Source organism: Pseudomonas sp. NPDC087598, assembly GCF_044743525.1.
GTDB lineage: Bacteria > Pseudomonadota > Gammaproteobacteria > Pseudomonadales > Pseudomonadaceae > Aquipseudomonas.
In genome coordinates this window covers 1-48,800 of sequence record NZ_JBIUWQ010000047.1, presented here as the reverse complement: position 1 = coordinate 48,800, position 48,800 = coordinate 1, and the positions used below count along the sequence as shown (strand labels likewise).

At 56.0% G+C, this 48,800-nt stretch carries 48 protein-coding genes and 1 pseudogene; 32 read left to right on the top strand and 17 right to left on the bottom strand.

Annotated features, from left to right (window positions below; all coding sequences use genetic code 11):
- The 12 genes from ACIOWE_RS22350 to ACIOWE_RS22295 all read left to right on the top strand — a co-directional run.
- Nucleotides 1-574, top strand: a 574-nt coding sequence (locus ACIOWE_RS22350) for a S1 RNA-binding domain-containing protein (RefSeq protein ID WP_401395943.1), incomplete at its 5' end; no start/stop codon positions are given.
- Nucleotides 575-788: 214 nt separating this feature from the next.
- Entirely contained in the window at nucleotides 789-1,067 is a 279-nt protein-coding gene (locus ACIOWE_RS22345; protein WP_401395940.1) for a hypothetical protein, read from the top strand.
- 153 nt (nucleotides 1,068-1,220) lie between these two features.
- Complete coding sequence (gene ihfB / locus ACIOWE_RS22340; protein WP_003189779.1) at nucleotides 1,221-1,517, top strand: integration host factor subunit beta; 297 nt, start codon at nucleotides 1,221-1,223, stop codon at nucleotides 1,515-1,517.
- Between the two features lie 27 nt (nucleotides 1,518-1,544).
- The gene (locus ACIOWE_RS22335) at nucleotides 1,545-1,784 is read left to right on the top strand and encodes a lipopolysaccharide assembly protein LapA domain-containing protein (protein ID WP_401395937.1); all 240 of its coding nucleotides are present in this window, start codon (nucleotides 1,545-1,547) and stop codon (nucleotides 1,782-1,784) included.
- A 225-nt stretch (nucleotides 1,785-2,009) separates the two neighbouring features.
- The gene (gene rfbB / locus ACIOWE_RS22330; RefSeq protein WP_401395934.1) at nucleotides 2,010-3,086 is read left to right on the top strand and encodes a dTDP-glucose 4,6-dehydratase; all 1,077 of its coding nucleotides are present in this window, start codon (nucleotides 2,010-2,012) and stop codon (nucleotides 3,084-3,086) included.
- Nucleotides 3,083-3,979: a dTDP-4-dehydrorhamnose reductase gene (rfbD, locus tag ACIOWE_RS22325; protein ID WP_401395931.1), complete on the top strand. Its 897-nt coding sequence runs from the start codon at nucleotides 3,083-3,085 to the stop codon at nucleotides 3,977-3,979. The genes rfbB and rfbD overlap by 4 nt, the downstream gene beginning before the upstream one ends.
- Nucleotides 3,976-4,866 carry a glucose-1-phosphate thymidylyltransferase RfbA gene (gene rfbA / locus ACIOWE_RS22320; protein ID WP_201232344.1) on the top strand — a complete coding sequence of 297 codons (891 nt, stop codon included), beginning with the start codon at nucleotides 3,976-3,978 and terminating at the stop codon, nucleotides 4,864-4,866. Before rfbD ends, rfbA begins: the two co-directional genes overlap by 4 nt.
- A 51-nt stretch (nucleotides 4,867-4,917) precedes the next feature.
- Nucleotides 4,918-5,841 (top strand): glycosyltransferase, encoded by a 924-nt coding sequence (locus tag ACIOWE_RS22315; protein ID WP_401395927.1) that lies wholly within the window; start codon nucleotides 4,918-4,920, stop codon nucleotides 5,839-5,841.
- Nucleotides 5,838-6,806: a UDP-glucose 4-epimerase family protein gene (locus ACIOWE_RS22310; RefSeq protein ID WP_401395924.1), complete on the top strand. Its 969-nt coding sequence runs from the start codon at nucleotides 5,838-5,840 to the stop codon at nucleotides 6,804-6,806. Before ACIOWE_RS22315 ends, ACIOWE_RS22310 begins: the two co-directional genes overlap by 4 nt.
- Nucleotides 6,807-6,915: 109 nt before the next feature.
- On the top strand, nucleotides 6,916-8,148 hold the full coding sequence (locus tag ACIOWE_RS22305) for a hypothetical protein (protein ID WP_401395921.1): 1,233 nt from the start codon (nucleotides 6,916-6,918) through the stop codon (nucleotides 8,146-8,148).
- Complete coding sequence (locus tag ACIOWE_RS22300; RefSeq protein WP_401395918.1) at nucleotides 8,148-9,500, top strand: glycosyltransferase family 4 protein; 1,353 nt, start codon at nucleotides 8,148-8,150, stop codon at nucleotides 9,498-9,500. Before ACIOWE_RS22305 ends, ACIOWE_RS22300 begins: the two co-directional genes overlap by 1 nt.
- Before the next feature lie 35 nt (nucleotides 9,501-9,535).
- Nucleotides 9,536-10,459, top strand: a complete 924-nt coding sequence (locus ACIOWE_RS22295) for a glycosyltransferase family 2 protein (protein ID WP_401395916.1) — start codon at nucleotides 9,536-9,538, stop codon at nucleotides 10,457-10,459.
- A 29-nt stretch (nucleotides 10,460-10,488) separates the two neighbouring features.
- Here the strand turns inward: ACIOWE_RS22295 and ACIOWE_RS22290 are convergent, their stop codons facing one another.
- Genes ACIOWE_RS22290 through ACIOWE_RS22265 form a run of 6 tightly spaced genes read right to left on the bottom strand, consistent with a single transcriptional unit; the run spans nucleotide 10,489 to nucleotide 15,703 of the window.
- Complete coding sequence (locus ACIOWE_RS22290) at nucleotides 10,489-11,220, bottom strand: metallophosphoesterase family protein (RefSeq protein ID WP_401395913.1); 732 nt, start codon at nucleotides 11,218-11,220, stop codon at nucleotides 10,489-10,491.
- A gap of 1 nt (nucleotide 11,221) precedes the next feature.
- On the bottom strand, nucleotides 11,222-12,202 hold the full coding sequence (locus ACIOWE_RS22285; protein WP_401395910.1) for an ATP-grasp domain-containing protein: 981 nt from the start codon (nucleotides 12,200-12,202) through the stop codon (nucleotides 11,222-11,224).
- A gap of 13 nt (nucleotides 12,203-12,215) precedes the next feature.
- Nucleotides 12,216-13,031 (bottom strand): NAD-dependent epimerase/dehydratase family protein, encoded by an 816-nt coding sequence (locus ACIOWE_RS22280; protein WP_401395907.1) that lies wholly within the window; start codon nucleotides 13,029-13,031, stop codon nucleotides 12,216-12,218.
- 2 nt (nucleotides 13,032-13,033) lie between these two features.
- Nucleotides 13,034-14,173, bottom strand: coding sequence for a DegT/DnrJ/EryC1/StrS family aminotransferase (locus tag ACIOWE_RS22275; protein ID WP_401395904.1), 1,140 nt, complete (start codon nucleotides 14,171-14,173; stop codon nucleotides 13,034-13,036).
- Nucleotide 14,174: 1 nt separating this feature from the next.
- Complete coding sequence (locus ACIOWE_RS22270; protein ID WP_201232334.1) at nucleotides 14,175-14,918, bottom strand: ABC transporter ATP-binding protein; 744 nt, start codon at nucleotides 14,916-14,918, stop codon at nucleotides 14,175-14,177.
- Nucleotides 14,919-14,923: 5 nt separating this feature from the next.
- A complete protein-coding gene (locus ACIOWE_RS22265; protein ID WP_401395901.1) occupies nucleotides 14,924-15,703 on the bottom strand; it encodes an ABC transporter permease in 780 nt (259 codons plus the stop codon).
- Between the two features lie 632 nt (nucleotides 15,704-16,335).
- Between ACIOWE_RS22265 and ACIOWE_RS22260 the strand changes: the two genes are divergently transcribed.
- The 5 genes from ACIOWE_RS22260 (at nucleotide 16,336) to fabF (ending at nucleotide 22,193) form a co-directional block, all read left to right on the top strand.
- The gene (locus tag ACIOWE_RS22260; protein ID WP_401395898.1) at nucleotides 16,336-17,361 is read left to right on the top strand and encodes a glycosyltransferase family 4 protein; all 1,026 of its coding nucleotides are present in this window, start codon (nucleotides 16,336-16,338) and stop codon (nucleotides 17,359-17,361) included.
- Between the two features lie 85 nt (nucleotides 17,362-17,446).
- Nucleotides 17,447-19,441, top strand: coding sequence for a polysaccharide biosynthesis protein (locus tag ACIOWE_RS22255; RefSeq protein WP_401395895.1), 1,995 nt, complete (start codon nucleotides 17,447-17,449; stop codon nucleotides 19,439-19,441).
- A gap of 110 nt (nucleotides 19,442-19,551) precedes the next feature.
- The gene (locus tag ACIOWE_RS22250; protein ID WP_401395892.1) at nucleotides 19,552-19,887 is read left to right on the top strand and encodes a ComEA family DNA-binding protein; all 336 of its coding nucleotides are present in this window, start codon (nucleotides 19,552-19,554) and stop codon (nucleotides 19,885-19,887) included.
- 205 nt (nucleotides 19,888-20,092) lie between these two features.
- Nucleotides 20,093-20,887, top strand: a complete 795-nt coding sequence (locus tag ACIOWE_RS22245) for an SDR family NAD(P)-dependent oxidoreductase (protein ID WP_401395889.1) — start codon at nucleotides 20,093-20,095, stop codon at nucleotides 20,885-20,887.
- Between the two features lie 31 nt (nucleotides 20,888-20,918).
- A complete protein-coding gene (gene fabF, locus ACIOWE_RS22240; RefSeq protein WP_401395886.1) occupies nucleotides 20,919-22,193 on the top strand; it encodes a beta-ketoacyl-ACP synthase II in 1,275 nt (424 codons plus the stop codon).
- Here the strand turns inward: fabF and ACIOWE_RS22235 are convergent.
- From ACIOWE_RS22235 to eat, 3 genes are all read right to left on the bottom strand, one after another.
- Nucleotides 22,190-22,747, bottom strand: a complete 558-nt coding sequence (locus ACIOWE_RS22235) for a TetR/AcrR family transcriptional regulator (protein WP_401395883.1) — start codon at nucleotides 22,745-22,747, stop codon at nucleotides 22,190-22,192. The two genes, fabF and ACIOWE_RS22235, sit on opposite strands and share 4 nt — an antisense overlap.
- 137 nt (nucleotides 22,748-22,884) lie before the next feature.
- On the bottom strand, nucleotides 22,885-23,052 hold the full coding sequence (locus ACIOWE_RS22230) for a DUF2897 family protein (protein WP_080896048.1): 168 nt from the start codon (nucleotides 23,050-23,052) through the stop codon (nucleotides 22,885-22,887).
- A 129-nt stretch (nucleotides 23,053-23,181) separates the two neighbouring features.
- Nucleotides 23,182-24,546 (bottom strand): ethanolamine permease, encoded by a 1,365-nt coding sequence (eat, locus tag ACIOWE_RS22225; RefSeq protein WP_401395880.1) that lies wholly within the window; start codon nucleotides 24,544-24,546, stop codon nucleotides 23,182-23,184.
- Nucleotides 24,547-24,970: 424 nt separating this feature from the next.
- Here eat and kdpF point away from each other — a divergent pair, with 424 nt between their 5' ends.
- From kdpF to ACIOWE_RS22195, 6 genes are all read left to right on the top strand, one after another.
- Nucleotides 24,971-25,060: a K(+)-transporting ATPase subunit F gene (kdpF, locus tag ACIOWE_RS22220; RefSeq protein ID WP_007899818.1), complete on the top strand. Its 90-nt coding sequence runs from the start codon at nucleotides 24,971-24,973 to the stop codon at nucleotides 25,058-25,060.
- Between the two features lie 8 nt (nucleotides 25,061-25,068).
- Nucleotides 25,069-26,763, top strand: coding sequence for a potassium-transporting ATPase subunit KdpA (gene kdpA, locus ACIOWE_RS22215; protein ID WP_166224492.1), 1,695 nt, complete (start codon nucleotides 25,069-25,071; stop codon nucleotides 26,761-26,763).
- 10 nt (nucleotides 26,764-26,773) lie between these two features.
- The gene (kdpB, locus tag ACIOWE_RS22210) at nucleotides 26,774-28,840 is read left to right on the top strand and encodes a potassium-transporting ATPase subunit KdpB (RefSeq protein WP_201237325.1); all 2,067 of its coding nucleotides are present in this window, start codon (nucleotides 26,774-26,776) and stop codon (nucleotides 28,838-28,840) included.
- Between the two features lie 245 nt (nucleotides 28,841-29,085).
- Entirely contained in the window at nucleotides 29,086-29,631 is a 546-nt protein-coding gene (gene kdpC / locus ACIOWE_RS22205; RefSeq protein WP_401395875.1) for a potassium-transporting ATPase subunit KdpC, read from the top strand.
- A 130-nt stretch (nucleotides 29,632-29,761) separates the two neighbouring features.
- On the top strand, nucleotides 29,762-32,413 hold the full coding sequence (locus tag ACIOWE_RS22200) for a DUF4118 domain-containing protein (protein ID WP_401395872.1): 2,652 nt from the start codon (nucleotides 29,762-29,764) through the stop codon (nucleotides 32,411-32,413).
- 48 nt (nucleotides 32,414-32,461) lie between these two features.
- On the top strand, nucleotides 32,462-33,160 hold the full coding sequence (locus ACIOWE_RS22195; RefSeq protein ID WP_201237328.1) for a response regulator: 699 nt from the start codon (nucleotides 32,462-32,464) through the stop codon (nucleotides 33,158-33,160).
- A gap of 115 nt (nucleotides 33,161-33,275) precedes the next feature.
- On the opposite strand, the gene ACIOWE_RS22190 is transcribed toward ACIOWE_RS22195, so the two are convergent.
- The gene (locus tag ACIOWE_RS22190) at nucleotides 33,276-34,313 is read right to left on the bottom strand and encodes a patatin-like phospholipase family protein (RefSeq protein ID WP_401395868.1); all 1,038 of its coding nucleotides are present in this window, start codon (nucleotides 34,311-34,313) and stop codon (nucleotides 33,276-33,278) included.
- Nucleotides 34,314-34,529: 216 nt separating this feature from the next.
- Here ACIOWE_RS22190 and ACIOWE_RS22185 point away from each other — a divergent pair, with 216 nt between their 5' ends.
- The 3 genes from ACIOWE_RS22185 (at nucleotide 34,530) to ACIOWE_RS22175 (ending at nucleotide 36,687) form a co-directional block, all read left to right on the top strand.
- Nucleotides 34,530-34,808 carry a hypothetical protein gene (locus ACIOWE_RS22185; RefSeq protein ID WP_064120270.1) on the top strand — a complete coding sequence of 93 codons (279 nt, stop codon included), beginning with the start codon at nucleotides 34,530-34,532 and terminating at the stop codon, nucleotides 34,806-34,808.
- 79 nt (nucleotides 34,809-34,887) lie between these two features.
- A complete protein-coding gene (locus tag ACIOWE_RS22180; RefSeq protein ID WP_401395864.1) occupies nucleotides 34,888-35,652 on the top strand; it encodes a CHAD domain-containing protein in 765 nt (254 codons plus the stop codon).
- Between the two features lie 240 nt (nucleotides 35,653-35,892).
- On the top strand, nucleotides 35,893-36,687 hold the full coding sequence (locus ACIOWE_RS22175) for an acyl-CoA thioesterase (protein WP_401395861.1): 795 nt from the start codon (nucleotides 35,893-35,895) through the stop codon (nucleotides 36,685-36,687).
- A gap of 1 nt (nucleotide 36,688) precedes the next feature.
- Here ACIOWE_RS22175 and ACIOWE_RS22170 read toward each other — a convergent pair whose 3' ends face one another.
- From ACIOWE_RS22170 to ACIOWE_RS22160, 3 genes are all read right to left on the bottom strand, one after another.
- Complete coding sequence (locus ACIOWE_RS22170) at nucleotides 36,689-37,054, bottom strand: Mpo1-like protein (RefSeq protein ID WP_201237332.1); 366 nt, start codon at nucleotides 37,052-37,054, stop codon at nucleotides 36,689-36,691.
- Between the two features lie 229 nt (nucleotides 37,055-37,283).
- Nucleotides 37,284-38,765 (bottom strand): methyl-accepting chemotaxis protein, encoded by a 1,482-nt coding sequence (locus ACIOWE_RS22165; protein ID WP_201237333.1) that lies wholly within the window; start codon nucleotides 38,763-38,765, stop codon nucleotides 37,284-37,286.
- Between the two features lie 211 nt (nucleotides 38,766-38,976).
- Nucleotides 38,977-39,783, bottom strand: coding sequence for a TatD family hydrolase (locus ACIOWE_RS22160; protein WP_401395856.1), 807 nt, complete (start codon nucleotides 39,781-39,783; stop codon nucleotides 38,977-38,979).
- 236 nt (nucleotides 39,784-40,019) lie between these two features.
- Here ACIOWE_RS22160 and ACIOWE_RS22155 point away from each other — a divergent pair, with 236 nt between their 5' ends.
- The 3 genes from ACIOWE_RS22155 (at nucleotide 40,020) to ACIOWE_RS22145 (ending at nucleotide 42,543) form a co-directional block, all read left to right on the top strand.
- Nucleotides 40,020-41,441 (top strand): transglycosylase SLT domain-containing protein, encoded by a 1,422-nt coding sequence (locus ACIOWE_RS22155; RefSeq protein WP_401395853.1) that lies wholly within the window; start codon nucleotides 40,020-40,022, stop codon nucleotides 41,439-41,441.
- Nucleotides 41,442-41,551: 110 nt separating this feature from the next.
- Nucleotides 41,552-41,986: a DoxX family protein gene (locus ACIOWE_RS22150; protein WP_103304723.1), complete on the top strand. Its 435-nt coding sequence runs from the start codon at nucleotides 41,552-41,554 to the stop codon at nucleotides 41,984-41,986.
- Nucleotides 41,987-42,234: 248 nt separating this feature from the next.
- Complete coding sequence (locus ACIOWE_RS22145) at nucleotides 42,235-42,543, top strand: class I SAM-dependent methyltransferase (protein WP_401395850.1); 309 nt, start codon at nucleotides 42,235-42,237, stop codon at nucleotides 42,541-42,543.
- Nucleotides 42,544-42,549: 6 nt separating this feature from the next.
- On the opposite strand, the gene greB is transcribed toward ACIOWE_RS22145, so the two are convergent.
- The 3 genes from greB to ACIOWE_RS22130 are packed head-to-tail and all read right to left on the bottom strand — an operon-like array spanning nucleotide 42,550 to nucleotide 46,269.
- A complete protein-coding gene (gene greB, locus ACIOWE_RS22140; protein WP_201237338.1) occupies nucleotides 42,550-43,047 on the bottom strand; it encodes a transcription elongation factor GreB in 498 nt (165 codons plus the stop codon).
- 34 nt (nucleotides 43,048-43,081) lie between these two features.
- Nucleotides 43,082-45,586 (bottom strand): ABC transporter permease, encoded by a 2,505-nt coding sequence (locus ACIOWE_RS22135; protein ID WP_401395846.1) that lies wholly within the window; start codon nucleotides 45,584-45,586, stop codon nucleotides 43,082-43,084.
- Nucleotides 45,586-46,269, bottom strand: a complete 684-nt coding sequence (locus tag ACIOWE_RS22130; protein WP_103304726.1) for an ABC transporter ATP-binding protein — start codon at nucleotides 46,267-46,269, stop codon at nucleotides 45,586-45,588. The genes ACIOWE_RS22135 and ACIOWE_RS22130 overlap by 1 nt, the downstream gene beginning before the upstream one ends.
- A 10-nt stretch (nucleotides 46,270-46,279) precedes the next feature.
- Between ACIOWE_RS22130 and ACIOWE_RS22125 the strand changes: the two genes are divergently transcribed.
- The 3 genes from ACIOWE_RS22125 (at nucleotide 46,280) to ACIOWE_RS22115 (ending at nucleotide 48,455) form a co-directional block, all read left to right on the top strand.
- Nucleotides 46,280-46,885 (top strand): arylesterase, encoded by a 606-nt coding sequence (locus ACIOWE_RS22125; protein ID WP_401395843.1) that lies wholly within the window; start codon nucleotides 46,280-46,282, stop codon nucleotides 46,883-46,885.
- A 57-nt stretch (nucleotides 46,886-46,942) separates the two neighbouring features.
- Nucleotides 46,943-47,236 (top strand): hypothetical protein, encoded by a 294-nt coding sequence (locus ACIOWE_RS22120; RefSeq protein WP_007908575.1) that lies wholly within the window; start codon nucleotides 46,943-46,945, stop codon nucleotides 47,234-47,236.
- A 247-nt stretch (nucleotides 47,237-47,483) separates the two neighbouring features.
- Nucleotides 47,484-48,455 carry a L,D-transpeptidase family protein gene (locus ACIOWE_RS22115; RefSeq protein ID WP_401395840.1) on the top strand — a complete coding sequence of 324 codons (972 nt, stop codon included), beginning with the start codon at nucleotides 47,484-47,486 and terminating at the stop codon, nucleotides 48,453-48,455.
- 126 nt (nucleotides 48,456-48,581) lie between these two features.
- On the opposite strand, the pseudogene ACIOWE_RS22110 reads toward ACIOWE_RS22115, so the two are convergent.
- A pseudogene (locus ACIOWE_RS22110) lies at nucleotides 48,582-48,746 on the bottom strand (alanine-zipper protein); the annotation flags it as partial.
- Between the last annotated feature and the right edge of the window lie 54 nt (nucleotides 48,747-48,800).

Below are 48,800 nucleotides of genomic sequence, written 5' to 3'. Positions count from 1 at the left end.
GCTGAACGAGCTCGCCGCCCCCGGGATGATCATTGGTCTGGTGGGCGGCATCGACGGTCTGGTTCACCTGTCCGACATCTCCTGGAACGAAGTTGGCGAAGAAGCTGTTCGTCGTTTCAAGAAGGGCGACGAGCTGGACACCGTTATCCTGTCGGTTGACCCAGAGCGCGAGCGTATCTCCCTGGGTATCAAGCAACTGGAAAGCGATCCGTTCTCCGAGTACGTCTCGGTTAACGACAAAGGCGCAATCGTTACTGGCACCGTGAAAGAAGTTGACGCCAAAGGCGCCATCATCGTTCTGGCCGACGATATCGAAGCGACTCTGAAAGCCTCCGAAATCAGCCGTGACCGCGTTGAAGACGCGCGCAACGTTCTGAAAGAAGGCCAGGAAGTAGAAGCCAAGATCATCAGCGTTGATCGTAAGAGCCGCGTAATTCAGCTGTCGATCAAATCGAAAGACGATGCTGAAGAGAAAGAAGCTATCCAGAGCCTGAAAACTGCTCCGGAAGGCGAAGCTGCTGACACCACCATGGCTGGCCTGCTGCGCCAGGCAATGGCGGCCAAACAGAACTAAGTTCTGTTTGAAGCTGAAAAAGGGCGACTTCGGTCGCCCTTTTTTGTGCCTGCGATTTGCCGAGATGTGAGGTTTATTTCTGCGAATCGGTTGGTGTGTGAAACCAATTCATTTCCGGGGTGGTCTGTTTCTTTAATCGGATCAATCGCCTATTCACGACTAAGCTGGATCTTAAGTGTGAGGTAGTCGGGCTTTGCCTGGCATAAGGAAGTGAATGAACAAGTTTATCGTCCTCTTGGCTGTAGTGGTTTTGGCTGGCTGTACCACCAGTGCCAAGACCCATGCGGTGCGTGGCGTCAGTGGTATAGAGATCGATTGTTCGGGGTTGGGTTCCGGTTGGGATAAATGCCAGAAGCGCGCTGCCAAGGAGTGCAAGGGTGCTGGTTACAAAGTGGTGACGCGATCGGATGAGGCCAAGGATGAGGATGAGTTTCCCTTTGGCTTCAATCCGGCAGGCTACGTGACGCGAACCATGCTGGTGATGTGCCGTTGAGTGTGAGCTCATCCTGTGTGGTGACTTGATGCCCTCAAAATGGGCGTTTCGACGCCGAGGAAGATATGTCAATCCCTGGGCTGTTCAAAATCTTCCGGGCGTGCTAAAACCTTTCAAGCGCTGATCTAGCTGCTTGAAAAAGAAGGGAAAAATATGACGAAGTCGGAGTTGATCGAACGAATTGTCACCCATCAAGGGCTGCTCTCATCCAAGGATGTGGAGCTGGCCATCAAGACCATGCTTGAACAAATGTCCCAGTGTCTGGCCACGGGGGATCGTATCGAGATCCGCGGGTTTGGCAGCTTCTCCTTGCACTACCGCGCGCCGCGCGTCGGGCGCAATCCTAAGACCGGTCAGTCTGTCAGTCTTGACGGTAAATTCGTTCCGCATTTCAAGCCGGGTAAAGAGCTGCGTGACCGGGTGAATGAGGAAGAGGAGGAGGGGGTTTGACAGTCGCTATCATTCAGGGAGCTATTTATGCGTAATCTCAAACGCATGCTTCTTGGCGTTTTTATTCTTTTACTGGTGCTGGTGATTCTGGCGTTTGTGCTCGAGAATCAGCAATCGGTATCGTTATTATTTCTGGGTTTGTCTGCTCCGCAGTTGCCGCTTTCACTTGTTGTGGTTTTGACGTTGCTCATCGGTATGCTGATTGGGCCGGTGCTTGGCTGGTTTCTGGGGCGTTCGTCCCGAGCGGTACGCAAGCGCCTCGTCTGAACGCAACAGGTGCGGGGCATCTGTCGAATTGCGTCTCTGGCCGTTTATATCCATTAGTAAAAGGTTCGTTAAGCTGTAAAATGCAACCCTTGTTCGACAATGCATATGCAGCATGTCGATTTAGACTGACTCCGATGGAACCCATCATGTCTGATGGCTTCTGCATTCATGGATTAGACTGCGCTCTTTGATGGCGCTGTCCGCAGCTCAAGGGTATGGTTTAGCGTGAAAATTCTAGTTACCGGCGGCGCCGGGTTTATCGGCTCGGCAGTCATCCGTCACATCATCTCCAATACAACCGACTCTGTCGTTAACGTCGATAAGCTGACTTACGCCGGTAACCTGGAGTCCTTGGCTGAAGTCAGCCAGAGTTCGCGCTATGTTTTCGAGCGCGTTGATATCTGTGACCGTGATCAAGTCGACCGTGTTCTGCGTGAGCATCAGCCGGATGCGATCATGCACCTTGCCGCTGAATCTCACGTCGATCGCTCTATTTCTGGCCCTTCAGAATTCGTCCAGACCAACATTATCGGCACGTACAACTTGCTGGAAGCTGCGCGCTACTACTGGTCGGCGCTGGAGGATGTACGTAAAGCCGGCTTCCGCTTTCACCACATTTCGACCGATGAGGTTTACGGTGACCTGGAAGGGCCAGAAGATCTCTTCACGGAAACCACTCCGTATCAACCAAGTTCGCCTTATTCAGCCAGTAAAGCCAGTTCCGATCACTTGGTCCGTGCCTGGGCTCGCACCTATGGCTTGCCAACCCTGGTAACCAACTGCTCTAACAACTACGGCCCATGCCATTTTCCTGAGAAGCTGATTCCTTTGATCATTCTCAATGCTCTGGAAGGCAAGGCGCTCCCAGTTTACGGCAAAGGCAATCAGGTACGTGACTGGCTCTATGTGGAGGACCACGCCCGTGCGTTGTACAAAGTCGTCACTGAAGGTGTGATCGGCGAGACCTACAATATTGGTGGTCACAATGAAAAACAAAACATCGAAGTCGTGAATACTCTCTGTGCGTTACTCGATGAATTGCGTCCGGATTCAATGTACCGTCCACACGCCAGTCTGATTACCTACGTGCAGGATCGTCCTGGCCATGATCAGCGCTATGCAATCGACGCGAGCAAGATTCAGCGCGAACTCGATTGGACCCCTGAGGAAACCTTTGAGACCGGTATTCGCAAGACGGTCGAGTGGTACCTGAATAACACTGAGTGGGTTGAGCACGTGAAGAGTGGCAGCTACCAGCAGTGGATTGATCAGAATTACAGCGATCGCTCTAAGAAAACATGAAAGTTCTTTTACTGGGAAAAAACGGTCAGGTGGGTTGGGAGCTTCAGCGCTCCCTGGCGCCGCTGGGCGAGCTGATTGCTCTTGGTCGAGGTGTTTCAGAGGGAGGTCTTAAGGGGGATTTAACAGATCTTGGTGCACTTCGCGCAACTATTCGTCATGTCAAACCTGATGTGATTGTGAATGCGGCTGCTTACAACGGAGTAGATAAAGCGGAATCCGACAGCGATCTGGCTTTCCTGGTAAATGCTCAGGCGAGCAAGGTGATGGCTGAAGAGGCGAAATCGTTGGATGCCCTGCTGGTCCATTACTCTACAGATTACGTGTTCAGTGGTCAGGGTGTAAGCCCGTGGCGAGAGGGTGACAGTGCCGTACCTGTGAATCAGTATGGGCTCAGCAAGCTTGAGGGTGAGCGAGCTATTATTGCTTCTGGTTGTAGGCATCTGATTTTTCGGACAAGTTGGGTCTACTCGACTTGGGGGAACAACTTTGCAAAAACCATGCTAAGGCTTGCCAGGGAACGAGAGAGTCTCAGTGTGATTTTTGATCAGGTTGGGGCCCCTACGGGAAGTGACTTGATTGCGGATGTGACCGCGCATGCCATTCTGCAGGTGCAAAAGTCGCCGCAATTATGTGGTATTTATCATTTGGTTGCGGCTGGTGAAGTTTCATGGCACGGCTATGCTTCTCATGTCATTGAGTTTGCGAGAAATCGCGGCGAAACAGTGATGGTGAAAACGGTAGAGCCTATCGAGTCAAGTGCTTATCCAACACCAGCCCGCCGACCTTTGAATTCGCGTTTGAATACAGCAAAGCTCCGAAATAATTTTTCCTTGCACTTGCCGGATTGGCAGAGTGGCGTAAATAGAATGCTTATGGAAGTCTTTAACAAATGATCAATATCAATCGTAAGGGAATTATCTTGGCTGGCGGTTCGGGAACGCGCTTGCATCCGCTTACTCTGGGTGTGTCCAAGCAAATGTTGCCTATCTACGACAAGCCAATGATTTTTTATCCGCTTTCGGTACTGATGCTCGCTGGTATGAGAGAGATATTGATCATCTCGACTCCAGAGGACTTGCCTAATTTTCGTAAGCTGCTCGGTGATGGAAGTCGATACGGCATCGAGTTGACCTATGCTGAACAGCCTTCCCCGGATGGCTTGGCCCAAGCATTCATTATTGGTGAAGAGTTTATTGGCAAGGATCCATGCTGCTTGATCTTGGGCGACAATATTTTCTACGGTCAGCACTTCTCGGATAATTTACGATCCGCGAGCAGTCAGAAGCATGGTGCGACAGTCTTTGGTTATCATGTGTCAGATCCGGAACGATTTGGCGTCGTTGAGTTTGACGCTTCGGGTTGCGCATTGAGTATCGAAGAGAAGCCGCTTAAGCCGAAGTCCAGCTACGCAGTGACGGGGTTGTATTTTTACGACAATCAGGTTGTTGAGATTGCCAAAAGCATAAAGCCTTCTGAGCGCGGTGAACTGGAGATCACGGATGTCAATCGGGCTTATCTTGAGAAGAAGGCCCTGAGCGTCGAAATGCTGGGGCGGGGCTTTGCCTGGCTGGATACTGGTACCCATGACTCGCTACTGGAGGCTAGTCATTTTGTTCATACCATAGAACATCGTCAGGGATTGAAGGTTGCTTGTTTGGAAGAAATCGCCTTTAACAACGGTTGGATCACGGATGAGCAGTTGGCTGAGCAAGCTGAAGCATTGAAGAAGACTGGCTATGGCCAGTATCTGAAAAAGTTGCTGGAATCGAACTCTCTCTAACTAAAATATTGGATTTCAATTAAACGCTCGATCCGTGCAAGCAGGAATGGCATGCCAGTAAAATATCCGAAAGTTGCAGTATTACTGGCAGCCTATAATGGAATGCGTTGGATCGAGGAGCAGCTTGAATCTATCCTGCGTCAGTCAGGGGTCGATTTAACTGTTTACATAAGTATTGACCCTTCTAATGACGGTACCAAGGGCTGGTGTTCGGCATTATCTGCGAAGTACCCACAGGTAAAGTTACTTCCTGATGCTGGTCCATTTGGTGGCGCCGCAAGAAATTTCTTTCGTTTGATCCGCGACGTTGCGCTTGATGATTACGAGTTCGTTGCGTTTTCAGATCAGGACGACGTCTGGCATTCTGACAAGCTACGACGATCGATCGACGTATTGAGAGGTCGTGGCGTCGACGCCTACTCAAGTAATGTCACAGCATTTTGGCCTAATGGGAAGAAAATGTTGCTGGATAAGGCGCAAGATCAGGTGGCTTGGGACTTCCTCTTCGAGGCGGCGGGACCTGGGTGTACCTACGTTTTTAGCGAGAGGCTGTTCACCGCGCTGAAGGCTAAGATGCTTGAAAAATGGGTAGGCCTGCAGAGTGTTAGCCTGCATGATTGGTTTTTTTACGCGTTTGCGCGTAGCCATGGCTATTCATGGTATATCGATCCCGTACCTACAATGAGCTATCGTCAGCACGATAATAACCAGGTAGGCGCAAATACTGGCGTTGATCAACTGTTTGCTCGCTTAAAAAAAATTCGGTCTGGTTGGTGGTTCAGTCAAGTGCGTCTTATCACCGAGTTGGTCGGGCTGGAATGCCATCCTTTTGTTCGTAAATGGCTTCTTTTACGGCGCCCCCATCTTTTGATACTTTCTCTTTCTGCCTGGCAGTGCAGGCGACGTTTACGGGATAAGTTTTACTTCTTTTTTGTTTGCTTTATTACTGCGGTTATCGGAACGGGTCTCAAATGACGGCTCAGAAAGTTTTGGTTACTGGTGCGACGGGATTCGTAGGTGAGGCTCTGGTCTTCCGTCTGCTGTTGGGAAAAAGATTTGTACCTGTCGCAGCAACACGCTCTGTCACACGATGTCAGGGCTTATGTCCTGTTACGAACTTCAACTTGAGCGGGCCTTTATTACTGCCTGAGTTGCATGGTGCGAGTGTTGTCGTCCATACGGCAGCACGAGTCCACGTTATGAAGGAAGCTGCTTCTGATGCTTTGGCCGAGTACAGAAAAGCTAATGTGGCGGGAACGCTAGAGCTAGCAAGGCATGCCGCCAAATCGGGGGTAAAGCGTTTCATCTTCCTCAGCACGATCAAGGTTAATGGTGAGGCGACTGTGAAGGGGCGGCCGTTCAAGGCCGATGACGTGCCAAGCCCTATTGATCCGTATGCAATTTCGAAGTTCGAGGCTGAAGAAGGTTTGAAGAAATTAGCCGCTGAGACGGATATGGAGGTTGTCATCATCCGTCCACCGCTGATTTATGGGCCGGGAGTCAAGGCGAATTTTCTGAGCATTTTGCAATGGCTTGCTCGAGGTGTCCCATTACCATTTGGCTCGATTTATAACCAGCGAAGCCTGGTTTCGATCGAAAATCTTCTGGATTTGATCATTACTTGCATCGACCATCCAGCCGCCGCTAACCAGACATTTTTGGTATCTGACGGTGCAGATTTGTCTACGACTCAGTTGCTCAGATACCTGGCCGGCGCACTGGGTGTAAAAGCGCGACTGGTTGCGATTCCCGAATGGTTGATTTTACTGGCAGGTACTATGCTTAGAAAGCAGAGTGTTGCCAGTCGTATCTGTAGTTCGCTTCAAGTCGATATAGCCAAGAATCGTGAAATACTGAACTGGACACCTGTAATGAATGTTGGGACGTCGATGCGACGTACTGCGGAGTTTTTCATGATCAATCACGTCAAAGCGTTGTAGGTTGTGAGGTCACGCATGAAGATGATTGGTCATTTGACCTGTTACACAATAAGCGGTGCAGGCTAAATAGCCTGCTCTGTAGATAAATCTCTAATGTTATGGACCGTTTATGTCTATCAAGGCGATAAATTTTTGGATTGAGGGTGATATTTCCACTACGCGAATCATTTCCCGCTTTCTGGGCGATATGGTGGGCACTGAAAACTGTCATACAAGACAGTTGGGGTCCATTAATTGGCGAGCTCTGGTAAATGGCTTAAATATATTTTGTCGTTCTTGTGATCCAAGATATGTGTGGGTGCCTGATTATCTTAAAAAAAATGGCGTGCCTTATATCTACTATCTGGACGATAATTTTTGGAAAATTACAGGTACTTCTGAACTCGCGCGTTACTATCAGTCTGCAGATGTAGTGGCATCCCTGGATGCCTTTGTTCAAGGTGCAGAGTTTATAATTACTCATAGTCCAATGCTGGCTGATTTTATTACTCGGAGATTTCCCGCGGTAAAGTGTGAGTTGCTACCTGTACCTTTTGATGTCGATCTTATTGAAAGTATAGAGGCGCCCGCGTTTGAGCCATCCGTAGGACCAGCAGTTGGTTATGCTGGAGGCTATAAAAAAGAAGAATTTGAATTGCTCGAAGATGTTGTCGCCCAAATGGGCAAAGATCGGCCGGATGTTCGTTTTGAGTTTATTGGGGGGGTATCCGATAAATTACGGGAAATGAATAATGTTCAGTGGTTCCCGGGTTCGTCAGACTACGCTACATTTTTGGAATTAAAAGTTTCTAGAGGCTGGACGGTTGGCTTGGCGCCATTGATGGAGAGCGTATTCAATGCCTCCAAGACCAATAATAAATTCAGAGAGTATGGGGGATGTAAGATCCCTGCTGTTTACAGTAATACCAACCCATTTATAGGCAGTGTCCAACACGAGATTTCTGGCTTGTTGGTGGCAAATAAGCCAGGTGATTGGGTGGCAGCGATTAAAAAGCTTATAGATAACAAATTCTTACATGAAAAAATTTCACATGAGGCTTTCAAGTTTGTGAAGGCTACATATTCTCATGAAGCAATTATTCCTGCCTGGCGTGAATCTTTTGAGGGGCTGGTTTCCAGTATGCCTTACGATTCGGCCACTGCGTTTCGTTTTTATTATGTAAAACAATATTATGTGCATAACTTTTATCATGCGAAGAAGTCGTTGGCCACTGCCCCCGTGGTACCGATGCTGGTGATGATTTTTTTCAGAAAATTTAAGTCGCTACTACGTAGACTTAATGTGAGAAGGTTTTTTATGCTGTTTGTGTTGATTGCCGTTTTCTCTATATATAAAAGCTAATGAGTGTGTTAAAGAAAAGTGTATTAATCGTCTGTAATGATGTGGTCGGGTCGAAAATGGCCGGGCCGGCTATCAGGTGCGTAGAGTTAGCTAAGGCTCTTTCTGAAAGCTTACACGTAAAGCTCTGCGCTCCGGAGATTGATTTTAATGTCGATCTTCCTTTTGAACGATATGTTTTTGCGGACCCTAAATTTCAGCGTGATGCTCAGACGGTTGATATAGTAATTTTTCAGGGGGACGCACTTAGGGCGAATCCATTTCTGAAAAAAATACCGGGTATTCTTGTTGCCGATCTCTATTGCCCTGTCCCCTTGGAATATCATCAGGCTTCAAGCAAAGACGATATTGCTATCAGGGGATACACAAGTAATTTTCTTTCTGAAGTTCTTCATGAACAGCTCGTTTTTGCTGATCATTTCTTGTGTGCAAGTGAAAAGCAGCGAGACTTTTGGCTTGGGGCGCTGACCGTAGCGGGTCGAATAAATGCGCATCGTTGGCCTATCGCTAGTCATGCAAATTTGTCTGACCTCATTTCATTGCTACCGTTCGGATTGGCCATTGAGCGTCCTGTAGCAACCCGCCCAGCGATTCGTGAGGCGTTCAATATTCCTGATGATGATGTCGTACTTGTGTGGGGAGGGGGACTGTATCAGTGGTTTGACCCGCTGACGCCCATTAGGGCAATTCACCAATTGGCTCTAAAAGGTACGCGCGTCCATTTGGTATTTATCGGAGTAAAACATCCTAATCCTGGAATAGCCCAGCCCGATATGTGTACTCAAGCCGTTGAGTTGGCGACGCGACTTGGTGTAAATGGAGACTTGGTACATTTCAATTTTGGATGGGTAGATTACAGCGATCGCCATAATTTTCTGTTGGATGCCGATGCCGGTATTAGCGCTCACTATAATAATCCTGAAACTCGTTTTTCTTTTCGCACGCGAATGCTGGATTATATTTGGTGCGGATTGCCGATTATCGCAACCAAGGGTGATGTTTTTGGCGATTCCCTTCTAGCTGAAGGTATGGGTATTGCGGTTGATTATGAGGATGTAGAAGGCTGGGTTTCTGCCATTGAGGTAATTAGCAGGGATCGTATGGTAAGGCAGGCGTATAGCGCACAAGTTATTCGTAATTCGGCAAGTTATCGTTGGGATATTTTGGTCGAACCCTTGATAGAGCGTTTTCATAAGATGACAGTTTCACCGGATCGAGTTCTTGTCCGCAAGCGTTATGCCAGCAAAGGATCTCCTCTGAGTTTCTGGCTGCGTCTACGTAGACTTTATGCATCCGGAGGAATTCGCTCGGTGTTCGCAGTTTTCATCAGAAAGATTTCCAAGCGCCTGCGCTGATTTTTAAAGCAATTGAGCATTTTTTTGAGTAATTTATGAGTATTCCAGAATTGCCGGTTTGTGCTGTAATAATTACTTATCATCCAGATTACGATCATCTGGCAACCCTGCTTTCTGTGTTGGCTGAGCAGGCAGATAATATTGTCATAGTGGATAATGCGACTCCTGGTGCAGCGGGTTTGTTCAGTGAGTTTAAGGCGTCAGTGAAAAACCTTGATGTTATTGTTTTGGATGACAACTATGGTATTGGCCACGCTCAGAACGTAGGCATTGAATTTGCTGGAAAAAAGAAAAGTAAGTATGTCGCCTTGTTTGATCAGGACAGCTGCCCTGAGCATGGCATGATCGATAAGCTGCTACGGACCGCTGCGCAACTGGAGGGGCAGGGTGTGCGCTTGGGAGCGGTTGCACCATGCTATAAGGATACACAGGCAGGTGTTCTATCAAGTTTTGTACGGGTGGGGCTGTTTGGCTTCAGTCGTACGCACTACATCCAGGGGCAGGGTCCCATCGAGGCCGATTTTCTGATTTCATCTGGATCCGTCATTCCATTGTCTGTTTTGGATGATGTCGGAGGGGTGGATGCCAGTCTGTTTATTGATCACGTCGATACCGAGTGGTGTTTTCGTGCAACTTCTCAGGGGTATAAACTGTTTGGTGTAGCGGATGCGGTGATGCTCCACTCATTGGGTGATCATAGAGTCAGATTCTGGTTCTTGAGATGGAGAACGGTCCCGTACCATTCACCGTTTCGCTATTACTATATGTTTAGAAACAGTGTGTTGCTTCAGCGTCGAGCCTACATGCCTTTCAAGTGGAAACTTGCTGATATTGCTCGTTGCTTGAGAGCTCTTGTTTTTTTTGGTCTTTTTTCAGAGTCTCGAATGGCCTGCGTCAAAATGATGATTCGGGGCGTAAGGGATGGGATTTCTGGAGTAACAGGAAAGCTAAAGAGCTGAAAGTTTGATGATAAGCGTATTTCAGAGAATTACGATGTCCGCGAAAGTATCTCAATCATGGCATCCTGAATACAGTGGTCTCGTAGCTTTTTCTGATAGCTCTCAATATCATATTTTGCTCTAAAAAACTCCACTTTTTTCACGGCAGGATTGAAAGCGGCATAGCAAGCTCCCGGGATCCGATCTCGAGCTTGGCCAACGGAACCTGGATTGATAATGATGCCCGAATCCAGTGCTCTCTGCATGGGATGGTGAGTGTGTCCCAGCACAAGATATTCAGTTTGGTCAGGCCAGGAAAATTCGATATCGGTATTCTTGTATATGTACTCTTCGGCGTTATTGGGGCTTCCGTGGGCGATTTTTAAACGACAGATCGTTTGCGGCCCGTCATCGGGGTTTAACGTGAATGTGACATCAATAGCATCCGGAAGTGACGCGACCCATTCAAGGTTTTCAAGATGAAGGGCGTCTCTGGTCTGTTGAATTCGATACTTGGACTCCCGGCTCTGCGGATACTCCAGCTCCCCAAGTACATACTTGTCGTGGTTTCCCTTTATGCAATGTACTTTGCGTTCTATCAGCAATCTGCATACTTCATTTGGCTCTGTGTAGTAACCTAACAGGTCGCCGGCGCACAAAATGTCTGCTCCGGCCGGTATCGAGTTCAATACAGCTACAAGTGCGGGCAGGTTTGCGTGCACGTCTGCAATGATGAATACAGGCGTTTTGCGAACAGGCAGGGGGAGCTGGAGGCATTTCATTTTATTTAAAATACAACTCTTCGTAGTAACGGAGGAAGCGTCCGGATTTTGCGATGTTCCAGTGTTCAAATGGCTGTTGCATCACGACGTTGTAAACGAATGCCGCGCATGAGTTGTAGCCGTAGTGGGCCTTGGAGGCCTCTGTGGAGCTAAGTCGGCCATTGATTTCGAACAGTACAGGGCCGGACTCGGTCATGATCAATTGCACGTTGAAATGTCCGAAATCCAGTCCCTCTTTAATTAGCGACTGGCCGATCTGAGTCAGGTACTCGGAAATTTGATCATTGACGACTATTTCGCCGTAAGAAGTGGCACCGTCAGGAGTAAGCGTGCGTTTGAAGACAATGTGGTTTATTTCTTTAGTATAGCGGTCGACATAGCAGCCGCACGTGTACTCGTCGCCCGTGAGCATTTCTTGTACGAGGAAGGCCTCAGACTTGATGTTTTCTTCCGACACAAGCTTTTTAGCGTCGCTCAGGTTATTTGCTTTATAAATGCTGCGAGATGAAGAACTGTGGTTTGGTTTGATAATAACCGGGCCTGCAATGCTGGCGGATTCCAGATAGTCAGTCAGCTCACTTGTCTGAGGAACTCGGACGCCATGTCGGCTCAAGACTTCGGAAGTCACGACCTTGTCCATGCAAATGCCGGCAATTTTCGAGGAAAGTGTAGCAGCCTTCAGTGTTTCATCTCGAAATAGTGCAACAGCCGAGAGCTCGTGCTGCGTTCCAGAGAAAACGATATCGATGTCATGATCTTTGACGTACTGGCGCAGGTGTGAGTGGTACTCTGTGGCCGCTGCCAGTGGGAAGATAGGGGTTCTTACTACTTGGGCGGATGGCAGGGCGAAAAAGCGACCTGCACCCAGCTCATCGCTGTTGGCGAAATGAATATTCAAAGGGGCACCAAAATCATGGTAGGCCAAAGCTTTATAAATGCTTTGCCCCATCACTGAGCCTGCGCCGGTAATCAAGATGTTCATGAGTTTCTATAACCTATAAATTAATTTCTTCGACATAGTCAGTGAGCGCCTCTTGAAAAGAGCTCCATTTCGGGGTGTAGCCGCTCAGGAACGAAGTCTGCATGGTTCTTATATCGAAATGAGAGCGGTCATTTTCAATGCTTTTGAAAGTGACATCGAGCTTGGAGTGCTCAGCGACTTTCGTCACAATTTCGAGAATGCTCGCTGAGTCCGAATACCCAACGTTCAATGCTCTCTTTGCAGTAGCAAGGTCAAATCCTTCAACGGCAATCCATTTTAGAAACAAAACCAATTCAGTGGCATGAATATAGCTTCGTCTCTTTGAGCCTGCTCCGAAGAGTGACAGACTGTTATTTGTACGGATGCTTTGTTCTATGGCTCTGAAGAAGTTTCCGTGCTTTTGCCCTACACCAAAGACATCTGCTATTCGAATTGATACGAAGGGGGTTTTGATGCAGTCATCAAAGAGCTTTTCGGCGAAAATTTTAGCGGCTGAGTAATAGTCGTTACACCTCAGGTTGTCCGAGGTCTTGCAGTTCAGCGCAAAAGGATAAACATTGTTGGTTGAGGCAAATATCAAACCGCGATGCTTTTCGTTGACTTGCTCCAATACGTGAGTATCGATCAGCATATTCTCAGCGAGCGCTTCTCGGCTGTTCTGCATGTTTGCCGCAAGGTGGATTATTACTGCGCCTGCAGGTACACAACTGAAATCAGTATCTAAAAAGTCAGAGGCGTCAAAAACCTCCAGTAGTTTTAGACCCAAATAACCAGTTGCCCCGGTTACCGCAACGCGGAAGAGAGGGGAGTACTTGCAGCGCAGATTCATAATCAGTTCCCTATGCGTACGACGGTTTTCAGCTTCTCAGCGATAAACTGCACATCCTGTTGGGTCACGCCCATATGCATTGGTAGCGAAATCAGTTCTTTATTGATTTCGTGGGCAACAGGGCAGGTGCCCGCGCCAGATGCATAAAGTTTATATTCAGTGTTGTCGCGGTAGTGAACGCCTGGGTGAATCTCGTACTCGTTAAGAGCCATCAGGACTTCATCTCGCTTGTCTACGCGGACTTGGAACAGGTGGCGGGAAGATTCGCACCCAGGCGCAATCTGGACTGCGCGGATGAGTTCATCACCTGCCAAAGCTTCTTCGTACCATTTGGCCAGTTGACGACGGTAGGCGTTGTCGCGATCAAGATACTTCAGCGATACCAGGCCGATTGCCGCCATGACGGAGTTGCCGTGGTATTTGAAACCCAGCTCCTCAACGTCATACATCCATTTGTAGGCGCCTTGGCTCACAGTGCGGGCGAAGGTGTCCTTGTTAATCCCCAACCAGCAAAGCTTGCGGGCGCGTGCGTCATCCTCTGCATCTGCGAAGCAGATCATTCCGGAGTCGGCGGTAGCAAGGTTTTTGACAGCCTGGAAACTGAATACAGTTACGTCTGCATCGTGTCCGACGTGCTTGCCATCTACACGTGTGCCGGCCATGTGGGCGGCATCCAGAACGACCTTGATCCCGCGATCTTTACACAGCTTGAGCACTTTAGCGTATTGACCGATGTTACCGCCAATGCCTACGAAAATAAGGGCTTTGGTTTTGTCGGTAATCTTGCGCTCCACATCCACTGGGTCGAGGCAAAGATATTCATCGACGTCAGCAAAAACCGGGGTCAGTTCAGCCTGAACAATCGCATGGTTGGTGGAGACGAAGGTCAGTGGAGTCGTAATGACTTCGGCGTCATCTCCCCAGCCGTACTTTGTCTTCATCATGTGGAATGCCAAGTGCAGGCCCACAGTGTTTGAACTGAGGAAGTGTGCGTGTGGCAGACCGGTGTAAGCTTTCCAGGATTCCTCAAACTCGACAGTCTTGAAACCCAGGCCAGTCCAGCCCTTTTCAAGGCACTCACGGATGCCCTCAAGGCATTCATCTACTCTGAAGTTAGGAACAAAAAGTTGAACGGCCATCATATCACCCCGCGTGTTTGCTTAAATATTTGTTTATAACTACTTCTGGAAGGCCGTCTTCGACAATGCTGCCATGGTCAATCCAGATGACTCTGTTGCATAGTTTTTTCAATAGATCCGGCTGGTGGGAAACAAACACCATGATGCTGGAACTGTCAATAAATTCATGCATTCGCAACAAAGCCTTATCGATAAACTCTGCGTCGCCACCGGCAAACAGTTCATCAAGAATAAGGATATCCGGATGGACGGCTGTGGCAATCGCAAACGCCAAACGCATGTACATACCGGTCGAATAGTACTTGACCGGCGTGTCGATAAACTCTGCGAGCCCAGTAAACTCGATGATTTCGGGCTCGATTTTCTTCAGCATGGATGTGCTGTAGCCCAGAATCGCGCCGTTTAGGTAGATGTTGTCCCTACCGCTCAACTCCACGTTGAAGCCTGCTCCAATTTCTAGCAGGGGAGCAATTCGACCATTGACAGTCACGCTACCTTCGGTCGGATGATAGATCCCGCATATCGCTTTAAGCAACGTGCTCTTGCCTGCGCCGTTGTGGCCTACGATGCCGATTCTATCTCCGTGAGTGATCTCCAGGTTGAGATCCTTAAGGGCGCGGAACTCCGTGTACTTTACTTTTCCGCGGCGTTTCAGCAGGCCGGCAAAAAATTCTTTTAACGACTGACCTTTGTCGTGATACAGACGGAAGTTCAGATTTAGGTTTTTTATCGAGATATTTGAATTCATATCGATCACAACTTGAATACTATGAATCGATCATGTTTTTTGAATGTGTAAACACCAAAAGCCATGCTGAGAAGTGCGAGTGCGATTACTTTTGCGTAGACATCGATTGATGCGATATTGCCTTCGTAAATCGGTAGTCGGAAAATTTCGACAAATAGCGTCAACGGGTTTAGAGCGAATATCCACTTGTACGCTTCGGGCACAAAGGTTAATGGGTATATGATCGGGGTCAGGTAATAAAGAGCCTGGAGAATCACGCCGACGATATTAGGCAGGTCTCGGAATGAAACGGTAGCAATGCTCAATGCTAGTGTCAGACCCACGGCAAAACAGAACAGGAGCAGGAAGTTTATAGGCAGAATAAACAGCGAGGCGGTAAACGGGGCGCCAATGGCAAGTGCGATAATAAACAGGCAGAGGGTGCTGAATATTGCGTCTACCAGCAGGCTGACGGATATGGAAATTACAAAAACTTGCTTGGGGATATGTATTTTCTTTATAAGGGATTCGTTGTTTAACAACGCTTGCATCCCTTGTCCAATACAGTTGGAGAACAACGTGAATGGAACCAGGCCGGAGAACAGAAAAATTGCAAATGTTTTAAGAGGCCATCGCATGATCATCGAAAAAACGACGGACGTTACTATCATGGTGAGCAGCGGATTCAGCAATGTCCAGAAAAATCCGAGCGCGGTTCGTCTGTAACGAATGGTCAGTTGTTGCCAAATTAGTTGCTTTAGCACTAATTTGTATTGGAATAACTCTTTAAAAAAAGCAATGAACACAATATTTTATCCGAGGCTCGAAGGCCAAATTGCTTATTCCTCACAGGGCGCCGTCCGTTGAGGGAGGGCGACCATCCGTTTGTTGCCTGATTAGCAGGGATCCGATTTATTCGTTTTGGTTTAGGTTCAAAGTAGGTTCACCCGAACTGGCTAATATTTGTATAGCAAGGCTGGCGTTGAGCCAGCTTAGAGTAGTATCAGCTTGGCTGTGTCTGATTGGGTATCAATGTTGAAACACTCGCCAGGATTTTTACCTTGGCTGCCAAGAAACCGTGGAAGCATACCAGCATGCGACTGTCTTATGAAGCTGCAACGGAACACCGCTTGGAGTCACCCAGCGTGGCAGCGTAGCTTCACCCGAGAGAGTTAAAGCAACGGTATTTATCGAGTGATAACTCACCCTTGAGCGACGACTCACTGCCCACATTTGAACCAAGAAGGTAGGTATGTCGCAGTAATTTCGCTACGCATGACCTGCCACAGCACGAAGGTAAAGGTCATAATATGATTGCCCTGTCGAGGATGACTGCCGTGATCACCGGGGTAAATCAATTCTGCCTTGCGTGACAGGTCAATTATCGACCCGGCAATCAAGGGCGTTAATGGCAGCTATATCTGGAGTCTGTCCAAGCATGAGTTTCTGGTGGTTTCTTGCAGCAGTGGCTGCGTCTTTCACTATGACTGCAGTTATCCGCCGATATGCGATAACGCGTAGCTTGCTGGATATTCCCAATGCCAGAAGTTCTCATACCCTGCCCACACCTAGAGGCGGCGGCTTGGCGATAGTAGTGGTTTTTCTGATTGCGATAGGTGTGATGAGTTTGCAATCAGCGATTTCCCTGCCGGTTTTATGCGCATTATTGGGCGCGGGCGGTCTGGTGGCTATCATCGGTTTTATGGATGATCATGGCCATATTGCGGCTAGGTGGCGACTTTTCGCACACTTTGTCGCGGCTATTTGGGTTGTGTTCTGGCTGGGTGGCTTGCCGCAAATGGTTATCTTTGGCCACGCAGTAAATTTTGCATGGGCCGGAAGTGTTCTCGCTGCTGTTTATCTGGTCTGGATGCTGAATCTGTACAATTTCATGGATGGCATTGACGGCATTGCCAGTGTCCAGGCGATTTGCGCTTGCCTTGGGTGCAGTCTCCTGTATTGCCTTGGCGAACTGCCACATTTGATGTGGGTGCCTTTGATGCTTGCGTTTTCGGTCATCGGTTTTTTATTCTGGAATTTCCCTCCGGCCAGGATTTTCATGGGCGATGCGGGTAGTGGCTTTATCGGGATCGTTCTCGGGGGGCTTTCGCTGCAGGCCGCGCATGCAGATCAACGATGGTTTTGGGTATGGCTTATCCTGTTAGGGGTTTTCATCGTTGATGCCACCTTCACATTGCTCAGGCGTCTCATGCGCGGCGATAAGGTCTACGAGGCTCATCGGAGTCATGCCTATCAATACGCTTCTCGTCGTTATGGTAGGCATCTTCCGGTCACACTGGGGGTGCTGTTCATCAATGTATGCTGGCTTCTGCCTCTGGCTGCCTCTGTAATATACATGGACATCGATGGGGCCTCGGCGACACTGATCGCTTACATTCCTTTATTGGCAATCGCCATCAAGTACCATGCAGGTGCATCGGAGGCGCCGTTTCAGGGGGCTTGAGACCTGAGGCCTTCAGGTGGTGTGTGACCCGTTTTTCCAATGTTTTAAAGGTCGTTGCAAGGACAGAACCATTCGGTTGAGGTTTATGGACAAAATACGTGCGCTGTTACTGAGCTTGCCGAGAAGGCAAAAGCGGTTGATCCAAGTGACCACCGATATCGTGTTGGTCTGGGCAGCGCTTTGGCTGGCTTTTGTTGTCCGGCTAGGAATCGATGATGTTTTCAATCCGTTGAAGACGCACTTTTGGCTGTTCCTTACCGCTCCAGTCGTAGCGATCCCTCTTTTTATCCGTTTCGGTATGTATCGTGCAGTCATGCGGTATTTCGGCAATGACGCACTGATTGCGATCACCAAGGCCGTCAGCCTGTCCTCCCTGATCCTGGCGCTTGTCGTTTATTGGTACAGCAACCACCAGGCTGTCGTGCCTCGCTCGATCATATTCAATTACTGGTGGTTGAGCCTCGTCATTATCGGCGGTCTGCGCCTGTGTATGCGGCAGTACTTCATGGGCGATTGGTTTACCGCCGTTCAGCATGTTCCTTTTACCAATCGTGACGATGGTCTGACCAAGGTTGCGATCTACGGCGCTGGCGTCGCGGGTAATCAGCTCGTCGCTGCGTTGCGAATGGGCCGGGTATTGCGTCCGGTTGCATTTATCGACGACGACCCCGGTATTTCCGATCGTTCCATCTCTGGCCTCCAGGTGTACAAGCCCAAACATATCCAGCAAATGATCGACGAAACAGGCGCCCAGGAAATATTGCTGGCACTACCTTCCTCAACTCGTGCCCGTCGCCGGGAGATTCTCAATCTGCTGGAGGGCTTCCCGCTTCACGTGCGCAGTGTCCCGAATTTCACTGATCTGGCCAGCGGACGGGTCAAGGTCGAAGACATTCAGGAAGTAGATATTGCTGATTTGCTCGGTCGCGATTCCGTTCCCGCGCAACCAGAACTGCTTGAGCGCTGTATCACAGGCAAGACTGTGATGGTCACTGGTGCAGGAGGATCGATCGGTGCGGAGCTGTGCCGGCAAATTTTCGCGTTGGGTCCGACGACGCTCTTGTTGTTCGAGCACAGTGAATTCAATCTCTACAGCATCCTGTCGGAATTGGAGCAACGGAGCAGTCGGGAGTCAGTTGCAACCCGTTTGCTGCCGATACTGGGTTCAATTCGGCATCGGGACAAACTTCTGGATGTGATGAAGACTTGGGGTGTGGATACGGTGTACCACGCGGCAGCTTACAAGCACGTTCCAATGGTCGAGCACAACATTGCCGAAGGCGTGCTTAACAATGTGATTGGCACGCTCAATACTGCTCAGGCCGCGTTGCAGGCAGGCGTCTCCAGCTTCGTGTTGATCTCCACCGATAAGGCAGTACGCCCTACTAATGTCATGGGTAGCACCAAGCGATTTGCCGAGTTGATCCTGCAAGCACTAAGTCGTGAAATTGCCCCGGTCTTGTTTGGTGACAATGGCAAGGTATCCCGAGTCAATAAAACTCGTTTCACCATGGTGCGCTTTGGCAACGTGTTGGGATCTTCCGGCTCCGTTATTCCTTTGTTTCACAGTCAGATCAAATCGGGCGGTCCGCTGACGGTTACCCACCCGAAAATCACGCGTTACTTCATGACTATTCCAGAAGCCGCCCAGCTGGTAATTCAAGCCGGCTCAATGGGGCAGGGCGGTGATGTATTCGTGTTGGATATGGGAGAGCCAGTCAAGATCGTCGAGCTCGCGGAAAAAATGATTCACCTATCTGGGTTGAGCATTCGATCCGAGCGTAATCCCCAAGGGGATATATCCATCGAGTTCACCGGTTTGCGTCCTGGTGAAAAGCTCTACGAAGAGTTGCTGATCGGCGATAATGTGGCGGCCACACCGCATCCGATGATCATGACGGCCGATGAGGATCATCTGCCTTGGGAAGTATTAAAGGTCAGGTTATCCAATTTGTTGACGGCTGTTGAAGAGGATGATTATTCGAGGGTTCGCCAGTTGTTGCGTGAAACCGTCAGCGGCTACACCCCCGACGGCGAGATCGTTGACTGGATCTACCAGCAACGCCGTCTCGAACCCTGATTGTTTCACATCCTGTAACGCTCGCATTTTTGACATGCTCCATCCATGACCTACTTTTGAAGAGCAGCTTCGGAAAAGCTGCTTTCTCAAATGATGATGGAGCGTCACTTATGCGTACCGGTTACTTCTACTCTCTGATATTTGCTTTCCTGACCAGCGCGTCGATTGCAGCAATTGCGGCACCTGTCGCGCCCTCCGAACCAGAGAAGGCGCCGATGGTAAAGGACGCTGCGGCACCTTCTCAAAGTGCAAAAGTCGATCTCAATGGTGCCGACGCAGCAACGCTGCAAAAGGAACTGTCCGGGGTAGGCGAGGCCAAGGCCAAATCGATTGTTGCTTATCGTGAAACAAACGGGCCATTCGCATCGGTGGATGAGTTACTGGAAGTGAAGGGGATCGGCAAGGCGATCCTGGATCGCAATCGCGAGAAGCTGGAAGTCAACTAAGCTGATTGTTCAACGCCAAGGGGCCGGTCATTGACCGGCCTTTCTGTTTTCTGGTGGGCAATGCTCGTCGGATGAGAGGTAGAGCGTTTGTCGGGAAACTGTAAATTATGCCTATCATATTAGCTTAAGATTATGCCTATAATAATTTCCGGTGCCTTCGGTCAAAAGGAAGGCCATGTCCCTTATGCATGTCAGGAGCACGTTCATGAATTCTGTTCAGCCCAAAGGTACTGCTCTCGTCACTGGCGCATCTTCAGGTATCGGTGCGATCTACGCGCAACGATTGGCGGCTCGCGGTTTTGATTTGCTGTTGGTCGCTCGTGATCAGGAGCGTCTGGAAAGTGCAGCGAGCAAGTTGCGTGATGCCCATGGTATTCAGGTCGAGGTATTGAAGGCGGATCTGACGCAGAAAGACGATGTGCTGAAACTCCAGCAACGTCTGCGCAGCGACTCAAGTATCAGCTTGCTGGTGAACAACGCTGGTGTGGCAGCGAACGGCTTGCTGGCCAATTCAGACGCGGAACAACTGGAGCGTTTGATCCAGTTGAATGTCACTGCCGTCACGCTGTTGGCCTCTGCAGCCGCGGCGAGTTTCGCCAAGGCAGGTCGCGGCACGATCATCAATATCGCCTCGGTGGTCGCGCTGTTTCCGGAGCGCTTCAATGCGACTTACAGCGCCAGCAAAGCTTATGTGTTGAGCCTCACACAATCCTTGAATGCCGAGCTCGACGGCACTGGCGTCAAGGTGCAAGCGGTGTTGCCCGGTGTTACCCGTACGGAAATCTGGGAACGATCCGGGATCGACGCCAGCGGCATCCCGGCCGAAATGGTGATGGAAGCCAGCGAGATGGTCGATGCCGCACTGGCAGGTCTGGACCAGGGGGAGGTCGTTACTATCCCGTCCCTGCCGGATGCGGGTGAGTGGCATGCCTTTGTTGCTGCGCGGCACGTCATGGCCCCGAATCTGTCGCGTAGTTCGGCAGCCAGCCGTTACAAGTAAGTTTTCTGAATCGGTAAGAGGTACACGCGGTATGGATCAGCGTCGAATAGTCGTTACGGGCATGGGCCTGGTTTCACCCTTGGGCAGTGGTGTCGAAGTTGTCTGGCAGCGCCTGCTGGAAGGGCGTTCGGGGTTGCGCAATTTGCCTGAAGCTGTGGTCGCCGACTTGCCCACGAGTGTCGGCGGCAGGGTGCCAACCCTGGAAGAGGACGCCGAGGCCGGTTTCGATCCGGATCGTGCCACGCCACCCAAAGAGCAGAAGAAGATGGATCGCTTCATTCTATTTGCCATGGAGGCCGCCCGGCAGGCGCTGGAGCAGGCTGGGTGGCATCCGTCCGAAGAAAAAAGCCGGGAGCGCACCGCGACGATTATCGGCTCGGGTGTGGGCGGGTTCGGGGCGATTGCCGATGCGGTGCGTACTACTGACAGCCGAGGCCCGCGTCGTTTGTCGCCCTTTACCATTCCTTCCTTCCTGGTCAATCTGGCGGCCGGTCATGTGTCGATCCAGCATGGCCTCAAAGGGCCATTGGGCGCGCCGGTGACGGCGTGTGCCGCCGGGGTTCAGGCAATTGGCGACGCGGCGCGGCTGATTCGTGCAGGTGAAGCCGACATCGCGGTGTGTGGTGGAGCGGAAGCTTCGATCGATCGGGTCAGTCTTGCCGGCTTCGCGGCAGCTCGGGCACTGTCTAGCGGCTACAACGACACGCCGCAGCGCGCCTCGCGACCGTTCGACAGCGGTCGTGATGGCTTTGTCATGGGCGAGGGCGCGGGCCTGCTGGTGATCGAGTCTCTGGAACACGCCTTGGCGCGTGGAGCGAAACCCTTGGCGGAGCTGGTCGGTTACGGCACCACCGCCGATGCCTATCACCTGACAGCGGGCCCTGAAGACGGCAGCGGTGCACGGCGAGCAATGGAGTTGGCGCTGGCTCAGGCCGGTGTTTCGCCGGCTCAGGTGCAGCACCTTAATGCTCATGCCACTTCCACGCCCGTGGGTGATCTTGGCGAGTTGGCGGCGATCAAAAGCGTCTTCGGTGTGCAGAATAAAATCGCCGTGACCTCGACCAAATCCGCCACCGGTCATTTGCTTGGTGCTGCCGGCGGGCTTGAAGCGATTTTCACGTTATTGGCAATTCGTGATCAGAGGGTACCGCCGACTCTCAACTTTGATAATCCCGATCCTGCGAGCGAAGGTGTGGACATTGTCCATGGCCAGGCACGGGCGATGCCGATCGAATACGCACTGTCCAACGGCTTCGGTTTTGGCGGGGTGAACGCCAGCGTGCTGTTCAAGCGTTGGCAGGATTAGTCTTCCGACTGTTTGAGATGGTCGCGGGTGACGTCAAGAATGCGCTGCGCAAACCCGGCATCCGCGACACTGCGTGACAGCAGCAGAGCGCCGACCAGGGTCGACATGATGACGATGGCCCGGTCGGCACTATTGGCACCTTCGAGAGTGCTGTCGATTTGCTCCAGTCGCGCGTTGAGTACGGCGTCACTGGTCGGGCTGGGTTGTCCGCGCAGGCCCAGTTCCGAGGAGATGGTCAGAAGAGGGCAGCCTTCATGCGGGGAGGTCTGATGCCATTCGGAGAGGTAGGTGTCGATAAACACGTGCAGCGGATTTTCCTGCGCAAAGATTTCCGCGCACAGCCCATCAACCTGATCGCTTGCTTCTTGCAATGCCTTTTCAACCAACTCGTCCTTGGATTTGAAGTGCGAGTAGAAACCGCCATGGGTCAAACCCAGCGCCTTCATTAGTGGCTGCAGACCGGTTGCGCCGATGCCGTCCTTGCGAAATCGTGCCGAAGCTTCCTTGATGATGCGCTGATGGGTCTGGGCTTTGTGGTCTTGCGAGTAACGCATTTGGAACTCTCCGCAACAATGCCCCCATCTTAACCAAGGAAAATTAGATGGTGACTGTACTTCTACTTCTAAAAAACATGCAGGCAGGTCCGATCGGGTCTGAAAAAACAAACCCCGCCAATCAGGCGGGGTTTTTGTCAGCGGTCTTGCGCTTCTTTGGCGTCCGCTTCGGCATTGCGGGCGGCGACGCGCTTGCGTTCTTCATCGGTCAGTTCGACCTTGTTGGCGGTGTCTCGCAACATCATCAACCCGCCAACGATCGAGCCGATTGCAACGACCAGAATCAACCAGGCATACCAAGGCATAACGGCTCTCCTTAAGGGCAGATCGGTGGGCGAGGATTTCGCCGTGAACCGCTGCACAGAACTTTTGAGCGAATAGACTTCGCAGTGGTTCCATTCTAGGCCCGTTATGCCCGGTGCATGCGATCAATCCTACAGGCCGGTCAGCATCGCATCGGCCGGTGCATTGGCCCGTAGTTGACCGGTGAGCAGGAAGTAGACAAAGCCCACAGCCATGAATCCGAGAAAAATCAGCCCGATCAAGGCGTTGAACCACGCCATCGCCACCAGACACACCACCGCCAGCACCAGCGCAATCATCGGGATCAGCGGATAGCACGGCGCGCGGAATGTCCGTTCCAGGTTCGGTTCGGATTTACGCAGCTTGAACAAACTGAGCATGCTCATGATGTACATCACGATGGCGCCAAACACGGCCATGGTGATCATCGCCGCAGTGAGGGTCATCCCGCCGAGGTTGATCAGGCCATCGCTGTAGATCGCGGCGATGCCGATGATGCCGCCGACGATAATCGCCCGGTGCGGGGTCTGGAAGCGCGACAGTTTTGCCAGCGAGGCCGGCAGGTAACCGGCGCGGGCGAGTGCAAAAAACTGTCGCGAGTAACCCAGGATGATTCCGTGGAAGCTCGCCACCAGCCCGAACAGGCCGATCCAGACCAGCATGTGCAGCCAGCCGGAATTGTCGCCGACCACGGTTTTCATGGCCTGCGGCAGTGGGTCGTTGATGTTGGCCAAGGTGCGCCAGTCGCCAACGCCGCCAGCAAAAAACATCACGCCCATGGCCAGCAATACCAAGGTCAGGATGCCGCTGATGTACGCCTTGGGAATTGTGCGTTTTGGGTCCTTGGCTTCTTCGGCAGCCATGGCCGCGCCTTCGATGGCGAGGAAGAACCAGATGGCAAATGGAATCGCCGCAAACATCCCGGCAATCGCCGGCGCGCCGAACACATCCGAGCCCGCCCAGCCATTGAGGGCGAAGTTGCTGAAGCTGAAGGCCGGGGCGACGACCCCCATGAACACCACCAATTCAGCGACCGCCAGTACGCAAACGATGAGTTCGAACGTTGCCGCCAGTTTCACGCCAAGGATGTTCAAGCCCATGAACACGATGTAGGCGCCGACCGCCGCGTGTTTCGGGTCGAGCGCAGGGAATTGCACATTCAGGTAAGCGCCGATAGCCAGCGCAATGGCTGGCGGCGCGAAAACGAATTCGATCAGCGTCGCCAGCCCGGCGATCAATCCACCTTTCTCACCAAATGCTCGGCGACTGTAAGCGAACGGCCCGCCCGCGTGAGGAATCGCGGTGGTCAGTTCGGTGAAGCTGAAAATGAAGCAGGTGTACATGGTGGCGACCATGAACGAAGTCACCAGAAAGCCCAGCGTCCCGGCCACACCCCAGCCATAACTCCAGCCGAAATATTCCCCGGAAATCACCAGCCCGACCGCAATGCCCCACAGGTGCAATGTGCCAAGGGTGGGTTTGAGTTGTGTGTTCATGTGTTTGCTCCCTGAAGGTTTGGAAAGCTCGGGGGAGGTTGTGTGCAGTGGGCGTGCCATTCCGGAATATCAGGTCGTAATGCGCTGAAAGCTGTCGTATCGGGGATGTTCGCCGCCTAACCAGCACATTTCTGTGCGCCAGTTGAGTGCGATGTTGTCTGTGCTGCCGTCATCGCGGGCAAGCCCGCTCCCACAGGGTTTTGTGCTGACCGCAGAATTTGCTTTCACCGCAGAACCTGTGGGAGCCGGGCTTGCCCGCGATGAGGTCCGCCCCGTCGGCGCAAAACAGCGCTGTAACGAACGCATAAACCCACTCTTTACGCTTTCTTTATGCCCCGCCGCACCCCTCGGTCTCGTTCCTTTACAGCCTCCTTTCCGACAATGCCTGCACACACGGCAATACGCCGTAACACGGAGATCTTCCATGAGCGTTCTGGACGGGGTGTCCCTGCTGCTGGCAGTGGGGCTGTTCATTTATCTGTTGGTTGCGCTGTTGCGCGCGGACCGGAACTAGGAGCGGCTATGCACAGTTATGACTATTGGCTGATCCTCGCGTTTTTCGCGGTGGTCTTGCTGCCGGCGCCGTTCCTCGGGCGCTTTTACTACAAAGTGATGGAAGGTCAGCGCACCTGGCTGACGCCGATTCTCGGTCCGGTCGAGCGCGGCTGTTATCGCATTGCCGGGGTTGATCCGCAGGCTGAACAGAGCTGGCAGAAATACACGCTGGCGCTGCTGGCGTTCAACCTTGCCGGTTTTCTGCTGTTGTTTGCGATCCTGTTGTTCCAGGATCACTTGCCGCTCAACCCGCAAAACCTGCCGGGTCAGGAGTGGACACAAGCGTTCAACACCGCCGTCAGTTTCATGACCAACACCAACTGGCAGTCCTACAGCGGCGAAGCGACCCTCAGCTACCTGAGCCAGATGGTCGGCCTCACTGTGCAGAACTTCGTCAGCGCCGCGACTGGCCTGGCTGTGCTGGTTGCGCTGTGCCGTGGTATCGGTCGCAAGTCGACGAAAACCCTCGGCAACTTCTGGGTCGACATGACCCGTGCCACCCTCTACGGTTTGCTGCCGCTGTGCCTGTTGCTGGCGCTGTATCTGGTCTGGCAGGGCGTGCCGCAAACTTTCGCGCAATACGTCAATGCCGTGACGATGCAGGGCGTTGATCAAGTGATCCCGCTCGGTCCTGCGGCCAGCCAGATTGCGATCAAGCAACTGGGCACCAACGGTGGCGGCTTCTTCGGCGTCAACTCGGCGCACCCGTTCGAGAACCCGACCGCGTGGAGCAACCTGTTCGAAGTCGGCTCGATCATTCTGATCCCGGTGGCGCTGGTGTTCACCTTCGGCCATTACGTCAAGGACCTGCGTCAGAGCCGCGCGATTATCGCCTGCATGCTCGCGCTGTTCCTGATCGGCGGCGCAACCTCGCTGTGGGCCGAGTATCAACCGAATCCAACCCTGAACAACGCCGCTGTTGAACAGACCGCGCCACTGGAAGGCAAGGAAGCCCGCTTCGGCACCACCGCGACGGTGCTCTGGTCGGTGACCACCACAGCGGCGTCGAACGGCTCCGTCAACGGCATGCATGACAGCCTCAACCCGCTCAGCGGCATGGTCGCGCTGGTCAACATGATGGTCGGCGAAGTGATCTTCGGCGGCGTCGGTGCCGGGCTCTACGGCATGTTGCTCAACGTGCTGATCGCGGTGTTCCTCGCCGGCCTGATGATCGGCCGCACACCGGAATATCTCGGCAAGAAACTGCAGGCTCGGGAAGTACAACTGCTGGTCGTTACCTTGCTGGTGATGCCGGTTGGCGTGCTGGTGCTCGGCGCGATTGCCGCGACGTTGCCCGGCCCTGCGGCAACCATCAGCAACCCCGGCCCGCACGGTTTCAGCCAATTGCTCTACGCCTACACCTCGGCCAGTGCCAACAACGGTTCGGCGTTCGGCGGCCTGAGTGCGAATACACCGTTCCATAACCTGATGCTCGGTCTGGGCATGCTGATCGGGCGCTTCGGTTACATCCTCCCGGTGTTGGCACTGGCCGGTAGCCTGGCAATGAAGAAAACCGCACCGATCGGCCAGAACAGCTTCCCGACCCACGGCCCGCTGTTCGTAACCCTGTTGACCGTGACCATTTTGCTGGTGGGCGGCCTGACCTTTCTGCCGACCCTGGCGTTGGGCCCAATCGCTGAACATCTGAGCATGGGCTTCTAAGGAATCCATCATGAATATGCACGTTCCTGCATCAAAACCTGCGGTGCCGGCCAAGTCGGCAGAAGCACCGAAAACCGCGATCTCGGCCCTGTGGCGCCCGGCGCTGGTGCAAGCGTTCGTCAAGCTCGACCCTCGGCAACTGGTGCGTTCGCCAGTGATGCTGGTGGTCGAACTGACTGCGATTTTCACCACCGTGTTGTGCTTCATTCCGGACAACGTCGTGCCGACTTTCGTCGCCGCGCAAATTGCCCTGTGGCTGTGGTTCACGGTGTTGTTCGCCAACTTCGCCGAAGCCTTGGCCGAAGGTCGCGGCAAGGCCCGCGCCGACAGCCTCAAGGCTGGCAGCGAAGGCCTCAGCGCCCGGCGCAAACTGGCCAACGGCAGCTTTCAAGTGGTGCCGGCGGCGAGTCTGCGCAAAGGTGATGTGGTGCGCGTCGAAGCGGGGGAGATGATCCCCGGTGACGGCGAAGTCATCGAAGGCATCGCGGCGGTCAACGAAGCGGCGATCACCGGTGAATCGGCGCCGGTAATTCGTGAGTCGGGCGGCGACCGTTCGGCGGTCACCGGCAATACTCGATTGGTGTCCGACTGGTTGCTGATAACGATCACCGCCAACCCCGGTGAATCGACCCTCGACCGCATGATCGCTTTGGTCGAAGGCGCCAAACGCCAGAAAACCCCGAACGAAGTCGCGCTCGACATCCTACTGATCGGCCTGACCCTGATCTTCCTGCTGGTGGTGGTGACCCTGCAACCGTTCGCCCACTTCGCCAATGGCAGCCTGCCGCTGGTGTTCCTTGTGGCGCTGCTGGTTACGCTGATTCCGACCACCATCGGTGGCTTGCTGTCGGCGATTGGTATCGCCGGGATGGATCGCCTGGTGCGCCTGAACGTGATCGCCAAATCCGGGCGTGCGGTGGAAGCGGCGGGTGACGTGCATGTGCTGTTGCTGGACAAGACCGGCACCATCACTTTCGGCAACCGTCGTTGCAGCGCGGTGTACGCCGCGCCGGGTGTCAGTGGTCGTGATCTGGCCGAGGGCGCGCTGTTCGCCTCGCTGGCGGATGAAACGGCCGAAGGTAAATCCATCGTCGAGTATCTGCGCGGCCTGCATCCGCAGCCGGAACCGTCGCCGGAAACCCTGACCGCTGTGCCGTTCAGTGCGGAAACCCGTTTGTCCGGTGTCGACTATCAGGGCCGCGTGTATCGCAAGGGCGCGGTGGATTCGCTGCTGAGTTTCCTCGGTCAGAAACGCGCTGACCTGGCCCCGGCGCTGTCGCGGGAAATCGACAAGATCGCCCAGAGTGGCGGCACGCCGTTGCTGGTCTGTGCTGACGGTAAATTGCTCGGCGCGATCCATCTCAAGGACGTGGTCAAGCCAGGTATCCGCGAGCGTTTTGCCGAGTTGCGCAAGCTGGGGATTCGCACGGTGATGGTCACTGGCGACAACCCGCTGACCGCCGCTGCGATTGCTGCCGAGGCTGGCGTCGATGACGTCCTCGCCGAAGCGACCCCGGAGAAAAAACTCGCGCGTATTCGTCACGAACAGAACGACGGTCGCCTGGTCGCGATGTGCGGCGACGGCGCCAACGATGCCCCGGCGCTAGCTCAGGCTGACGTCGGCATGGCGATGAACGACGGTACGCAAGCGGCACGCGAAGCGGCCAACATGGTCGACCTCGACAGCGACCCGACCAAGCTGTTGGACGTGGTGCAGATCGGCAAGGAATTGCTGGTGACTCGCGGTGCGTTGACGACCTTTTCCATCGCCAATGACATCGCCAAATACTTCGCGATCCTGCCGGCGTTGTTCGCCTCGATCTACCCGCAACTGGGTGTGCTGAACATCATGCACCTGACCAGTCCGCAGAGCGCGATTCTCTCGGCCATCGTCTTCAACGCGCTGATCATTGTCGTGTTGATTCCGCTGGCCCTGCGTGGTGTGCGAGTGCAAGCGGCGAGTGCGGCGGCGTTGTTGCGACGCAATCTGCTGATCTACGGACTGGGCGGGATTCTGGTGCCGTTTGTGGGGATCAAGGCCATCGACATGCTGCTCACGGCGTTGCATCTGGTTTGAGGCTGAAAAGAGCCCCTCACCCTAACCCTCCCGAAACGTCGGACCGCCCGTAGGGAGAGGGGACTGACCGAGTGGTTTATCAGAGGTGCATCGACCTGAGATACCGAGCTGAACTCCGGTCTTGAGAAGCACTACGATCGGCTCCCTTTCCCCCTCGCGCCCTTGGGGGAGAGGGCTGGGGTGAGGGGGAAAAGATCTCCCTGACACTCCACCAAAGTTTGCCCAACGAATTCGAGGATTTTGAAATGTCCACAATGATACGTCCGGCCCTGAGCCTGCTGGTGCTGATGACCCTGGTCACCGGCTTTGCCTATCCACTGGTGGTCACCGGCGTCGCGCAAGTCGCATTCCCCGAACAGGCCAATGGCAGTCTGGTTCACGATGCCGATGGCAAGGTCCGCGGCTCATCCCTGATCGCCCAGGATTTTGTCGGCGATGCCTGGTTCCATCCACGGCCATCGGCCGGCGCGTTTGCTACCGTTTCCAGCAGCGCGAGCAACCTCGCACCAAGTAATCCGGCACTGGCCACACGGGTGATCGACGACGCCAAAAAACTGCAGGTTCCCGGGCAAGGTCCAGTGCCATTGGCGCTGTTGACCACCTCGGGCAGCGGCCTCGATCCGCACTTGCCTCCAGCGGCAATTGCCTATCAACTGGCGCGTGTCGCGGCAGCGCGTAATCTGCCGGTGTCGACCTTGCAGCAACTGCTCGATGCGCACATCGAACAGCCGCTGGTAGGGCCGCCGGTGGTGAATGTGCTTGAGCTGAACATGGCACTGGAAGAGCTCTGAATCGTCGCCGCGACCATTCGCGAGCAGGCTCGCTCCCACAAGGAAATGCATACTCCTTGTGGGAGCGAGCCTGCTCGCGAAGAGGGCCGCCAGAACACTGCATAACCATCAGGAAGAGAGAGCATCAAGCATGAGCGACTCCGGCCGCGCCGACGCACTGTTAGCTGACCTGCCCCGCGACGGCCGTGGCCGGCTCAAGGTTTTTCTCGGCGCCGCGCCCGGCGTCGGCAAGACCTACGCCATGCTCCAGGCCGCCCACACCCAACTGCGCCAAGGCGTAAAAGTCATCGCCGGGGTCGTCGAGACCCACGGCCGCGCCGAAACTGAAGCGCTGCTCGGCGGCTTGCCGCAGCAACCGTTGGTGCGCTCGGAATACCGTGGCGTGATGCTCGAAGAAATGGACCTCGACGGCCTCCTCGCCGCCAAACCGAAACTAGTGCTGGTCGATGAACTGGCGCACAGCAATGCCCCCGGCAGCCGTCACACCAAACGCTGGCAGGACATTCAGGAGCTGCTCGCCGCAGGCATCGACGTGTTCACCACGGTCAACGTCCAGCACCTCGAAAGCCTCAACGATCAGGTGCGCGGCATCACCGGCGTGCAGGTGCGTGAAACCCTGCCCGACTGGGTGCTGCAGGAAGCTTACGAACTGCTGCTGATCGACTTGCCGCCGCGTGAATTGCTTGAGCGACTGCGCGAAGGCAAGGTCTATGTGCCGGAGCAGGCCCGCGCCGCAATCGATGCGTTTTTTACCCAGACCAACCTCACCGCGTTGCGCGAACTGGCGATGCAAACCGCTGCCGCGCAGGTCGATAATGATCTCGCTCAGGGCTATCGCCAACTCGGTCAGGCCGCGCCTGCGGTGCGCGGACGTTTGCTGGTCGGCGTCGATGGCGATGCCCAGGCCGAACGCCTTGTGCGTCACGCCAGCCGGGTCGCCCAGCGTCGGCATTTGCCGTGGAGTCTGGTGCACGTCGACAACGGCACGGTGCGTGACGAGCAATCGCGTCTGCGCCTGCAAAGTGCCCAGCAACTGGCCGAGCGCCTCGGCGGCGAAGTGGTGTTGCTGCGTGCCGGTGAAGTGGCGAAAACCTTGATCCAGCATGCCGCTGAACGCCGGGCGAGTCTGGTGCTGGTCGGCCAGTCGCGGCCGCGTCTGCGCCGTCGCTTGTTCGGTGGTGGCTTGGCTGCACGCTTGCTGCGTCAGGCTCATGGTCTGGAAATCAACGTCCTCGACAGCGATCACGAACAGCATCAACCACGCCCTCGATCAGCGCCGACTCTGGTGTGGTTCGACTATGCGCTGGCGCTGGTCGCCACGGTGTTGGCCAGTGCGCTGGCGTGGGCGGTGTCGAGCGTGTTGCCGCTGCCGAACATCTCGCTGGTGTTCCTCGCGGCGGTGTTGCTGGTGGCGGTGCGCAGTAGCCTTGGCCCGGCGCTGGCCTGTGCGGCGTTGTCGTTTCTGACCTACGACTTTCTGTTCATCCCGCCGAATTTTTCCTTCAGCATCCAGCGCGAAGAAGACGTACTGACCTTGCTGTTTTTCCTGTTGATGGCGGCGCTCACCGGTAATCTCGCGGCACGTCAGCGCCGGCAATTACAGGCGTTGCGCGACACCCAGGAAGAGACCACCGAGCTGCTCGATCTGTCGCGCAAACTCACCGCCGCCACCGACCGCCAGGCCGTGGTCAGCGCCGCTGCGCAGCATCTCAATGGCTGGAGCGATCTGCAACTGTGCCTGCTCAATCGCGACGGCCAGGGCGGCTGGAAAGTCGAAACCGGCGGGCCGCTGGAATTCACCGAAGCCGAACGCGCTGCCGCCGACTGGGCCTGGCAGCACGATCAACCGGCCGGCATGGGCACCGGCACCTTGCCGTTCGGTCGTTGGTGGTGGTGGCCGCTTTCCGTCGAGGACGGGCCGTTGGCCTTGCTCGGTGTCGGCGCCAAGGAAGGTCAGACCTTGAGTGGCCAGCGTCGCCGTTTGCTCACCGCGCTCAGTCAGCCATTGGCGCAAGCTCTGGCTCGGGCGCAACTGGCGGATGATCTGGAAGCGGCGCGCCTGCACGGTGAAACCGAGCAACTACGCAGCGCCTTGCTGGCCTCGGTGTCCCACGATTTGCGCACACCACTGACGTCCATGCGCGGCAGCATCGACAGCCTGTTGGCCCTCGGCGAAGCGATTCCTTTGGAGGATCGTCGCGAACTGCTCGAAGGCACCCGCGATGAAGCCGAACGCCTTGACCGCTACATTCAGAATCTGCTCGACATGACGCGCCTCGGCCACGGTGCACTGAAGCTGGCGCGGGACTGGGTGTCGCCCGCCGACATTGTCGGCAGTTCGCTCAATCGCCTGCGCGCGGTGCTCGCGCCGTTGCAGGTCAGCACCGAGGTGCCGGCCGAATTGCCGCTGCTGTTCGTGCATGCCGCGCTGATCGAACAGGCGCTGGTCAATGTGCTGGAAAACGCTGCGCGTTTCTCGCCAAGCCATGGTCGTTTGCAGCTGAGCGCCGGGGCCAATGACGATGAGATTTTTTTCTCGGTCAGCGATGAAGGACCGGGCATTCCCGAAGATGAGCGAGCGAAGATTTTCGACATGTTCTACACCGCTGCGCGTGGGGATCGCGGTGGCCAGGGCACGGGTCTGGGCCTGGCGATCTGTCAGGGCATGGTCGGCGCGCACGGCGGACGAATCAGTGTTGCCGACGGCATCGACGGGCGCGGCACCTGCATCACCCTGCATCTGCCGTTGCAGACGCAACCGGGGATGGACGATGAAGCCTGATTGCGACTGCGCTACTCTCTTGCCAATCTTTTCTGTTGATGTGAATTCATGAGCCAGACTGCGACCATTTTGGTCATCGACGACGAACCGCAGATCCGCAAATTCCTGCGCATCAGCCTCGCCTCACAAGGCTACAAAGTGCTCGAGGCCGGCACCGGCGCCGAGGGTTTGGCGCAGGCGGCGCTGAACAAACCGGACTTGCTGGTGCTCGACCTGGGCCTGCCGGACATGGACGGCCAGCAAGTGCTGCGCGAGTTCCGCGAGTGGGCCACGGCGCCCGTGCTGGTGCTGTCGGTGCGCGCCAGCGAAGGGCAGAAAGTCCAGGCGCTGGATGGCGGCGCCAATGACTACGTGACCAAGCCGTTCGGCATTCAGGAATTTCTTGCCCGGGTGCGCGCATTGTTACGTCAGGCGCCGGCGGGCGAGGCACAGCAAGCGGCGCTGAATTTCGGCCCGCTGACGGTGGATCTGGCGTATCGGCGCGTCCTGCTGGACGGCGCCGAAGTGGCGCTGACTCGCAAGGAATATGCCGTGCTGGCGCAACTGGCGCGGCATCCGGGGCGGGTGATCACGCAGCAGCAATTGCTCAAGGATATCTGGGGCCCGACGCATACTGAGGACAGTCATTATCTGCGGATTGTGGTCGGGCATTTGCGCCAGAAACTGGCGGATGATCCGACGCAGCCACGATTTATCGTGACGGAGGCGGGGGTCGGCTATCGACTATTGAGTGATAACAGCCTGTAGTTTTTATCGAGTCTGCTCAGTCCCTTTCGCGAGCAGGCTCGCTCCCACAGGGGAATGCATTTCAAATGTGGGAGCGAGCCTGCTCGCGAAGAGGCCCTCACAGGCTGCCGGGATTTCAGCCCTGTTCACTGTCATAGCGATCCAGCGTATCCCGGGCAATCTCGCGACCTAGCGCGATCAACTCCGGCGCCTTGTAAAACTCGAAAAACCGACACACGCGCTTCGGCACATTGATCAGAATGTCCGGTGGATACCCGGCGATCTTGTACTGCGCCAGCGACGTCTGCATCACCTCGAAACTCTGGTTGATCAAGTCCAGCAACGACGCCGGCCCGACGTTATCGATGATGAATGAACCGGTGGCGGACTTTGGCGCGCCTTCACGCTCGGGAGCGGCGGCGGGCTGTTGGGCTTCGGGCTCGGCGCCTTCGAGCCACGGATTGATATCCGCCGCTTCGGCACGCAAAGCTTCCTGTTCCAGCATCAACAATTGTTCGGCCTGCTTGCGGCGGAACGGCATCTTCGACCCCAGCGAACTGATCAGGCTGTCGAACCTCGAGCGAAACGCCGCAGGACGTTGAATCACCGGCAACTTGTAATGGCGCTGGTTGGTCGAGTTGAGATTGACCGCAATGATCAAGTCGCAGTGACTGGACACCACCGGCACGATCGGCAGCGGGTTGAGAATGCCGCCGTCGACCAACATCCGATTGCCCTGCATGACCGGGGTGAACAGACTGGGAATCGCCGCCGAGGCGCGCATGGCCTGATGCAGACAACCTTCCTGAAACCAGATCTCCTGCTGGTTGGTGAGGTCGGCAGCGACGGCGGTGTAAGGGATGCGCAAGTCTTCGATGTTGATCTCGCCGACGATCTTGCGGATCTGGCCGAAGACCTTTTCACCGCGAATGGCGCCGAGACGGAAGCTCACGTCCACCAGCCGCAGCACATCCAGGTAATCCAGACTTTCGATCCAGTTGCGGTACTCGTCGAGCTTGCCGGCAGCATAGATCCCGCCGACCACCGCGCCCATCGAACAACCGGCAATACAGGCGATTTCGTAACCGCGTTTCTCGATCTCTTCAATGACCCCGATATGGGCATAGCCCCGAGCGCCTCCGGAGCCCAGCACCAGTGCGACACGTTTTTTCATCAAACTTCCTCCCGACAAGGTTTCACAATGCACCCATCGAAGGGCAGGCTCAATCGCCAAAGTCGTTCAGTGCGCCGCTGACGTCGTTTTTTCGCAACTGCCTGCCCCTTCGGCGCTATCCTTTTCGCCAGCGCAGAAACACGTCGGGGCAAGGCACTTTTTCGCCGGCAAACCGTCTTACCTGCACGACTGTTGACCTAATTTGAGGTGTGAGTGATGAAAGCCTGGATCTGTGTGCCGTTGATGGCTCTGGCATTGGCCGGTTGCGCCGGTAAAACTGCTTACCGCGACAGCTGCGGCAGCCAGCTCGACGCGGCGTGGCATGAGCTGGATCTGGCCAAGGCCGAAGGTTTTGCCGGTACGGTCAGCTATTCCAAGGCCCTGTCGTTGCTGACGGCCGCCAAGACCCAACAGCAATTCGAAGGTTTCGAAGGGTGCAGCAACAAGGCCGAGAAGGCGCGTTTCTACATTCGCGAATCCCGCGCCGGGCGCTAAGCTGCTGACGTAGCGCAAGGATGCGGCTGTGACACAACGGCAGACTCATCCCCAAAGCCATTTGAATCAGGAGCAAGTGATGTCTGCATTGGTTGATCGTCTGGTGGCCCATGTCCTGAGCCTCGAAGTGCGGCTGCTGGCCTGTCAGGCGCGATTGACCGCACGTACCGACCCCGAAGCGCTGCACGATCTGCGCACCACGGTACGGCGCTTGCGCAGCCTGTTGCGGCCGTTGCGTGGTCTGCCGGGTGTCGAGCAACTGGAAGCCGCCGCCTCGGCGGTTGGCCAATTGACCACGCCGTGGCGTGATCGCGAAGTGCTCGCGGCGTATCTGCTCAAGCACGATCAGCCTGAAGCTGCGCAACGGCGTCTGGTGCAAATGGCCGAGGCCTATCCGGCGCTGGCGGCGAGTCACGAGGTGGCTTCGCTGTTGATGATGCTCGACGCGTTTCCGCGTTTCTTGCGCGCCTCCCAGCGCCAAGGCTTGCTCAAGGGCCTGGATAAACGCATCGAAAAACGCCTTGGCAAACAGTGGAAAAAACTCGACGAAGCGCTGCACGATCCGGCCCATGACCGCCATCGTCTGCGCCTGCTGATCAAGCGCGTGCGCTATGGCATCGAAGCCTATCCCGAGCTGGATCGCTTGCCGGAACCGGCGCTGGAGCGTCTGAAGGCGGCGCAAGGCGCCTTGGGCGATTGGCACGATTGCTGGCAGTGGCTGGCGAAGGCCGAGCAGGAGGCGGACTTGCAGCCCTGTGTCGCGACGTGGCGGTCGACCATGATCAAGGCCGAAGCCAAAGCCGATCGCGTGCTCGAAAAGCTCAGCTCAACCTGCTTCAAATAATCCTCAATCAACCCAAAAAACCTGTAGGAGTGAGCCTGCTCGCGATAGCGGTCTGACATTCAACAACTGAGTTGGCTGTCAGACCGCTATCGCGAGCAGGCTCACTCCTGCAAGGGATTTCAGTGTGACTGATATTGGTTGAAGGCCTTTCTGTCAGCGCATTTGACCGGAATAGACGCTGCGGTGCTCTGCCGGGCTGGTTAAGATCCCCGCATTCACTTTTCGCTTTCCGAGGTTGCCATGCGCTTTTGTGATCTGCTCGACGCGGTCCGCCGTCATCCGCAACTGACCATTCCCGCTGAATGGGGTCAGGGCCGCGCCAGTTTTGGTGGTCTGGTCGCCGCGCTGCAATACGAAGCCATGCGTGCGCGAGTGCCGGCGGATCGCCCGGTGCGTTCCCTGGCGATCACCTTTGTCGGGCCGGTCGAGCCTGAAGTCCCGGTGAGCTTCGAGGTTGATGTACTGCGTGAAGGCAAAGCGGTCAGCCAGGTGCTGGGGCGCGCCATGCAGAACGGTCGGGTGGTCACGATCGTGCAAGGCAGCTTCGGTGCATCGCGGCCTTCAGAGGTCGCGGTTGAAGCCTATCCGGCGGCCGAAATGAAACACTGGGACGAGTGCCCGGAATTGCCCTATATCAAAGGCGTGACGCCTGAGTTCATGCGCCATCTGGCCATGCGCTGGAATGTCGGCGGCATGCCGTTCACCGGCAATCCATCGCGGCTGATGGGCGGCTGGGTACGGTTGCGCGGGGATGTGCGAGAAGAGCCGGTCAGTGAGGCGCATTTGCTGGCGCTGGTCGATGCATGGCCACCTGCGCTGCTGCCGTATCTGAAGAAGCCTGCACCGGGCAGCACGTTGACCTGGACCATTGAATTTGTTCAGCCGTTACAGGATCTGAGCACGCTGGACTGGTGCAAATACCTCGCCGACATCGAATACGCCGCCGACGGTTACGGCCATGTGGCCGCCAAGCTGTGGAGTGCGCAAGGGCAGTTGATTGCGATGAGTCGCCAGACCGTGACGATCTTTGCCTGAATCAATGCCGACGGTGACGCTCACGCCAGGCGCGCCACCAGCCGCCGCTGAGGAAGAAGCGCGGAAAAGTCAGAAACTGTTCGACCAGCAGACGTGATACCGCATCTTTGCGATCACTGAACGGCTCGGAGGCTTGCGCCTCCAGGCTGTGACCGTGACGCTGGAGAGCCAGCGCCGCGACAATGCCGATCACGCCGATAGCCACACTGGCCAGGCTCAGGCTGAATACCCCGGACACGATCAACAGAAACGCAACGATGAACAACGGCACGGCAATCAGGTGCAGCACCAGATTGGTCGGATGCTGATGATTGTTCGGGTATGCGCGCCATTGCCACGCGGGAAGGTTGGGGTGACGTTTGCCCATGTTGATTACTCCTCGATCCATGTTGAACTCATGGGTTGAAGAATAGGCCGGGGCGGGGAGGGCGGCGAATCAAGCTTGGCTATTGAAGTGATAGGCACAATGGCCGGATTCGATGGTGTCTGGGTTGACGCCATCGCGGGCAAGCCCGCTCCCACAGGGATCTCCAGCGAACACAGATTTTGTGCACACCAGTGATCCTGTGGGAGCGGGCTTGCCCGCGATAGGGCCTTCAGAGTTTCAACTGTCCAATGGCCTTGCTGAGTTCCCCGGCCAACGTCGCCAGCTCATTACTGGTCGTCGCCGAATCCACCGTCTGCTGCACGGTGTTCTCGGTCACATCGCGAATGCTCACCACCGCACGATTCATCTCTTCGGCCACCTGACTCTGCTGCTCTGCCGCCACCGCAATCTGCGTGTTGCTCTCACGCATCTGCGCCACCGCTCCGGTGATCTCCGCGAGGGCCTCGCCAGCCTCTTGCGCCTGCTGCACGCAGTCGTCAGCCTTGTACGAACTCTCCTGCATGAAATCCACCGCATCGCGCGTGCCGGCCTGCAACGCCGAAACCATAGTGGTGATCTCATCGGTGGAGGTCTGTACGCGCTTGGCGAGGTTGCGCACTTCATCGGCAACCACCGCAAAACCACGGCCCATCTCGCCGGCCCGAGCCGCTTCAATGGCGGCGTTGAGCGCGAGCAGATTGGTCTGTTCGGCGATGCTGTGGATCACGCTGACCACGCCGTTGATCTTCTGGCTGTCCTCGGCCAGACGCTGGATCATCTCGGCGGTCTGCTGCACACCGCTTGATAACCCGGCAATCGAATGCTGCACCCGTGCCACCACTTGCTGGCCGCTGCCGGCCAGGCCGTCGGCGGTCTGCGACAAATCACGAGTGGCGCCGGCGTGTTGAGCAATGTGATAAACCGTGGCGGTCATTTCGTTGATCGCCGTGGCGGCCTGATCGGTTTCGCTTTGCTGGCCGAGCATGCCGTGACGCACTTCGTTCATGCTCAATGCCAGGCGCGCGGCACCAACATCCAGTTGCCGCGCGGTGTTGGCGACGGTGGTCACCACGCGTTGATAACCGGCCTGCATCGCGTTGAATGCATTGGCCATCTGCCCGACTTCATCTTTGCAGGCCAGCGGCACCCGGGCGGAAAGGTCGCCGCTTTTTTCGACATGCAGCATCACGTCTTTCAAGGTGTTGAGCTGGCTGAGCAGGAAACGGATCAACAGTTGCGAAGCGCCGAGCATCGCCAGCATCAGGATGAGCACGGCCACCGCGTAGTTGGCGAAGCGCTCGCTGAATACCTGCGTCAGGCTTGGGCCATAGGCGATCACCGCGACTTGTTGGCCATCGGCGCGGCTGAACACTTCGGCGCCCATCAACGGGTTATCGCCGAACAGCGGCATGTGATTGATCTCGTTCCAGCCGTGGTTGTCGGTGATCTCCAGCAGCGGTTGATCGTTGAGGCGCGGCGCTTCGCCACGTTTGAAGGTCAGCACCTGATCGGCCTTGGGCAAGGCTTGCCCGACCGGCCAGCCCTTGAGCAATTGTGCCTGAGCCTGAGCGGACGCCCGCGCGGCATGGCTGCGGGCCTGCTGCTCAAGCTGCACGGCGTACAGCACCAGCAGCAGAGTGGTGACGAAGGCGACCGCGTTGACCGCCCAGAATTTGTATTTCAGCGAGATATTGCTAAGCCAGGCACCCATGGAGGTCTTCTCTGATAGCGGAAACAGTTTTGGCAAGGTGCCAGTATTGTGCCGCTATGCAGGTCTGCAGATCTTGATATGGGTCAACAGGCGACACTGCAAATCATCTGTGGGAGCGAGCCTGCTCGCGAATGGGATGTCAGTCGCCATTTACTTATATGATTCACCGCTTTCGCGAGCAGGCTCGCTCCCACATTTGAGATTTGATGCGTCAGGAGAGACTGGGGAGTTTGAAGAATGCCCGGGCACACGCGGTGGTATGTGCCGCCAGATCTTCCTCGGTTTCGCCCCGATGCAACGCCACCTCGCGCAGCACTTCAGTCAGATACGCCGGCTCATTGCGACCATTCTTCGGCTTCGGGCGCAAGGTGCGCGGCAACAGGTACGGCGCATCACTTTCCAGCATCAGCCGTCCGCGCTTGATCTCCTTGACCAGCGGATGCAAGTGCGTGCCCCGGCGCTCATCGCAGATCCAGCCGGTGATGCCGATATGCAGGTCCAGATCGAGGTAGCTGAACAGCGCCTTTTGCTCGCCAGTGAAGCAATGCACCACGGCGGCAGGCAGCTGATCGCGGAAGTCTTTGAGGATTTCCAGCAGGCGCTGACTGGCATCACGTTCATGCAGGAACACCGGCAGTTGCAGTTCGACGGCCAGCGCCAGATGTTCTTCGAGGACTTTTTCCTGCTGCGGGCGCGGCGAAAAATCACGGTTGAAATCCAGTCCGCATTCACCCACTGCAACCACGTTGCTTTCCTTGAGCAAACTGCGCAGTTGTCTGGCGCTGTCAGCGTTCCAGTCACTGGCCGAATGCGGGTGAATCCCGGCGGTGGCGAACAATCGTTGCCCGCTGTCATCGAGTTGCTGGCACAGCTCCAGTGCCTGCTCGCTACCCTCGACGCTGGTGCCGGTCAGCACCAATTGGCAGACCCCGGCAGCATAGGCACGGTCGAGTACGGCCTGGTGTTTGTCGGCGAAACTTGGGTTGGTCAGGTTGACGCCGATATCGATGAGTTGCATGGTTGCTACCTCGGGCCGAAGGCCGGAAAGCATACCAGAGCTGTAGATTCATAAGAAAAGCCAAGAACTACAACGAGTTATAGCTGTCTTTTGATGCCGCGACGCAGCCCGGTTTGGCAAAACTGCCATCACTGTGCCAGTCTCTCGCACTTTGTCAGCGCTCAGGCGCTCTGTTTTCGTCGGTGATTTTCGACCGTTCAGCGGTGAAATCGCCCCGTATTCTTTCCGGAGAGTGGATGGTTCGTCCCTCGGTTTTGTTGCTGTTGTGTGGTTCGTTGCTGCTGCCGATGACGGCGGTTGCGCGCCTGCCCGGGCCGCTGCAAGCCGTGCCCGCAGCGAAAGTCCGCGATCTGTCGGAGATTCGCAGCAGTCGTGTGCTGCGGGTGCTGGTCAACCAGAGCCGCAACAGCTCCGGCGAAGTCCAGGGCCAGTCCATCGGTATTGAATACCATCGCCTGCGCGCCTTCGAGCAATACCTCAACGGCCACGCCCGTGACGGTCAGGAAATCACCCTCAAGATCATTCCCAAAGCCAAGGATCAATTGCTCGGCGCATTGCAGCGCGGCGAAGGCGATCTGGTCGCGCCGGGTGAATTGCTTGATCTGCAACCGGGGCACGCGGTGGCCAGCAGTGAGCCGATCGCCAGCAACGTGCCGCTGGTGCTGGTTGGCATCAAGGGCGAGCGGCGCTACACAAAGGTCGAGCAACTCTCCGGGAAAACCCTCGCGTTGCCCACCGGCAGTGCGGCGGGCGAAGCGGTCAGCCAACTCAATCAGAAACTCGCCTTGCACAAACTGGCGCCGATCAAGATCGAATGGGTCGATCCGACACTGGCGGTCGAAGACGTGCTGGAAATGGTCCAGGGCGGAATCTTTCACCTGACCATCGTCGAGCAACCGATTGCCGAGCGCTGGGGCAAGATCCTGCCGAAACTGCGCTTTGATCGACAGTTGATGATCAGCGAGCCGGGCGAGGAATACTGGTTCGTGCGCCGCGATGCGTCGATGCTGCGCGCGAGCATCGATCGCTTCCTCACCGGTTACAAAAAACCGGCGAACGAAGACGCGGCGTTCCTGCGCATCTACCGCCGTCTCTATCAAGTCCACTATCCATTGGCCAAGGCCGATCGCCAGCGCCTGGAAAAACTGCGGCCAACCCTGCAAAAGCATGCCGATGCACAGCGCATGGATTGGCTGAACCTGGCCGCACTGGCGTTCAAGGAATCGGCGCTGCAACCCAATGCTCGCAGCGGCAGTGGCCCGACCGGCCTGATGCAGATCACCCCGTCGGCTGCGCAACGGGTTGGCGTCAACAATATTCAGAATCTCGATGCCAACGTGCAGGCCGGAGCGAAGTACCTGGCGATGATCCGTCGCAAATTCTTCAACAGCCCAAAACTCAATGAGCGCGAGCGCATGGCGTTCACCCTGGCGGCCTACAACATCGGCCCCGAGCGGGTGCAGGGCATGCGTGCCGAGGCCCGCCGACGCGGACTGAATCCCAACCAGTGGTTCTTCCAGGTCGAGCGTATTGCCATGGAACAGGTGGGAATGGGGCCCGTCAGCTATGTTAATAGCGTGAACAAGTATTACTTGGCGTTCGATCGGGAGCGGAAGTCGTTGGAGCCCGGTGGACAGAAAGTTGTCTCACGCAAATGATCTAATAATTTGATTGTTATAGCGGAATATTTGCGCTTTTAACATGAAATTAACTGATTAATATGGCGGCCAACCAACACACAACTTCTCGCAAAAACAAGGAATGCCCCATGAGCTCTCTGATCAACAAAGTACTGTTCACCCGCGCTGGCTACGGTCTGACTATTCTGCGCATTGCTGTCGGCGTGATCTTCGCCGCCCACGGCTCACAGAAACTCTTCGGTCTGTTCGGTGGATACGGCCTGGCGGGCACCGCACAGTACATGGACAGCATTGGCCTGCACCCGGGCTACGTGATGGCTACGCTGGCTGGCGGCACCGAATTCTTCGCTGGTCTGGCCTTGATCATCGGCCTGCTGGTGCGCCCGGCGGCGTTGGGCCTGACCTTCCTGTCGCTGGTGGCAATCTTCACTGTGCACATCAGCAACGGCTTGTTCATGGCCAACAACGGCTACGAATTTGCTCTGGCCCTGCTCGGTGGCAGTCTCGCCGTACTGATCGAAGGTGCCGGCAAGCTTTCGGTGGATCGCGCCATCGCCGGTTGAGCGCTCTGATTCAAGCAAAAGGCCCGCATTGTGCGGGCCTTTTTTGTTGTGGCTGATTCTTGACACTGATCGGTCACGTTCTCTAGGATGTTGCCCATGCGCCGATTTAAACAGCTACTTGCGGGGCGCCAGGTGACTTCAACAGTTGCCGTCAGAAGCCGGAACAGGGCTTCGAAATACCGCTAAAGCGCTGGTTCGGTGTTGCCTCTCACCTGCCATGCAGACTTTTGAGGCAGAGACACGACACGATGAATGCACTACGCCCTCCAGCACGTCCCGCGCCGATCACGGCACATATCACCCAGCGCAACCCGAAAATCCTCCTTGGCGGCAAACATCAGCCGACGCTGTTGCGTTATCTCGATGGCTGGCCACGCCGTAGCGGCGGCCCGGCTGCATTCCTGATCCAGTTCGTTGAAGATGGCGAGTCGCTGGCGCGTTTCGCCAGTGACAGTTTTGATCTGGCGGTGATTCAGGCGCCGAGCCAAGAGGACGCGGCGCAAATGATCAAGCAACTGGTGCGTGTCGCCCGGCAGGGTTTGATCACCCGTCGCTGACAGCGCTTAGGGGTATTCGATCGCCACGATGTACACGCACTGCTCGCCGGTTGGCGTCTGCACCCGCACTTCCGCGTCCAGCGCCTTGCCGATCAGGGCGCGGGCCAGCGGTGAGTCAATACTGATCAGGCCCAGTTTCAGATCCAGCTCATCCGGGCCGACGATGCGGTAGCGCGATTGCTTGCCGTCCTCGTCCTCGATGGTCACCCAGGCGCCGAAGTACACCTTGTTCGGGTCGCTGGGCTTTTCGCTGACAACCTTGAGCGCTTCCAGACGTTTGGTCAGAAAGCGCACGCGGCTGTCGATCTCGCGCAGCATTTTCTTGCCGTAGGTGTATTCGGCGTTCTCCGAGCGATCACCCTGAGCCGCCGCCTCGCTGACCGACTGCGTTACCTGCGGACGGCGCACATGCCACAGCTCATGGAATTCGGCGCGCATCCGCGCTTCACCTTCAGGGGTGATCAGCGCGGTACCGGCGGTGCGGGGAGGGCGATAACGGCTCATGGCAACTTCTTGTGATTAAGACGGCTGGAGTCTATCAACCCTCGCGCAACACTGTCAGCGGACTTGCGTTGAGCGCCCGACGCGTGCCGAACACTCCGGCACCACCGATCAATGCCGCGCCAATCAGTGGCAGCACCAGCAGCCACGGATGCGGATGCCACGGCAGATCGAAGGCGTAGCGATACAACAACAGACTCACGATCTCCGAACCGATCGCCGCAAGCAAGCCGCTGACCGCGCCGAGCAGGCCGAACTCGATGCGCCGAGCCTTGACCAGCAACTTGCGTTCGGCCCCGAGTGCCCGCAGCAGCGCGCCTTGGCGAATGCGCTCATCCAGCGTTGCCTGCAATCCGGAAAACAGCACCGCCATCCCCGCCGCCAGGACAAACAACAACACATATTCCACCGCCAGAGTGACCTGAGCGAGGATGCTGCGCAGCTGTTCGAGCAGGGCTTCGACCTGAAGAATGGTCACCGCCGGGAAGGCCCGCGACAGATCGACAATCTGCTGATCGTGACCGGGCGCCAGATAGAAGCTGGTCAGATAGGTCGCCGGCAGATCCTTCAAGGTGCCGGGCTGGAAGATCATGAAGAAGTTAGGCTGGAAGTTGTCCCAGTTGATGTCCCGCAGGCTGGTGACCTTCGCTTCACGATTGACGCCGCCAACACTGAACACCATGTGATCGCCGAGTTTGAGCTTGAGGCTCTCGGCAACTTTGCCTTCGACCGAAACGCCCGGGACATCGTCGGATGGCTGTTCAGTCCACCACGAGCCTGAAGTCAGTTTGTTGCCGGCGGGTAGATCAGCCGCCCAGGTCAGGCTGAGATCGCGCTGAACCGCACGGTCGCCAGCGGAATCCTTGCTGACGATTTGCTGCACCGGTTCGCCGTTGATGCTGATCAATCGTCCGGGAACGACTGGGTACAGCGGCGCGGCCTGAGCCGACACATTGACCAGATGATCGGTGAACGCCTGTTTGTCCGCTGGCAGGATGTTCAGGGCGAAATAATTTGGCGCGTTTTTCGGCAACTGGTTTTGCCAGGTGTCGAGCAATTCGCCGCGCAGCAGGGCGATCAACGCCATCGACAATAGAATCAAACCAAACGCCAGTGATTGCCCGGCAGCCGCCAACGGATGGCGCAACAATTGGCCGAGACCCAAGCGCCATGGCAGCGAGGCACGGGCCAACAGGCGACGCAAACTGTTCAGCAGCAACAGCAGCAGTCCGCCGAGCATGACCGCCGCCACGACACCGCCACCCAGCAGGGCAAACGTCAGCAGCAGATCAAGACTCAAGCGCCACATGATCAGACCCAGCGCGCCCAATGCGGCGCCGTAGACCATCCAGGTGCTCGGGGGGATCGGCAACATGTCCCGGCGTAATACGCGCAACGGCGGTACCCGACCCAGCGCGGCGAGCGGCGGCAGGGCGAAACCTGCCAGGGCCACCAGTCCGGTGCCGATCCCGGCAATCGCCGGAAACAGGCCGCCGGGTGGAACATCGCTCGGCAGCAGGTCATGCAGCAGCGCGAACAAACCCAGTTGCGCCAGCCAGCCAAGCAAAGCACCACTGAGTGCGGCCAGCAGCCCGAGTACGGTCAGTTGCACACTGAACAGCAGCATGGTTTCCCGGCGTGACAAACCGAGGCAGCGCAGCAAGGCACTGGCATCGAAACGTCGACTGGCAAAACGATTCGCCGACAACGCCACGGCGACACCCGCCAGCAGTACGGCGACCAGACTGGCCATGTTCAAGTAACGTTCGGCTTTGCCCAGCGCCCCGCCAATTTGCCGATTGCCGTCGCGCGCATCCTGAATTCGCTGGTTCGCCGCCAGTCCCGGTTTGATCAATTGTCGATAGGTTTCCAGCGCCTGCGGTTCGCCACGCCACAGCTCGCGGTAGCTCACCCGGCTGCCGGGCTGCACCACGCCAGTGGCGGCAAGGTCATCGAGGTTGATCATCACCCGGGGCGTGAGGCTGTAGAAGTTGCCGGCACGATCCGGTTCATAAGTCAGCACGCGAGTCAGTTTCAACGTCTTCATGCCGACATCGATGCTGTCGCCGATCTTCAGATCCAGCGCCGTCAGCAGGCGGGCTTCGACCCAGGCTTCACCGGGTTGTGGTTCGCCACCGGGTTCTTCGGCGGCGAAAGGCGCTGGCGCACTCTTGAGTTCGCCGCGCAATGGGTAGGCGCGGTCGACGGCTTTGATACTCGACAACTGAATGCCGTTGTCGGTGGCGATGACGCTGGAAAACTCCACCACCTGCGCATGACTCAAGCGCAAGTCGGTGCCGCTCCTGATCTGTTCCTCACGGGCCGGAGAACTGCCTTCGAGCACCAGATCGGCGCCGAGAAACTCGGTCGCGCGCAGCGTCATCGCGCCGTTGAGTCGGGCGCCGAAATAGCCGATGGCGGTGCTTGCCGCTACAGCGACAACCAAAGCGAAGAACAACACCCGCAATTCTCCGGCGCGGGCATCGCGCAGCAATTGGCGAATGGCGAGACTGAACAGGCGCAACAGCGGCAGGCGTGCCATCAAGGCTCCAGAGGGGCGACCAACAGCCCGGCTTCAAGACGGATCAGGCGCCGGCAGCGATGAGCCAGGCGTTCGTCGTGGGTCACCAGCACCAGGGTGGTGCCGCGTTCCTTGTTCAATTCGAACAGCAAGTCGCTGATGCGCTCGCCGGTATGGCTGTCGAGGTTGCCGGTGGGTTCGTCGGCGAACAGCACGTCCGGCTCGGCTGCAAACGCCCGGGCAATTGCCACGCGTTGCTGTTCGCCACCGGAGAGCTGGCGCGGCGAGTGCGTCAGGCGCTGACCGAGGCCAACACGTTGTAACAGTTCAGTCGCACGCTCGCGGGCATCCTTGCGGCCATCGAGTTCCAGCGGCAGCATGACGTTTTCCAGGGCGTTGAGACTGTCGAGCAACTGGAATGACTGAAAGACAAAACCGACGTGCTCGGCACGGATACGCGCGCGCTGATCTTCATCGAGATTGCTCAGGCTCTGGCCGGCGAGGGTAACTTCGCCGCTGCTCGGCAGGTCGAGGCCGGCGAGCAGGCCGAGGAGGGTGGATTTGCCGGAACCGGACGCGCCAACAATGGCCAGGCTGTCGCCCTTGTTCAGTTCCAGGCTGAGTTCGTGCAGGATAGTCAGTTCACCTTCCGCGCTGGGAACCACTTTGCTGAGGTTCTTCGCGGTGAGAATGCTTGCGCCCATGGAGAATACGATGCGTGTGTGGTTTTTGAGTGCTGGCCTGGCCTTGATGTGCATGGCCCAGAACGCAGCGGCGGGTACTGTCCTGATCGTTGGCGATAGTATCAGCGCCGGTTTCGGACTGGATACCCGCTTGGGATGGGTATCGTTGCTCGAACAACGGCTCAAGAAGGAGGGTTTTGACGACAAAGTGGTCAATGCCTCCATCAGCGGCGATACCAGTGCTGGAGGCCAGGCGCGGCTGCCGGCGCTGCTTGCAGAGCATAAGCCGGAGTTGGTGATCCTTGAGCTGGGGGGCAACGACGGCCTGCGCGGAATGCCGCCCACGCAATTGCAACAAAACCTTGCGGCGATGATCGACAGCTCCCGTCAGAGCGGTGCCAAGGTGTTGTTGCTCGGCATGCAATTGCCGCCCAACTATGGCAAGCGCTACACCGACGCCTTCGCCGAGGTCTACGGCAAACTCGCCGACGACAAAAAGATCCCGCTGGTGCCGTTTTTCCTCGAAGGCGTGGGCGGTCATCCGGACTTGATGCAGGCCGATGGTCTGCACCCGGCGGCCGGGGCTCAGGGCAAGTTGCTGGAAAATGTCTGGCCGACGCTAAAACCGCTGTTATGAGGCTTTTCTAAGGGCAGGCTTTCGGCTAATGTGGCGCCCCCTTATTTGGAGCCCCCGATGTCGCGTTCTGCCTGGTCCCTGTTTGCCTACCAACTGATCGAGCCTGACGAGCAGCTGGATCTGTTCGCCTGCCAGGAAGTGCGGGTGCATCTGGTGACCCGTCAACTCGAACTTGGCGGCTCGGCCGATCGCACCCTCTGCGGCAGTCTGCTGCCGGCGCAACCGCGCTGGTCGAGCGTGGATCGCCGGGTGTTTCAGGATCAGCGTCTGTGCTCGCTGTGTCGGGCGATTCTGGAGTCGCAGAAGCGCGGCACGTCGCCGATCTGGCCTGAGTTGCGTTTCGAGCTTTAACGTCGGGCACGACTTATTGTGGCTAGGGCGCTTGTCGAATCTTCGCAGCGTCCCGCTCGGCGGCGCGGCCGTCGTGAAAAGCTTAAATACAATTTCATGAATCCCGTGCGGGCCTCCAGCAAGGCCTGCTGCGCAGTCCAGCGGGAGCAAGCTCCCTCGCCACAGGTCTTGTGTCTCCCCGAATATTCAAAGTGCGGTGTACAATCGCGCTCTTATACCCTTGTTGATCATGCGAAGGATTTTCCGGATGTTGCCGCGCTTTCCTGCCGTCACCCGCTGCCTGTCACTTGCCGCCCTGTGTGTGGCCGGTCCCGTTGCTGCATTGGAGTTTCCCCTGCCACCACCCGGTGAAGACATCATCGGTCAGGTGCAGGTGATCAAAGCCAAGTACGAAGACACCTTCGCCGATTTGGGCACGAAGTACGATCTGGGCTATTCGGAAATGGTTGCGGCCAACCCGGGCGTCGATGCCTGGTTACCGGGTGCCGGCACCGAAATCGTTCTGCCAACGCGCTTCATTCTGCCGCCGGGCCCGCGCGAAGGCATCGTGATCAACCTCGCCGAATACCGCCTCTACTATTTCCCGAAAGGCCGGAACGTGGTGTACACCTTCCCGCTGGGTATCGGTCGTGAAGGTTGGGGGTCGCCGATCGCGCATACCTCGATCACCGCCAAGACACCGAACCCGACCTGGACCCCGCCAGCCTCGATCAAGGCTGAGCACGCCGCTGACGGTGATCCGCTGCCAAACGTGGTGCCGGCCGGTCCTGACAACCCGCTGGGACCGTTCAAGTTCACCCTCGGCACGCCGGGCTACCTGATCCACGGTTCGAACAAGAAATTCGGCATCGGCATGCGCACCAGCCATGGCTGCTTCCGCATGTTCAACAAAAACGTGCTGGAGATGGCCGGCATGGTGCCGGTCGGTACCTCGGTGCGTATCCTCAACGATGCTTACAAGTTCGGGCGCAGTGGCGGCAAGGTCTATCTGGAAGCGCACACGCCGATCGACGACAAAGGCAACCCTTCGGTGGTCGACAAGCACACAGCGGTGATCAACGCGATGCTCAAGCGTGATGACATCACCAACAACCTGCGCATGAACTGGGATGTGGTGCGTGACGTGGTTGCAGCCGAAGATGGCCTGCCTACCGAGATCGGCACGCCGAACACCTCGGCGCCGATTGTCTCGAGCGCACCGATCGATCTGCAGCAGTAAGGGGCAGATCCAGAGCCCGCCGACGCCTCAAGCGTCGGCGGGTTTTTTTGTGCCCGGACAAAAATGCCGAGCACAAAAAAGCCGACCCAAAAAATGGGTCGGCTTGATAATAATCCCGAGGGATTATTACTTGCGGCTAGCTTTGTCCAGCATGCGCAGAGCACGCTCGTTAGCTTCGTCAGCAGTCTGTTGTGCTTTTTGAGCAGCAGCCAGAGCTTCATCAGCTTTACGGTAAGCTTCGTCTGCACGAGCTTGGGAGCGAGCAGCTGCGTATTCATTATATGTCAGACGTTCTTATGTTTATTTAGTTTCGGTGATGTATATGTTTGTGTTATCTGTTTCATT

What these genes read in the sequence shown, in the direction of transcription:
- kdpF (WP_007899818.1), top strand. Translation starts at nt 24,971, where the DNA reads ATGAGCGTTCTGGACGGGGTGTCCCTGCTGCTGGCAGTGGGGCTGTTC.
- greB (WP_201237338.1), bottom strand. Translation starts at nt 43,047, where the DNA reads ATGAGCCGTTATCGCCCTCCCCGCACCGCCGGTACCGCGCTGATCACC.
- ACIOWE_RS22275 (WP_401395904.1), bottom strand. Translation starts at nt 14,173, where the DNA reads ATGATGGCCGTTCAACTTTTTGTTCCTAACTTCAGAGTAGATGAATGC.
- ACIOWE_RS22270 (WP_201232334.1), bottom strand. Translation starts at nt 14,918, where the DNA reads ATGAATTCAAATATCTCGATAAAAAACCTAAATCTGAACTTCCGTCTG.
- ACIOWE_RS22300 (WP_401395918.1), top strand. Translation starts at nt 8,148, where the DNA reads ATGAGTGTGTTAAAGAAAAGTGTATTAATCGTCTGTAATGATGTGGTC.
- ACIOWE_RS22260 (WP_401395898.1), top strand. Translation starts at nt 16,336, where the DNA reads ATGAGTTTCTGGTGGTTTCTTGCAGCAGTGGCTGCGTCTTTCACTATG.
- ACIOWE_RS22295 (WP_401395916.1), top strand. Translation starts at nt 9,536, where the DNA reads ATGAGTATTCCAGAATTGCCGGTTTGTGCTGTAATAATTACTTATCAT.
- kdpA (WP_166224492.1), top strand. Translation starts at nt 25,069, where the DNA reads ATGCACAGTTATGACTATTGGCTGATCCTCGCGTTTTTCGCGGTGGTC.
- ACIOWE_RS22185 (WP_064120270.1), top strand. Translation starts at nt 34,530, where the DNA reads ATGAAAGCCTGGATCTGTGTGCCGTTGATGGCTCTGGCATTGGCCGGT.
- kdpB (WP_201237325.1), top strand. Translation starts at nt 26,774, where the DNA reads ATGAATATGCACGTTCCTGCATCAAAACCTGCGGTGCCGGCCAAGTCG.
- fabF (WP_401395886.1), top strand. Translation starts at nt 20,919, where the DNA reads ATGGATCAGCGTCGAATAGTCGTTACGGGCATGGGCCTGGTTTCACCC.
- ACIOWE_RS22170 (WP_201237332.1), bottom strand. Translation starts at nt 37,054, where the DNA reads ATGGGCAAACGTCACCCCAACCTTCCCGCGTGGCAATGGCGCGCATAC.
- ACIOWE_RS22230 (WP_080896048.1), bottom strand. Translation starts at nt 23,052, where the DNA reads ATGCCTTGGTATGCCTGGTTGATTCTGGTCGTTGCAATCGGCTCGATC.
- ACIOWE_RS22280 (WP_401395907.1), bottom strand. Translation starts at nt 13,031, where the DNA reads ATGAATCTGCGCTGCAAGTACTCCCCTCTCTTCCGCGTTGCGGTAACC.
- ACIOWE_RS22175 (WP_401395861.1), top strand. Translation starts at nt 35,893, where the DNA reads ATGCGCTTTTGTGATCTGCTCGACGCGGTCCGCCGTCATCCGCAACTG.
- ACIOWE_RS22115 (WP_401395840.1), top strand. Translation starts at nt 47,484, where the DNA reads ATGTTGCCGCGCTTTCCTGCCGTCACCCGCTGCCTGTCACTTGCCGCC.
- ACIOWE_RS22310 (WP_401395924.1), top strand. Translation starts at nt 5,838, where the DNA reads ATGACGGCTCAGAAAGTTTTGGTTACTGGTGCGACGGGATTCGTAGGT.
- ACIOWE_RS22290 (WP_401395913.1), bottom strand. Translation starts at nt 11,220, where the DNA reads ATGAAATGCCTCCAGCTCCCCCTGCCTGTTCGCAAAACGCCTGTATTC.
- ACIOWE_RS22120 (WP_007908575.1), top strand. Translation starts at nt 46,943, where the DNA reads ATGTCGCGTTCTGCCTGGTCCCTGTTTGCCTACCAACTGATCGAGCCT.
- ACIOWE_RS22305 (WP_401395921.1), top strand. Translation starts at nt 6,916, where the DNA reads ATGTCTATCAAGGCGATAAATTTTTGGATTGAGGGTGATATTTCCACT.
- ACIOWE_RS22150 (WP_103304723.1), top strand. Translation starts at nt 41,552, where the DNA reads ATGAGCTCTCTGATCAACAAAGTACTGTTCACCCGCGCTGGCTACGGT.
- ACIOWE_RS22190 (WP_401395868.1), bottom strand. Translation starts at nt 34,313, where the DNA reads ATGAAAAAACGTGTCGCACTGGTGCTGGGCTCCGGAGGCGCTCGGGGC.
- ACIOWE_RS22315 (WP_401395927.1), top strand. Translation starts at nt 4,918, where the DNA reads ATGCCAGTAAAATATCCGAAAGTTGCAGTATTACTGGCAGCCTATAAT.
- ACIOWE_RS22235 (WP_401395883.1), bottom strand. Translation starts at nt 22,747, where the DNA reads ATGCGTTACTCGCAAGACCACAAAGCCCAGACCCATCAGCGCATCATC.
- ACIOWE_RS22335 (WP_401395937.1), top strand. Translation starts at nt 1,545, where the DNA reads ATGCGTAATCTCAAACGCATGCTTCTTGGCGTTTTTATTCTTTTACTG.
- ACIOWE_RS22165 (WP_201237333.1), bottom strand. Translation starts at nt 38,765, where the DNA reads ATGGGTGCCTGGCTTAGCAATATCTCGCTGAAATACAAATTCTGGGCG.
- ACIOWE_RS22130 (WP_103304726.1), bottom strand. Translation starts at nt 46,269, where the DNA reads ATGGGCGCAAGCATTCTCACCGCGAAGAACCTCAGCAAAGTGGTTCCC.
- rfbA (WP_201232344.1), top strand. Translation starts at nt 3,976, where the DNA reads ATGATCAATATCAATCGTAAGGGAATTATCTTGGCTGGCGGTTCGGGA.
- ACIOWE_RS22255 (WP_401395895.1), top strand. Translation starts at nt 17,447, where the DNA reads ATGGACAAAATACGTGCGCTGTTACTGAGCTTGCCGAGAAGGCAAAAG.
- rfbD (WP_401395931.1), top strand. Translation starts at nt 3,083, where the DNA reads ATGAAAGTTCTTTTACTGGGAAAAAACGGTCAGGTGGGTTGGGAGCTT.
- ACIOWE_RS22345 (WP_401395940.1), top strand. Translation starts at nt 789, where the DNA reads ATGAACAAGTTTATCGTCCTCTTGGCTGTAGTGGTTTTGGCTGGCTGT.
- ihfB (WP_003189779.1), top strand. Translation starts at nt 1,221, where the DNA reads ATGACGAAGTCGGAGTTGATCGAACGAATTGTCACCCATCAAGGGCTG.
- ACIOWE_RS22135 (WP_401395846.1), bottom strand. Translation starts at nt 45,586, where the DNA reads ATGGCACGCCTGCCGCTGTTGCGCCTGTTCAGTCTCGCCATTCGCCAA.
- eat (WP_401395880.1), bottom strand. Translation starts at nt 24,546, where the DNA reads ATGAACACACAACTCAAACCCACCCTTGGCACATTGCACCTGTGGGGC.
- ACIOWE_RS22180 (WP_401395864.1), top strand. Translation starts at nt 34,888, where the DNA reads ATGTCTGCATTGGTTGATCGTCTGGTGGCCCATGTCCTGAGCCTCGAA.
- ACIOWE_RS22285 (WP_401395910.1), bottom strand. Translation starts at nt 12,202, where the DNA reads ATGAACATCTTGATTACCGGCGCAGGCTCAGTGATGGGGCAAAGCATT.
- ACIOWE_RS22125 (WP_401395843.1), top strand. Translation starts at nt 46,280, where the DNA reads ATGCGTGTGTGGTTTTTGAGTGCTGGCCTGGCCTTGATGTGCATGGCC.
- ACIOWE_RS22160 (WP_401395856.1), bottom strand. Translation starts at nt 39,783, where the DNA reads ATGCAACTCATCGATATCGGCGTCAACCTGACCAACCCAAGTTTCGCC.
- kdpC (WP_401395875.1), top strand. Translation starts at nt 29,086, where the DNA reads ATGTCCACAATGATACGTCCGGCCCTGAGCCTGCTGGTGCTGATGACC.
- ACIOWE_RS22245 (WP_401395889.1), top strand. Translation starts at nt 20,093, where the DNA reads ATGAATTCTGTTCAGCCCAAAGGTACTGCTCTCGTCACTGGCGCATCT.
- ACIOWE_RS22145 (WP_401395850.1), top strand. Translation starts at nt 42,235, where the DNA reads ATGAATGCACTACGCCCTCCAGCACGTCCCGCGCCGATCACGGCACAT.
- ACIOWE_RS22250 (WP_401395892.1), top strand. Translation starts at nt 19,552, where the DNA reads ATGCGTACCGGTTACTTCTACTCTCTGATATTTGCTTTCCTGACCAGC.
- ACIOWE_RS22155 (WP_401395853.1), top strand. Translation starts at nt 40,020, where the DNA reads ATGGTTCGTCCCTCGGTTTTGTTGCTGTTGTGTGGTTCGTTGCTGCTG.
- ACIOWE_RS22195 (WP_201237328.1), top strand. Translation starts at nt 32,462, where the DNA reads ATGAGCCAGACTGCGACCATTTTGGTCATCGACGACGAACCGCAGATC.
- ACIOWE_RS22200 (WP_401395872.1), top strand. Translation starts at nt 29,762, where the DNA reads ATGAGCGACTCCGGCCGCGCCGACGCACTGTTAGCTGACCTGCCCCGC.